Raw genomic sequence first — 57,671 nt, forward strand, 5'->3', positions numbered from 1 at the left:
ATTCGGTTTAAAGTTTTCCACATTGCTGGAAGGCTGACACGACATGCGCGTAAAATAAAAGTCCGCTTGTCCACAGGTTACGTTTTCTCTTCACTGTTCTGGACAATATTGGAGAATATTCAACAGTTGGTTCTGTTACATTAGCTACTCCAGAAGATCATATTAATTTTTTGACGATTGTAAGACCAAGGGGTCTTTATACTCTTTTTTCCATCTTTTTGTTTTCGATCTAATCGAGAAGGATATAAAGTGGCATGATAGACAGTTAATACTTAAAAATGTCTAAAAAAGCAGTGAGTTTAATAGAAATAGTTATCCACATTTAGAGGTATGAATAATTCAGGTATATCATTCTGGAAGAAAATTTTGAACGGCTTACAGAGAAAAAATGGAAAGAGCTAGCCGATATCTACTCTATCTCTGAGGCTGAAGTCCAGGAGGTACTGAAATTTGTACAGAAGCTCACACCTGCTCCAGCAGAAGGATTCCAGACGAGCTATACACCATTTATCCTTCCAGAGCTGGCCGTGACTATAAATGATGAAGAAGTGAGCGTATCTGAAACGAAATACAAGACACCTCTTCTTACCTTTAATACATCTTATTTTGAAGAACTGAAGCATCAGGATGATAAAACTGTTCATCATTATATCGGAGAAAAGAAAAAGGAGTACGATATCCTTCAAGCGGGACTTGAAAAAAGAAAAGAAACGATTCTAAGAGTCGGTACCGCTATTGCCCGTCACCAGGCAGGTTTCTTCCGTAATCCTGAAGATGGCCTGGCTTCCCTTCAGTTGAATGATCTGGCACAGGAACTTCAGCTTAATGAATCGACGGTCAGCCGGGCAGTAAGAGAGTCTTACATTCAGACCCAAACTGGTACTTACGAACTAAAATCGTTTCTATCCAGAAGAACGTCTGGCGGAGACTCACAGGATCAGCTGGAAAAACAGATCCGAGAACTGGTCGATACGGAAGATAAACAAAAACCACTGTCTGATCAGACAATTTCGGAAAAAATGGCTGAAGCCGGTATGCAGTTATCCAGAAGAGGTGTGACCAAGTACCGTAAAAACCTGTCGATCCCTTCTTCTACACAGAGAAAAATCCGAAACTGATTTACGACCATTGCAGCTACAATAAGATACGTAAAAAAGCGAAGCCTCTAAAACTAGAGAGGCTTCGCTTTTTTTCTTTACTATAGATTATCCCAGGAGTCCAACAACATAACCTAATGTTCCAAGAACGAACAGTCCGGCAATGATTGTGATCGGGCTGACCTTCTTACGTAATAACCATACGCAGACAAGAGTAAGGATCAGTGGTGCAATACCTGGAAGCAGTTCGTCCAGTGTGTTCTGCAGTGTAGTAACTTCAACTGGAGCGATGCTCAGTCCAGATTGAATTTCTTGAACAACGCCACGAAGCATGTCTCCGGAAAGAATACCTTCATTTGCTGCTTCTGCTACAGCTCCAAAGTTGACCATTTCATCCGCAGGAACGTCTACTCGACTCATAACAAGCGGGAAGTGCATACTTGTCCACCTAGGTACAAGAACACCAAGAATGAACATACCAAGTACAGATGCGCCTTGAGTCAGTTTCTGCATCAGTCCGCCGGCAAGGTTCTGAGTGATGTTCCCACCTTGTACGTATCCCAGTTCTTGTGAATACCATAGGAAGGCCATACGGATAATGTTCCATGCAAGGAAGAAGATGATTGGTCCAAGCCAGCTCTCGCTTAGTGCAAGAGAAGCTGCGAATGCCCCAAGTACTGGACGGATCGTTCCCCAGAAAATAGGGTCACCTACACCGGCAAGTGGTCCCATCATACCGATTTTTACCCCTTGGATAGCGGCATTATCGATTTCCTGACCAGATGCTTTCTGTTCTTCAAGAGTTAATGTTACACCTAAAACAGGGGCAGCAAGGTACGGGTGAGTATTAAAGAACTCAAGGTGACGCTTCAAAGCTAATGAACGGTCTTCTTTAGTTGTGTACATTTTTTTAAGTGCCGGGATCATTGCATACGCCCAGCCGATGTTCTGCATACGCTCGAAGTTCCATGACGCCTGCAGGAACTGACTTCTCCAAAACACACTTAAACGGTCTCGTTTAGTTAATTTGAATTTATTTTCTTCAGCCATATTTCATCAACGCTCCTTTTTAATAGTCATTCAGAATATCATCAAGTGGATCTCCGCCGGAAGAGTTTCCTCCGCCGCCTCCACCTTGATTGAATTCAGGTGCAAATTGAAGGTATAGAAGTGCCAGGACGACACCGATGATACCCATAGCGATCAGGTTCAGTTCGCCGATTGCTGAAAGAGCAAATCCTAGAGCGAAGAACAACCATAGTTTTGGTGTAGCCATCATGTTGATAACCATTGCATAACCGACAGCAACGATCATTCCACCGGCTACGGCCAGTCCACCTGTCAGCCATCCTGGGATCGCGTTCAGTGCGTTAGTTACGAGTTCTGGAGAAACGGCAAGAATGATTGCTGCAGGAATTGCGATACGCAGACCCTGAATCATAAGTGCTCCGATATGATAAAATTCGACAGCTCTGAATGAGCCTTCTGTTGCTTTTCTGTCAGCTGCGTGCGCGATTGCTACAGTCAATGTACGAACAAAGATAGTCAGTACTTGACCTGCGATTGCTAGTGGAATAGCCAATGCAATCCCTTCTGATACGCCTGCTCCGTGATAAGTTACTAAAATAGCTGATGCTACGGAAGCAAGTGCCGCATCAGGTGCTACTGCTGCCCCGATGTTCATCCAGCCTAAAGCGATAAGCTGAAGTGTTCCTCCCAGTAACAATCCCTGAGTAGGATTTCCTGTTGCTAAACCAATTAATGTACATGCTACGATCGGCTGATGGAACTGGAACTGGTCCAGAATCCCTTCCATTCCGGCTAAGAAAGCCACAAAAACAACCAATACAATTGAAATGATGTCCATATTTATTTTCCCTCCTTGATAGGTGTCTTAATTCACGTATTTTGTTTTCTTCAGCAGGTTCCACATGTCTTTGCGCTGATCTGCCGGTACTTTTCTGACATCAAATGTTACGCCGTGGTCTTTCATTTTCTTGAATGCTTCCACGTCTTTTTCATCTACTGACAGAACATTGTTGATCATGACTTTACCTTCTGAGTGCGCCATGGATCCGACGTTGACTTCTTCGATCTCCACTCCACCTTCAATGACACGCAGGGCATCAGTTGGATTCTCGAATAAGAGCAGCGCGCTTGTTTTACCAAATCTAGGATCGTTCCATACTTCGATCATTTTATCGATCGGTACAACGTTTGCTTTGATTCCTGGTGGTGAAGCCTGGGTGATCAGAGATTTACGCAGATCATCTTTAGCTACATCATCAGATACAACAATGATGCGAGTCGGATTGACGTCTTTAGACCAGGCAGTTGCCACTTGTCCGTGAAGCAGACGTGAGTCGATACGCGCCAGACGAATGTCGATTTTTCCATTTCCTACTACTGTTCCTTCAGGCAATGGTTTAGACGGTTCTTCAGATGCAGCTGCTGCTTTGCTCTCAGCTGGCTGAAGGCTTTCCGGTCTCACTTTCACGCTGTCTTTCGCTACATCGATCAGTGAAGCTGCGATATCGTGCGCTTTATCCATTGAGAAGCGTGCTGTAAATGACTCGATGAGCATTGGCAGGTTCAATCCTGCAACAATCGCCCATTTATCCTTCTTATCTTCAAACAATGTATTTGCCTGGTTAAATGGTGTTCCTCCCCATAAATCGACGAGGAAGAGAATTTCGTCTGTTTCGAAAGAAGCAATGGCCTCTTCCATTTTTCTTCTGATATCGTCCGGTCCTTCGCTTGGAAGTAATGTGACTGCCTTGACATTTTCCTGTTCTCCTACAATCATAGATCCTGACTGCAAGATGCCTTCAGCAAACTCGCCGTGGCTTGCTAATATAATTCCTACCATTTATTTCCCTCCTACTACTAACGGGTGGCCCGTTATTTGTTTTTAATCGTTTACAAAAAGTTTCCCTTCTTTAATACATCCATGACCATCTGTTTGCGGTCTGAAGGAACTTTTCTTATTTCGAGTTCGATACCTTGTTCATCTAGATACTGAAACGCTTCAATATCCTGCTGATCAACTGAAACAAAATGTGTGACCATCTGTTTCCCCTCTGTAAATTTCATTCCACCAATATTTACTGTATCGAACGCTACCCCCTGTTTGTAAATTGTCATTACATCAGTCGGATTAGTAAACAGCAGCAGAACTTTTACATCTTTCATGAGCGGATGGTCCTTGATTTCGATCAGTTTTTTTACTGAGATGACATGTGCCTTGATTTCAGGTGGAGCCGCCTGCTTTAATAATAATTTCTGAAGCGGATTTGAAGCGACTTGATCACTGACAACAATGATGCGACTTATCCCTGTCGCTCTGGCCCATGTCGTGGCTACCTGACCATGTATCAGACGGTCATCGATTCTGAGTAACCTGATATCCATTTATATTTATCCTCCTATATATAGAGTCACTCTCCCTTCGCTTACATATTGAGAAAAATAGTGGTGCAGCGTAGTGTTTTTCTCTTCTAAACTATATAAGCAAGAAGTGTGCCAACATTAACTTCTTAAAAACCTTTATATATCAACTGTTTTTCACGACACACTAAAACGACACACTATTAATGTCTTTTCAATAGTGTGTCGTTCGACTGTTACTCTTCAAGTAGTGTATCGATATCTTCCAAATCGCCTTCATCTTTAGTAATGAAATATAAGATGTAGCTGTATTCCTCTTTAGGAATGCTGATTCCCAGATCTTTTTCCAGCGTTTTAATAAGATGCTCTACTTCCTTCGTCAGACTACTCTCTTCATCAAACATGTTTGTATCTGGAGAAGTCAGACTATCCTGATGAATCAGCCGTTCAATGACACCTGCCATATGCAGAATGAGGTTGATATGAAAAGCATAAGCTTCTGAATGATCTGTTTTGAGTCGTGCACATGCCTCAGCAAACTTCCAGAGAGGGTTAAGCACTTTAACAGGATTTAAAAAGGTATAATTTTCCTGTAGAAAGATCTGTATCATTTCTTGCGCTTTCGTTTCATCAGATGCCGTATCAGATGTATAGAGTACCGATTCACTGATTATATTATCGATCAGCGCTTCAGAGCCCCCTTCTATGAACCGCTCAAGTGGAATAAATGGAGCCGACAGTTTAGGATCGGCTACACCAGTAGTCGCAATAATGGAGTAATGCTTGTTCCATTCTGCTACTTTCGTGTCCATATCCACTACTGAACAGGTTTTGACTTCTATGACCGCCCTGTTCCCCTGTTTAATTGGTTTTTCTATAATTTCCTTTATTTTTCTTGCCGTGCCTTCTCCAGATGCACAGATGGCTAAGATGATTGGAGGCTTGACCACCTGATTTCTCTCATGTACCTGAGCTTTCGGCAGCTGGTTCGAATACCCACTGAATTTCAGAAGGGAATCATGCAGAAGCTCGATGTCTGCATCCACAAGCGAGGCTTTTCTTACTGCCTCAAGCACCATAGGCGTAGAGACCATGTCAATCGATCTGACTACAATACCGGTATCCTTCTCCAGAGACGACTCAAATGTCGCCAGTGAGCCCATATCGACTAGAAGCAGCACTCCGCTCCCCTTGTTAACATCGATTACGGCCTGTCTGATCCGCTCGTAAACGACTGTCGGCGACATATCCAGAGGCATGTCGATGGCACTCACGCCTCTTATATCTAAAAGATCTTCAGCTACACGGGCCATACTGCTTGCAGTAGAGTTCCCATGAGTCGCAATGACTACTCCGATTTCACCAGCTGATTTTTCTTCCTTTAAGGAAACTAGAAGAACAGTGAGATAATACACTTCATTCTCTGGAATAGTGACTTGAAAAACCTCGCCGATTTTATCTTTGATCAGTGACGCAACGTCAAATTCCTTGCTATAATCCATTGCCATCTCACGGATCCTGCTGTTCATCTTGCGTTCTTCCCCACTGTTTATCTTATTGAGCAGGGAGCTGATATGAAGACTCATAGCGTAAATGAAGTTCTGCTTCATACTCACACTTAGTGACTGATTGACTAAAGCGGCCATCTGATGAGCAAATTCAATCACTTCTTTATTAACGACGTCAGCCAGCTTAGATTCTGTCTGAAGCGAAAAGCCATGATTACGGTAAAAAGATTTTAGATGAACGTTGATATCTGTGGAGATATACTGATTGATTGATTCCTGATCCAATCCTTCTGCTTCAAGAAGCGCAGCCTTATCTCCAATGATGTCGTAAATATTATACGGCAGTTCATAAGCATCCATTTCCATTGTATAAAACGGCTCATTTGGACTGACTGTTATTTTTGCCTCAAGATAATTTGACATCTCTGTCATCTGTTGTCGATTGGAGGATAACCCCACCAGATGTGATTGAATGCTGTCCGGAATATCCTTAACCGTCAGACTGATTTCTTCCTTGCTCAGCTGGTTCATGAAGCCTCTGGCACACACCAACTGTATCGTTGATTTGAGCTGTCCGATGTTTCCATATCCTACACTGGCTATCAGCCCTTTCACCACATCTTCAGTCAATGTGATTTTCCGCTGAATTCGATTGGCTTCAAGACCTGTCAGAAGTTTCAGCAGATCAAGCTGCTCCACAACCGGACGCTCTTTAAATGATGGCATATGAATATTGATGGGTATACGTCTCATGAAGGTATCAAGAAAAGTTGATTTAGGATCTTCAGTTGTCGCACAGACGATCCTGACACTTGCTTCTCGGCTTTTACCTGTTTCCCCAAGTCGACTGTACTTGCCCGTATCCATGAAGTAGAAAATCATTTCCTGCCCTTCAGGTGGAAGTCTGTGGATTTCATCTAAAAAGAGCATACTGTTGTCAGCTTGCTGGATAAGCCCTTCTTTCTCGGATGCCGCACCAGTAAAGGCTCCTTTAGCATAACCGAACAAGTAACTCATCAGCAGTTCCGGATTATTCGCATAATCCGCACAGTTGAAGACGACCAGTTCTTTTTCAGGGTCGATCAGCTCATGTGATTGAGCAAATTTAAACATGGCGTGAGCAAAAAACGATTTCCCTGATCCGGTCGGACCCGTTATAAGTGTGTTGAGTCCTTTTGGTGGATAAAGAACAGCTGCCTTGGCCTGATCGACCGCATTTTTCATGCTGCCTTTTGCTCCAATAATCGACTGAAAAATATCTCTCGACTCTTTAACAGAGTAGTCAAAGACTTCCTGTGTGACACCCTTCTGCTCAGGCTTTTCTTCTTTATAGCTTGGTACGTGTACTGTCAATGGCTGGTGACGAACCGATTCGAGAGGAACAAAACGAACTGGCCGTCCGTCTATTTTTTTAAGCTTCCCCTCTCTGACCAGAAGATTAAGGTCTTTGGAGACGTTGCTTCTTATAATATCCAATTCATCCGAGACTTCTTTAGTTGTAATACCCATTCCATTTTCAATATCTTTTTTTGTAAACTGTTTACTAGCCGTCTTAACAAACTGATATATCCTGTCTTTTCTGTTCAATTCATACGCCCCCTTATTTATGCTCTCCTAATACTCAACTCTGGATTCACAACTAGTATACTATAAAACGATTTATCACGATACACTATAAAATACACTTATCTGTATCGGTCCGAATGGTCCTGTACTCATAGGTTTTTGCTGCATTGTTTGGTGGTAGTGTGTTTTTTTAAATGTACTCGCACTTATTTACTTTTTCACTGTGTCGAGGATCAAGTAGCTTTTTTCGATCCGGTACGCTCAGGAGGATAACGTTCTCTATCTTGCTGAATGTGCTTGCTTGTGTATGCTTTCTTATGTATGACTCTCGTTCTCTCTTTTACACTAGGTCGATCCAGACCAGTTTTGGCACGCTCACCGCTCTGCTGAAATCTTCTAGCTTGAAGCAACTGTATCTTTATAAGACGCAAAAAAACAGCTCTGTGCACGCAATGTACATAGAGCTGCCCCCTTTTAGGTAATATATCAGTTGCCTGGTCTCTCCTGTGTCCGCAGGTAATGGGCTTTAGTTAAGTTTTAAATTATTCGTCTACGCTAACTTCACCTTCAACAGTTCCTTCATCCATTAAAGCAGAATCCATGAACTCTTGAGAAGAGAATGTTACGTCCCCTGTTACTGTAGAGTTGAACAATTCAAATCCGTTTTCGTCAACGTATACGTCTCCGTCCAATGTTCCTTCTTGAATACGGAAGTTTGGTGATTCAACAGTCATCGTTCCAACTGACAGTGTGTACTCATCAGTTACGTTACGGTCATCATCCTGATCATAAAGTGCCAGTTTACGGTAAACGTCTCCGTCTTCGTCATCCTGGTTGTAGAATGTACCTGCAACTGTCAAGTCTCCGTCGATAGTTACATCAGCTGTTATAGCAGTAATCCAGTTTCCGTCAGCACTTAGAGAGCCTTCAACTTCGCTAGCGTCATCAGTAATAGATGCAGCTGTTACAGCGTCGCCATTGTCTCCGTTGTCGTCAGTATCTGCACCATTATCACATGCTGCTAAAAATCCGCCTAATGCTACAACTGCAGCGCCTGCAGCTAATTTCTTTTTCAAAATATCCATAATTATCCCTTACCTTTCCTGATGGAAATCTTATTGTACATAGAATGAACGGAGAAGAAGGAGAGAATATTTAATTCGGACAGTTCTTCTCCGCATCATTACTAATACATACTATAGCTTACATTTGTGAAGTAGTCAACAAGTGTGCTCACTAAAATTATCTTATTTATTACTCATGCTTTTCTAATCATAATGAAACATTTTAATAAGTTTAAGACCGCTTACTTTGCTTTAACTAAAATCTAGCACACAATATTGGACTTCTTCATTTAGTTTACTGGATTGGCAGTAGAGTTTCAACTGATGTCTGTCAATGGTGAACAGTTCACATATCGCTTTTTTCATAATAAAAAGAAAACTGCCAACATAATAGCTGACAGTTTTCTTTTTATTTAAATTTAGTCTACTTTAATTTCGCCTGTAACTTCTGAATTCTCATCGATTTCTGATGATGCTTCAAATTCTTCACTTGCGAAGATCAAGTCTCCATCGATTGTTCCACCAACTAATTTAAATCCGTTAGCTTCTACATACACGTCTCCTACAAATGTACCATTCTGCAGACGGGTGTTTTCGTTCTGAATAGTGATGCTTGGGGCAGTCAGAGTAAAGGTTTCTGTTACGTTACGGTCGGCATCCTGAGCGTATAATGCAAGCTTACGTTCAGTTTCTCCTTTATTCTCGAAACCTTCTACCATAACGAGATCTTCATCAGTTGTGATATCATCTTCGAAAATAACGATCCAAGCTCCGTCACTGGATAACCCTTCGAGTAATGTATCTTCATCATTTACACGAACTTGAGTAGCACCAGTTGTAACTTCAGCTTCTGTTTCTTCCACTTCTTCAGCCGGCTCCTCTGTTTCTGCAGCGTTGTCACAAGCAGCTAGTAACCCCATGCTTGCTGTAATAAGTAATAATTTGTTCCACTTTACCAATGTTGTTCCTCCTAATTAATTGTGATTTAATTCACATTAATCATAGCATGTTTCACGTATATGTCAATTATATTTTGAGAATAAACCTCTAATCTTTTGAACAAAATAAGTATAGATGCATAATAAAAAGCCTTCTTAGCATCAAATACTTGTGATTTGATGAACTAACAAGGCTTTATTTTACATATTTTACAAGTGAAGAAATATTCTTTTTATCTATCTAACTGCTTTTTCAGTTCTTCCTCTACTTTTTCAGGTCCAGATACAGGAGAAAAACGTTCAATCACTGATTCCTGCGGCCCTATTAAAAACTTAGTATAGTTCCATTTAATCATCTTCCCGCCTGTCTGTTCTTTAAGATACTTGTACAAGGGGTGAGCGTCATTCCCGTTGACTTTGATTTTTTTAAATAATGGAAAAGTCACGTTATAGTTCATGGTACAGAATTCCTTTATTTCGTCATTTTCCAGCGGCTCCTGATTCATAAACTGGTCACAGGGGAAGCCTAGTACCCGGACTCCCTTATCTTTGTACGCGTTGTATATACTCTGGAGCCCTTCAAGCTGCCCCACTAGACCGCACTTGCTGGCCGTATTGACAATAATCAGCCAGTTATCTCTATATTCATCCAGTGTCTGTTTCTTTCCTTCAATCGTTTCTACTTCAATATCATATAAATCCATGGGGCATTCTCCTTTAACTGTTGTGCTGAAAACTCGATGATCTGAGCAGACGCAGGCCGTTCAGTATAACTAGTATCGTGCTGCCTTCGTGTCCGATGACTCCTAAAGGAAGATTGATCAGCTGCAGCAGGTTCACTATGATCAGAAAAACAATCACGGCAATCGAAAATACAACATTCTGCATTATGATTCTGTTCAGGCGTCTGGACAGTTTATGACTATAAGACAGCTGCTGCAGATCATTTTTTACAAGCACCACGTCAGCAGCTTCCATAGCGAGATCCGTTCCCGCACCCATTGCAATTCCGATGGAGGCATTCGCCAGAGCCGGAGCATCGTTTATGCCATCGCCTACCATGACAATTGTGCCGTACCGTTTCTTCAGTTCCAGAATCAGTTCCGCTTTTTCGTCAGGTAGGCAGTTGGCTATCACCTCATCGACTCCTATCAATGAACCGATCGATTCACCTGTCGCCTGATTGTCTCCAGTTATCATGAGGGTCCTGATGTTGTGACTTTTAAAATAGTCTACTGTTTCTTTTGCTCCGGGAGCCGGGAGATCCAGTAAAGCAATATAGGCAGTCAGTTCATCATTCTTTGATACATATAAAACTGTCTTTCCCTCATTCTGTCTGTTCATTGCTTCAATTGTCAAGTAATCATCATCATTTTTAACAACAAATTCTTTCTTTCCTATTTTATATCTGTCTGTTCCGGCAACGCCTTCCATCCCTTTTCCTTCTACTTCATTGATCAGGTCAAAGTGGAACAGTCTGCCTTCCGTTTCAGAACTCAAATGATCGACAACTGCTCTCGCAAGAGGGTGGCTGGACTGTTTCTCCATAGCGACAACGACCTGCTGGATCTCCTTGCCGTATGACTGATTATTAAATACCACATCCGTCACTTTCGGCGTTCCTTCAGTCAGGGTCCCGGTCTTATCAAATGCTATTGCACTGATCTGACTGAAATTCTCCAAGTAGGAGCCGCCTTTGTACAGCACACCGTTCTTAGCTCCGTTCGATATTGCTGACAAGGTCGCCGGACTCGCTGAGGCCATCAATGCACAAGGTGAAGCAACAGTCAGCAGGACCATTCCTCTATAAAAAGATTCAGTAAATCCCCAATCAAGGATATAGAGAAAAACAAGAATCATAACTGGGACAAAAACCAGTACAATTTTCACATAATGCGTTTCTATCGACTCAATAAATGTCGCTGTCTGAGACGGTGTACCTTGCGCTTCATCAACCAGTCTGATTATTTTAGCGAAAAGTGTGTCTGAATAGTCAGTGGTCACACGAACCTTAATAGGCTGAGAAATATTCACAGTTCCTCCGATCACTACATCTTCCGCCTGCTTACTTACAGGGACCGATTCGCCTGAGACTACTGATTCATCGATGAGCCCATACTGACTGATCAGCTGTCCATCTATAGGAATGGCAGACCCCTTCGGAACAATTATACAGTCACCTATTTTGAGATCTTCAGTTTCCACTTCTTCAGTTCTGCCTTCTTCAGTGAGGAGGAGAGCTGTGTCAGGTGTGAGCTTCATCAGATGAGAAATGGCATCTGTACTTTTATTTGTTGTATAGATTTCTAGCGAGCCACTAAGTGAGAAAATGAAAATCAGCAGAGCTCCTTCCAGCCAGAAACCAATGATCGATGCCCCTACTGCCGCGAGAACCATCAGAATATCAACATTGAGTGATCGGTCTCTTACCAGCTCCATTATACCTTCTTTCCCCTGATAATACCCGCCAATGATAAAGGAACTAATAAAGAGGACGACATCCAACGGTCTCCAGCTATTATATGATGCAATGCCACCGAACAGGATCAGAAGCCCACTGATTACGGTCAGAAGCATTGGCTTGTTATTTTTGAATAATGCAGTCATCTTAGTCCCCCTAGTCTATGCCTTATATGTTAAAGATAGCACAATCTTAAGTATGGTCCTAGTCAATTCATTTAGATGAGAATGATACTATTTCTCATTATCCATAATCTTGCCATTATTACTAAAAAGACCTTTGACAGACATATGTATCTTCTGCCAAAGGTCCCATTTATTTTAATCTATAACATTAAAGGTAATAATGATGCCATTCGGGTCAGTTACTGACAAACTGTCCTGTTCCCGTTTGAAGGGATAACCGTTTTCTGACAGACGATCGGCCAGCTTATCAATATCTGTCCGGTCAGGCAGAACAAGCGTAAATTGACGTAGTCCCAAATCGCCGGATCGTCGCTTAGGTAAGCCACTACCTGCCCATGTGTTCATTCCAATATGATGGTGATAGTCTCCAGCAGCAATAAAACGTGCCTGAGCACCATACTCGTATTTCAAATCCATTCCAAGCGCATCAGTATAAAACTGCTCTGATTCTTTCAAGTCTGATACGGACAAGTGTATGTGACCCACGACAGTTCCTTCAGGAAATAATGGAGATACTTTCTCATCCCGACTATCCAGCACGCCGTGTGCATCCATCTGTTCTGTCACACCTGGAATCGTTCCGTCATCGTTGAGCACCCACTCTTCTTTAGGCTTATCACGGTAAATCTCGATTCCATTGCCTTCAGGATCCTGCAGATATAACGCTTCGCTATAACCATGATCCGAAGCACCGGCAATTGCCACTTCATTTTTTAAAAGATTGTATAATGTATTTCCTAAATGCCTGCGCTCAGGAAGCAAAAAAGCGGTATGGAACAGACCTGCTTTCACTTCTAAGTTATCCTGACCTTGGGTTTCTTCAAGAATAAGCAGGACCTTTCCTGATTCTGCAATACCTAATTTTGATTGTGAGTCAGTTTTTTCAATCAGACTAAGTCCGACTGTATCAGTATAGTAACGCGTCATTTTATCCAGGTCTCTCACATTAAGTTCAGCATACCCTATTTCCATCAGTTTATTTATTTTACCCATTCTTATCCTCCTTTAATTTTACTTACTTTTATATAGTAACACGGATTCGGAATAAAATCATCTTCTTTTATATCTTCTTTGAGCAATCATCGCCAGCCTGATACGATTATATCTCTGAATAATAATAAATGGGACATTTACGATGATTGCATAGAACACCATGACAAAACCCGCCCAGACTGGATTCCACAAGAAAAACAATGGTGCAGGAAGAAGAAGCAGAAGATGAGTCAGTTCAGCCCTTTTCGTTTCCATTATAAATAGCAGCATTGTTTCTACTGTCGTATCAGCCAACTGTTTCTTCTTATAACCCATCTTGAAAAGTGTAGCACCATCCGGGAGACTGTCTTTCCATTTGTGTACATAAAATACATTTCTCCAGAGCTTCCCCTTTTGTTCAAAGGATCGCTCTCTGAATAAGATGTCTGACGGGTGGTCAGGTCCAAAGAAACTGTAGGGGACTTTCAGGAGACCGAGCGAAATGCTTAAGTGGAAAAAAAGCCATACTGCTATGTTTACCCACACTAACCTCAATACTATCTCACCTTTCAGCCTACAACTTTATTTCTCTGTTCCGCCATCTGACTCTTTTCAGTATTTTTACCTTAAAGACTGAAAAGAGATACAGAAACAGAAAAACTATGATATAAATTACCGGAAATCCTGCTGTCCATAGCGGAAATTGACCGACTTTGTTCATCAGCCACCTGAACTGCACACAGTAAAAGAAATAGATTAGACCAGGAAGTAGAATAGCTGTTGGTCCAAGGGTAACTAATGTTCCAATCAGTATAGTCGTCGACAGGCAAATCCCCGCTATCCACAGCGCAATACTTAACAGAACTAAGGGGTTGGTCCCTTCCGATCCATGAATCAGGCTTTTAGTCCAGCCGTTGACCAACTGACTAAAGCTTTCAGGGAACATCCGGAAATGGACAACCTCCTTCCCACTGAACACATTAACAGGTAAACCCGTCTCTTTATACCGTTTTGCCAGTTCGATGTCATCCATATGGCTGTCCTGTATAGTCCTGTGTCCACCAGATTCTTCATATTGCTTACGCGTCGTCAGCAGAAACGGGCCAAAAGCTCCTCTCTCTTCGATGTGTCCACCTAACAGGCTATACCGATTGACACCGGCCATGACCATGATATTTGGAACGATAGATGCTGTTTCGTAAACTTTTTTTATCTCATGAAAGGGTTGTATGGATAACAAGCCCTTGTCCTGCTGATTCAAATATTGATCAGCAACTGATTCAAGCGCCCGGTCATTGACAAAGTAGGTGTCGGCATCCAGGAAGAGCAGCCATTCTCCCTTTGCCTTTTCGGCTCCTATCCAGCAAGCTGCAGATTTCCCCCCTGATTCAAGTTCTGATTCTTCAGTGGACAATACTTTCGCATCATGCGCTGCCGCAATCATAGCTGTTTCGTCTGTGGATTCATCATCCACAACAATAACTTCCAATGGCTTATAAGTCTGTCTATTCAAGGACTTCAATAGGTTCGGCAGAGATTCTTCTTCGTCTCTGGCCGGGATAATGACAGAAAGCCCCGGCAGCTTTCTGACAGACTTGGTTAAAGGAATGGCGGGTATTTTAAACAAAAAGAAACACCCGCTCATCAGACCGATAGAAAGGAGCACGGCAAGTATTCCCTCACTCATCTGCGCACTTCCTTTCTCTCAATATGATTACCAGGTGTTACTTGTCTTCATTTATGATGATGTCGGCGACTTGCTGCCCACTTAACGTGACCATCGGCATTCCGCCACCGGGGTTGACCGATCCTCCGGCAAAATAAAGGTTCTTGTACTGGTCACTTTTCTTAGGAAACTTGAACCCCTTGTTCTTTTTCCGGTCGGAAACAACACCGTAGATCGCGCCATGTGTAGAGTAATAGGTCTGTTCAATGTCCACAGGCGTCCACTGATCTTCAACTACAATATGTTTTCTCAAATCAGTCAGACCCATATTCTCCAGTTTGATCAGAACACGTTCTCTCAGCTTAGCGTAATCAGCATCTGTAAACGGCCGATCCTGAATATAAGGAATGTGCGGAAGGATCTTGATATTCTCATGTCCTTCAGGTGCCTGAAACGGGTCGGTCTTGTTGCTGTTTACAAGATAAATCGTTGGATCCTCAGGCAATCTTTTATCTTTAAAGACTGTCTTGTAGTTACGCTTGGAGTTTTCAGAGAAGAAAAAGTTGTGATGAGCCAGCTGCGGGTAAGTCCGGTCGACACCAAGGTGAAGCACGAGGCCGGATGCTGCTGGTTCAAATGTCTCTTCCAGTTTATCTGTATGGGCGGCATAGACATTTAAAAGTCGCTTGTAGGTGGGAATAACTTCCATGTTTGAAACAATTTTATCAGCCCTGACATGCTCACCATTGCCAAGCTTTATACCTGTCACTTCATTCTCTTCATTCGTATCGATTGCTGTCACTTCAACACCTGTATGAAAGCTCACACCGACTTCTTTTCCAAGTTGGACTAAACCTTCAGCCAGCTTGTGCATGCCTCCGTCGACATACCAGAGTCCCATTTTCTTCTGTACGTATGCCAGAACATTCAAGACAGCCGGTGCTTCATCTGCAGAGGAACCGACATATTTAATGTAATACTTCAGCATGTCCCTCATGTAAGGATTTTTTACACGCTTATCAATGCCTTGAGCCATTGTATGGAAATAATCGAACCCCTTCAATGCGGGGATAAGACCATGGTAATCAATGATGGATTTCAGATCATCCAGTCCTTTATTAAAATACCCTTCTTCAGTTGCCTCATATAATCGGCGAGTATAATCAAGATAATTGCGGTATTCCTGAAGGTCAGTATCACTTAACGCAGGATTCTTCTGCTTCATTTCATCCAGGTCGTTGTACAAATCAATAGTTGTGCCGTCAGTAAAGAACGAGCGCCATTCCAGATCAAGCTGTCTGATAGGTACATAATCTGCCAGTTTCTTTCCACTTTTTGTAAATAATTCATCAAAAATATGAGGCATGGTGAGAATGGATGGCCCAAGATCGAAGCCGAATCCTTCTTTTTCCAGCCTGTTCAGTTTACCGCCCAGGTGACTGTTTTTTTCATATAAGGAAACAGTATAGCCGCTTTGAGCCAATGATATAGCAGATGACAATCCACCCAGTCCTCCACCGATGACTACGACCGTTTTCCCCTTATGCTTTTCCTTCGTCATATTTTCTGCCTCATTCTTGTATAGTTTCAATCTCACTTATCAAATTGCATCTTTACTTCTCTCAATATTCGCATTTTCGCTAACATGGACGTCTTGTTTCTCTTAGTGAAGCAGTCATAATTATTCTGCCTCACAGCATCAAGAATTCCGCCGTAAACTTTTGATGACAAGGCAACAGGATACTGACTGTCCTTGTCAAATAGATCCAATGATCTGTTGAAGTCCAAGTACAGCTGCTCAGCTCTTAAGGCCAGGGATTCCCAAATACTGATGAAAGATTCGTTGATCACTCCATCAGACAGATTCTGTTCAGTATAGTTCAACTTCTTCATTAAATCAGATGGCAGATAAATCCGATGAATCTCCCGGTAGTCTTCTCCGACATCTCTTAATATATTCGTCAGCTGCATAGCGACGCCCAAAGCGATTGCCTGCTCTTTTAATTCCTGATGGTTCTCAGTAGCTATGATTGGAAGAAGCATCAGACCAACAGATCCAGCTACATAGTAACTGTATGTCTCCACTTCTTCCAGCGTCGAGGGCTGTTCGAAGTGATAGTCCATTGCCTGCCCTTTCAGCTGATCATAGAATGATTGAATAGGCATATCATATCTGTTGAAGACGTCTCTCAAAGCATGCCAGATCGGGTGGTCCGGTTCTCTCCCTTGTTCAAATCGATTCAGTTCGTTAGTAAGCATAGCCAGTGCTTCAGCCTGCTGCTCTTTTGTTTCTGCTTCATCGATGCTGTCATCTGCCAGGCGACAGAAAGCATATATGGCATACACTGCTTCAGCCTTATCTTTAGGCAGCTTCGAAAAAGCAAAATAAAAACTCTTGGACTGTTCTTTTATAATCTCTTCGCAGTAAGCATAGGCCTGATCTATGCCTGAAGAGTGTATCCGCTCTTTTTCGATACAAGCTCCTCCTCTAAATAATACTAATGATATAGAGAGGGTCTTCAACTCTATCTCCATAACACTTGTCATTTATATTGTTTGTTTCATAGTAACATACTTGAAACATAAACAATATATGATATGCCGTCAGAAATATTGAAGATATTGTGACCTAATTGTGTATATTTTTTCCCAGATCACCGTCATACTCTATTTCTTGCAACTAAATATGCAAACAGGTATGCAAAAAGGAGAGCACACTTTTTTCACTTGTGCTCTCCTTAATTGTCTGTATACTTTGTAAGTCCCTATTACATTTTCTGTATATTTTTATAATAATGTGACATCCAAGTATCCCAATTTCCTTGCCTCTTTTATCCTTTGCTGGTCTTCCTCTGTAATCTTCAGTAAAGCAGGGTTTTCAAGAATCATTTCATAGCCATATTCCTGAACACCTGACTGTATGATCGCTTTATCTATACCTGTCACTATAGATAAAATCTCAGCTGGTTTCTTATCTCTCGCTCTTTCATCCGTTACTTCAGTAAATAACATCTCTTTTCCTCCTTTCTACACTGCTTCACCTATTTCTTACTTGAATTATAACACAAATGAAAGCGTTTCAACAAGAAGGATGTAACTGGATGATGTATATTTAATCTGTAAAATGGTTGAAATTCTATGCTTAAGTCCAACTTACTGTTGTGAATGCCGATCTCCGGCTGTAGAAAAGTTTCCGGGTGTTCTGACAAAGAACGTCAGTATTAGACCTAGCACTGCAAAGACTGATGCCCATAAGAAGGCATGCGTTTCCTGGGATACTGCAGAAAGAAGCAGTGGACCCAGCAGCGCAGATATTCCGTAAGCCTGATAGAGCAGACCATAATTTGATCCGAAATAAAAGGTTCCGAAATAATCACTGCATACTGCCGGAAACGTGGCTAGAAATCCGCCGAAACAGCTGACTATTATGCCAAGTATAGCAAAGTAAGTAAACGCGTTATGCTGGAATAGACTAAGCGCAGCCATTGATACAGCAGTCAGACCAAACAGGATAGTAAACACTCTCAACCGCCCGATCAAGTCAGATAATGCACCCCATCCCAGTCTTCCCAAAGCATTGAATACCGCTGCTACAGCTACTGCATAACCTGCTGTTGCTGGAGACAGGCCGACCAGATCTCTCGCAATATCCTGAGAGAGGCCAATTACCAGCAGGCCACTCAAACTTCCGGTAAAATACATGATCCATAGAAGATAAAATGCCGGGGTCTTCAACATGCCTTTTGTAGTATAGTCATTTTCGTTGACCAGCACATGCTTGCTTTCAGACTGTGTCGGTACTTTCAGCATCTGTGCACCAGTAATACCTACGACAGCATAGACCAGACCTTGAACTAAAAAGGTCTGGGATACTCCAATCGAACTAATCAGTGCAGATAGTAAAAAGTTAAAAATAAACCCGCCCATTCCGAACGCGCCGATGATGATCCCTGTCACCATCCCTTTCTTTCTCGGGTACCACTTCAGGCCAGTCGACAACGGACAGACATAGACCATTCCGACACCGATTCCACCCAGAAGACTGTAGCCTAAATACAAAACTGGTAAGGACCGTGCCTGTGAGGCAATAATCAGACCTGCACTGAAACATACCATCCCGATCGTTCCAACTAGTCGCGGTCCAATTCTATCTTGCAGTCGTCCTGAAAAGATCGTGACGAATGCGAAAATAAACACGATGAGAGAATAGGCTGTATAAACTTCTGTTCTTTCCCATCCGAAGGCATCGACCAATGGCTGGTTAAACAGGCTCCATGTATAGATTCCTCCGATACATAGCTGCATCATGACGCCACCGAGCAGCACTTTCCATCTTGCTGAAGATTGTTCCATAATCATTCCCCTTTTCAGAAATAGTATAGCAGATTATTAGTTTGACAATCAAAGCGAATCATAAATTTTATCCTTAATGATCAACTGTCGATTCCTTTTCACAAGACCCGGCTGATAATGTTATACTATTGATGCAAATAGAAAGGTGGAGAATAACTGTGCTGGCAGTACTTTTACAGTCTTTTCAATTTTTACTGGTCATACTAGTGGCCTACTTATTCAAACGAGCTAAAATCCTGAGATCAACTGACGGAGTAGCCCTGCAGAAAATCATACTTAACCTGACCCTTCCTGCGACGATTGTTGTCGGATTTAACGGGGTTTCGGTAGAACCTATTTTGTTTATCATGATCTCTCTTGGTCTCCTCTCGAATATCGCTCTTGTCACCCTGGGTGGCTTTTTATGGCGTAAAAAAGAAGCCCCACTTCAGTCCCTGATGATGTTCAGTCAGGCTGGATACAATATCGGCAACTTTACTATCCCTTTTGTCCAGGGGTTTTTCCCGGCAGCCATTCCTTATATAGGCAGCTTTGACATGGGAAATGCACTCATGCTGTTCGGCGGATCCCCAATGATCGTCGACAAAATGACCGGACAGAATCACTCGAACGATGGTTATATCAGAAGGATCTTGAGGTTGTTCCGGTCTCCTTCTTTCACTACTTATATTATTATGTTTCTACTGGCACTTGTCGGCATTGTTCTGACAGAGGAAATGCTGTCAGTTTTCAGACTCTTTTCAAGTGGGAATGCTTTCTTGTCCATGTTCATGGTCGGCTTGTATCTTGAAATACGCATAGACTCAGTATCATTCAAGCGAGTCAGGCAGCTTCTTGCTGCTCGTTATATCATCGGCAGCGTAGTCGCCGCTATATTTTTCCTGGTCCTGCCTCTGCCCGAACTGGTTCGTATATCACTAGTTCTCGTTGCACTGGCACCGATCGGAACAGTTTCTACTATTAATATGATTATCTACGGTAATAAGCGGTCCTTAGCCAGTTTTCTGTCCTCAGTAAGCATCATCATCTCCTTAATTATGATGACCGGTGCTCTTCTGCTGATTATGTAAGTCCTGATCGGTACCGAAGTTGTTTTCACTTTGCTTTTTTTCTGTCAGATGAGGAAATTGGGAAAGGTTCATCCTTAGCGAACCCTGATGGCAATAGTTATGGATAAAACTCGTTTCTTTGATAGCAATGTTTTTTGATCTTTACGCCCTGTTTTATTGAGGAAGTAAAGTTCCTTGATCCAACGGGGTTATCCTGCTTGTTCTGATTTGGAGTAGTTAGATACTTCCAGTGATTTGGGGGATTGGGAGATTTTTTTGGGGAAAAAGTGTCAGCTCGCTGGGTATGGAGGTGTCGAGTTGATCATAAGATCCGTTTTGCGACCAACTCGACACGCTTTCTCCCTACCAGTTGGATATAAGATCCATTTTGCGACCAACTCGACACGCTTTCTACCTACGAGTTGGGCATATGATCCATTTTGCGACCAACTCGACACGCTTTCTCCCTCCGAGTTGGGCATAAGATCCGTTTTGCGACCAACTCGACACGCTTTCTCCCTGCGAGTTGGACATGAGATCCATTTTGCGACCAACTCGACACGCTTTCTCCCTACGAGTTGGACATAAGATCCGTCTTGCGACCAACTCGACACGCTTTCTCCCTCCGAGTTGGGCATAAGATCCGTCTTGCGACCAACTCGACACGCTTTCTCCCTCCGAGTTGGTCATATGATCCGTTTTGCGACCAACTCGACACGCTTTCTCCCTCCGAGTTGGTCATAGAATCCATCTTTCGACCAACTCGACACGCTTTCTACCTACGAGTTGGTCATAAGATCCAACTATTGCTTTCGTCACAAACAGAATCTTCACTTGGATGGCAGCTGTCAGCATGACAGCTACCTAATGAAAGTTAGAACACAAAAGTTATGCATAAGCAGAAACTTTCACGAGCTTCTTTTCTGCAACAAAAAAAAGCAATGAGATGCCATTAAATATGGAACAAACTTCACTGCTTTTAGCGTATTTAAATTGGCATCTATCAATTCCCAGGTCAGCTAAACGATTCTGTGTACATGAGCATTTCTGTGATACCTTTTTAATAATCTTCAGGCATGATCATAGCCAGAATGATATACAAAAGAAGGTTTGATGGAAGGATCAGGAAAATTAGTCTGACTGCCAGTGATGAGATACCGAAAAATTCCGCAATTCCTCCACATACTCCTGAAATAACTCGATCATCTGATGATTTTCTTAATTTATTGCCGTTCATAGTCTATTCCTCCTCAATTAATTCTCTCTTACTTCACTTTACTCCAATAATTTAGTAATCTCAAGCATGAGCATAATTCTTTACAAGTATTTTTTCCTTTTCAGATAAATTGCCACTGCTGCTCCAAGAAGGACCGAAATCAGGATAACTACAATCGTTCCAAATGGCGACTGCCGGCCGACCAATCCCCCGGTATTCATTCCGAACAAGCTGAAAATAAGGGTCGGGATGGATATGACCAGAGCGATTGATTCAAGAAATTCCATAATGCTGTTCAATCGGTTATCTATGCTGTCCGAGAGAAGTCCACTTGTCGATTCAATCAGTTCTTTAAAAAGCTGGCTGTTGAATAGACTTTTACGTATAAGGAGTCTCACCTTTTCTATCTCTTGGTGAGTACATGTCCTATCTATCGTTGAATCTGACAACCACTGATGAAAAGCTTCACCATAATCTTCAAGCCGTTTAGAAAAGATGACCATTTCCTGCTCGATATCAGCCAGGCTCAATAACACCTCTCTATTGGCTTTTTCTATAGTTTCCGACTTCGCTTCGCGGATTTTCTGACCCAACCGGTCCATTCGATTGTCCACCTCAATATACATACTGATTAGGAGATCCATCATTACCTGATGAGGAGATCGGTTTGAATTGAGCTTATCAAGCATTCCTTCGTCTGAATACCCGTTCAGTACTATTAGGACAGATGCCATTGAAAAAATGAAGGTAAGAGTTGTGGATGTATCTGCAAGATGATTGCTTTGCTGATAATCAAATACGGGGAAGTGCAGCACAGACACGTTTTGCCCGTAATGGTCTTTCAGGCAACTATAGTAGGATACTGTCCTGTCGTCCAGGAGAGAGGAAAGATTTAAATCTGCCGAAAATTTATCGGTCTCTTTTTTCACATCGTCTCCTATGGGATCCGTCACCAGCACCCATTCGACAATTAATCCAGAACTTTCAGTTTTACCTTTACTGATCATTTCTCTACCTACTTCCTAGTTTGTCTTAAGTTAATCATACTCTATCTTGTCTTTAATCTCTAGAAGTGACCGTTAACTATTTTTGTGCTCATTACTGAAAATCTATAGTGAATAGTGTACACTTTGAGTATTACATGAAGAAAGACCTGAAGAAAGAGAGGACAGCTGTCTCAAACAGCTCAACTGATTATGTGGATACCTTTAATTTTGGCTGTCAGCTTCGTGCTGATTCATTTCTTATCTATATACATATCATTACCGAAAGCTCTATTAAGACGATTCATTTCGTTTTCTGCTGGTGTGGGAATTGCCTATGTCTTTATCCACCTGTGGCCCCAAGTTGCACACACCCAGGAACTGGCTGAACAGGAAATACACTGGCTGGAAGGACACATGCTGCACTATGCCTTATATATCATTGCCTTGCTTGGTCTATCCGTTTTTTATGCGATGGACCGCCTGATTGCCCGAGCTTATGAAACTAAAGAACAGACCAATCCCAACTTGATCGAATCCCGCCTGTTCTGGGCCCACATTGCCTTCTTTTCTTTATACAATGCCATGATCGGCTACCTTCTGACAGACAGGCGAGAACCGGATGCCACATTAGTTGTATTCTTTATAGCTTTCGCTCTTCATTTTGTGACGAATGACTGGGGGCTTAGACATCACCATGAATCTGTATATGATCAATACGGTCGGTATATTCTTTCCCTGGCTATCATTGTCGGGTTCGGAATCGGGGTGTTTTCTGATTTTCCAGAGTATATATTCGGAAGTGTTGAAGCTTTTGTAGCGGGCGCGATGACACTGAATGTCATCAAGCACGAGCTTCCGTCTGAAAGAGAAGGAAATCTAGAAGGCTTTCTGACGGGGGTAATTTCAGCCGGATTCCTGTTTATATTCATATAAAAGAAGTGATGCCATAGTCTATAAGAGACCGGCATCACTTCTTTTATTATAAATAGTTTCTAAGTTCCCCTATATCGGAGATGAGCAGATCTGCTCCTTCGAGTTCCTCACGTTTTCCGAAGCCATAGGTGCATCCTATAGCGTAGACATTCTCCAGCTCAGATGTTTCGATATCCTGGAATCGGTCGCCTATGACTACGATGTCTCCTTCAAAGTCCTGTTTCAGCAACTTGACTATTTCTTTTTTTGATTTCCTGAAATTGAACTGTTCCGTGCAGTAGAGCCTACTAAAGTAGTCATTCAGTCCAAACTGTTCGGCATGCATCTCCATGTAACTGATCGAGCAGTTACTTAAGAACAGCAGGGTGTACCCCTGATCTTTAAGGTACTCTAATGTGTCAACGGCTCCTGCATACCATCGGGCTTCATTCCTCTGAATCATTTCTAGCATCGTCTTCCCGATCAGCCCAGATGCATCCTGTCGGAAATCAGGTTCAAGATTGGGCATGAACAGCTCCCACATCTCCTGCTTACTGTAACCAAGCCATTGCGTAATCTCTTCATCTGACCAGTTTTTCTCTTCTGCTTTGTTATTCTTCACAAGATACTTGTATGCGCGTTTAAACGCGGGAATGTATATTTTACTGCTGTCATGAAGCGTACCGTCATAATCAAAAATGATTGTTCTGACGTGACTCAATTCATTCTTCATTTCAATTTTTTCATGAGGTTGGCCATTTCGATTGCTCCAACGGCTACTTCTCCACCCTTGTTACCAGCTTTTGTTCCGGCACGTTCAATAGCCTGTTCGATCGTATCGACTGTCAGCACGCCGAACATGACAGGTACACCTGTAGTGTCTGATGCTGAAGCCACTCCCTTGGATACTTCTCCACAGACATGGTCGTAGTGAGAGGTTGCACCTCTGATCACTGCACCAAGAGTAACCACTGCATCATACTTTCCGGATGCCGCCATTGTTTTCGCTACTAATGGGATTTCATATGCTCCAGGTACCCAGGCAACGTCGATGTCCGACTCTTCCATTCCGTGTCTGACTAATGCATCTACAGCCCCATCAAGCAGTCTTGACCCGATAAAGTCATTGAAGCGTCCCACGACGATTCCCATTTTTAAATCCTGTGCAATTAACTGTCCTTCAATCTTATTCATAATTCTGTTCCTCCAGATTCATTTTTTAATATTCTAAATAGTGTCCCATTTTTTCTTTTTTCGTGCGCAGATACTCCTTGTCTTCATCGAAGAGCGTCATCTGTATCGGTACCCGCTTTTCGACTTTCAGCCCGTACTGATCCAGACTTGATATCTTGAGGGGGTTGTTGGTCATCAGATTAAGTCTGCTGACACCAAGATCATCAAATATCTGCTTGCATTCGTAGTACTCCCTGGCATCTATCGGGAAGCCGAGCAGAACATTGGCCTGAATGGTATCGTGCCCCTGATCCTGCAGCGCATACGCTTTGATCTTGTTGACCAGTCCGATCCCGCGGCCTTCCTGTCTCATGTATAGAAGCACGCCTCTGCCTTCTTCTGCAATTTTTTCCATGGCAGAATCGAGCTGCTGACCGCAGTCACACTTTTTAGATCCGAATACATCCCCAGTCAGACATTCCGAATGGATGCGACAGAGAACAGGTTCCCCATCTGATACATCTCCTTTGACAAGCGCGACATGATGTTCACCGGTAAATTTATGTTCATACGCATAAATATCGAATTCACCGAATTTTGTCGGCAGCTTGGCTTTCGATTCTCGGAAAATGACCTTCTCATTGGCTTTCCGGTATTCGATCAGTTCACTGATCGTTGCCATCTTCATATCATGTTCTTCTGCAAAAGCAGCCAGGTCATCACGTCTGGCCATGCTCCCGTCATCATTCATGATTTCACAGCACAAGCCGACCGGTTTCAGACCGGCGAGTCTCATCAGATCTACAGTGGCTTCCGTATGGCCATTTCTTGCCAGCACACCCCCGTCAACCGCTTCAAGTGGAAACATATGGCCAGGGCGTTTAAAATCTTCCGGACGGCTGTCTTCATCCACCGTTTTCATAGCGGTCAGTGAGCGCTCGCCAGCTGATATTCCTGTAGTGGTATCTACATGATCGATGGAGACTGTAAAGGCTGTCGTGTGATCATCCGTATTGTACAGACTCATTTGAGACAGGCCCAGTTTCTTTGTATACTCCTTAGTCATAGGAATACAGATCAGTCCCCTGGCATACTTGGCCATAAAGTTGACATTCTCAGGTGTCGCGAATTCTGCTGCACAGACGATGTCTCCCTCGTTTTCTCTGTCTTCATCATCTACGATAATGACATTTTTCCCCTGTTTCAGATCTTCCAGTAATTCTTCAATTTTATTGAACATGCCCTCACTCCTGTTTCTTTCTATCTATACAAACCCGTTAGTCTGCAGAAAGTCTTCGCTCAGTTTTAACTTCGCCTCGCTCTTTGGAGCCAGGCCCATCAGCTTTTCTACATATTTTCCGATCATGTCGCATTCAAGATTGACCTTGTCGCCGATCGAATGGCTCAGCAATGTGGTTTCCTCAGACGTATGCGGAATGATCGACACTTGAAAGTCATTATCTGATACTGCTGCGACAGTCAGACTGATGCCGTCGATTGCTATGGATCCCTTTTCGATAATGTATTTCAGCAGGTTCCTGGAGGCACTGACTGTGACCCAGACCGCATTATCGTCTTTTCTGAAATGAGTAATGACTCCTGTTCCATCTATGTGTCCACTCACCATGTGGCCACCCAGTCTGGTCTGAAGCGTCAGCGCTCGCTCAAGATTGATACGGCTACCGGAAGTCAGTGTTCCCAAAGTCGTTCTATCCAAGGTTTCTGACATGACATCAGCTGTAAAAAATGTTTTATCGAGAGTTGTGATCGTCAGACACACGCCGTTAGTCAATATACTGTCTCCTATGGCTGCATCTTCCAGAACCTTCTCTGCTTTGATAGTCAGTTCGCTTGATTTAGCACCTTTATTAATGCCTTGGATTTCTCCTATTTCTTCAACAATTCCTGTAAACATTTATTGTTCACTCCTATCAATATAAGCTTCAATATGCAAATCATCTTCAATCCTGGTAATTTCAACTGATTTCGCTTTGTAGGCGTCACTCATGTGCTGGACCCCGTGTCCCATGACTGGAGATATCGCTTCTGCTCCACCAAGGAGCTTAGGTGCAATATAAACGGACAGTTTGTGTACAATTCCTGCTTTCAACGCAGCTGCATTGAGCGTTCCTCCCCCTTCAAGTAGAAGGCTGTCTACACCGTATTCCCCGATGATGCGCATGGCTTCTTCCAGATCGACGTGTCCATCAGATTCTTTCACAATCTTTACCGTCACGCCTCTATTTTCAAGCGCCTCTTTATTTGCAGAAGGTGCTTGTTCAGTCGTCAGTATCAATGTCTCCGCTTTATCCTGCTCAGTCAGGACTCTTGCGTCCATAGGGATTTTCAATCGACTGTCCACTACAATTCGCAGTGGCTGAGTCAGTCCATCAACTCGACAGGTCAATCGGGGGTCATCTTTCAGGACCGTCCCAATTCCGACCATAATTCCGCTGAGGTGCCCTCTTAAATGATGCGCATGATTTCTTGATGCGTCAGACGAAATCCATTTGGACTCTCCAGTTTCTGTAGCTATTTTTCCATCTAAAGTCATCGCGTATTTCATGACGACAAAGGGCTTTTTAGTTGTAATATAATAATTGAACACTTCGTTCAGTTTCCTGCTTTCCTCTTCGAGGACGCCTGTCACCACTTCTATCCCTGCATTTCTTATGCGCTCAATGCCGTTTCCGGAAACGATCGGGTTCGGATCAAGTGCGGCCACAACAACTCTTTTCAGCTTTTTGTCGATAATCAGATCCGAGCATGGTGGTGTGCGCCCATAGTGAGAACATGGTTCAAGCGTCACATACATCGTTGCCCCTTTTACTGGTTCATCCGCAGAGTTGATCGCATTGACTTCTGCATGCGGTCCTCCAGCTTGATGATGATACCCTTCACCTATGATTCGACCATTTTTCACTATGACAGCCCCGACCATAGGATTAGGAGACGTGCGACCCTTCGCTAGAGCTGCAAGATACACGGCCCTTTTCATATAAGTTTCGTCAGTTGTCACTTTTTCACCTCATTAAAAAAGCCCCGAATCACTTAAGATTCAGGGCTTGAAGAGTTTTGATCAATGATGCACATGACAGACACAGAGAACCCGCCAGTCAGACTGGCGGCTGGACCTATATAAAGAAAAACCCTGGAATATACTATTCCAGGGCTTGAAAGGTCATCTCAATCTGCACTTTAAAAAGGCCTAGTCATCCTTTAAAAGTCCAATTGTGCATATACGTGTCTTCTTTCATCCAGACTATACTGTCGGCTTCGGAATCTAACCGAATCTGCCTTGCGGCTCGTGGGCTTTACCACCGGTAGGGACTTGCACCCTGCCCTGAAGACTATTTACTTGTTAAATAAATCATATATGGAAAAGATAACAGTGTCAACTATTTTTATTCATTATCTGTATTTTTAACCAGAACAGCTACTCCCATGCCTCCGCCGATGCATAATGACGCCAGGCCGTAAGTCAGTCCGCGCTGCTTCATCAGATGGATTAGGGTCACCAGAATACGGTTTCCGCTGGCACCAACTGGATGACCAAGCGCAACAGCTCCTCCATTGAGGTTTGTCCGTTCAAGCATATAGTCTTTGTCTACTCCAAATTCATCTGAGATTTCTTTGATGACACCCAGACTCTGACTGGCAAATGCTTCGTTCAGCTCAAATACATCGATGTCTTCAAAACTGATTCCTGCACGCTTGACTGCCTGCTTGATAGCTGGAGTAGGTCCCAGACCCATAACTGAAGGATCCACGCCTCCCTGACCGATACCGACGATTTCAACGAGCGGTGTCAGATTATTCTCAGACAGGTAGTCTTCCCCAACAATAAGGGTTGCGCTGGCCCCATCATTGATTCCGGAGGCATTCCCGGCTGTAACGGACCCGTCTTTTTTGAAAGCCGGTCTTAAGCTGTTCAATTTTTCTTCTGTCGTTTTACGATTAGGGTATTCGTCCGTGTCGACAGTAACCGTTTCTCTACGGACTTTAGTTTCCACTGGAATGATTTCATTTTTGAAAGCCCCACTATCTATCGCTTCGATCGCTCTCTTCTGAGACGTATAAGCAAAGTGGTCCTGATCTTCTCGAGTCAGGTTGTATCGTTCAACGATATTCTCTGCGGTCACTCCCATATGATAGCCTTCAAAAGCATCTGTCAAAGCATCATCCAGCATGTGGTCTCCCACTTTATAGCCGCCCATTTTCTGACCAGTACGGGTGCTGCCTGGAATCAGATAGGGTGCCTGACTCATTGATTCTGTGCCCCCAGCAATTATTGCACGATATTCACCGGCTTTAATTCCCAGATAAGCGTTCATTACCGATTTCAGTCCACTTCCACAGACCATATTCAATGAATACGCTGGAACGTCAACTTGAATCCCAGCCTTGATCGCTGCCTGACGAGCGACACCTTGCCCCTGGCCAGCCGGCAGTACATTTCCCAGAACAACTTCATCGATGTCTTTCTGATCGATTTTGCTCTGTTCCAGTACGCCTTTAATTGCGTAACTGCCTAAATCGGAGGCAGACACATCTTTAAGTGCACCTAAAAATGATCCAATGGGTGTTCGTTTTGCTCCTGCGATGTAAACTTTACTCATTCCATTCTCCCTTTCGTCAGCTGCTTAGATTCTTTCTAGTCATAGTATTGACCACGAGCTGGAACAAGTAAAGTCATATACAGTAATTTTAGAACAATCTTAAACTCTTTACTTTTTATTCGTCAACAGGTAAAACTGCGCCATCCCAAGTATCCAGAATAAATTCCTGTGTTTCTTCCGCTCTAAGCACTTCAACCAGACGGGCAATCAGCTCGCTGTCTTCATCCTCTGAACGAACAGCAATGATATTGGCATATGGTGACGAACTGCTCTCCAGAGCGATCGCTTCTTCAACTGGACTGATGTCCTGGTCCACCGCAAAGTTTGAATTGATGAAGAACACGTCCCCTTCATCCTGAGCGTACAATGTCGTCATTAGCGCTGCATCGTATTCATATTCAAACTGAAGGTTTCGTTCATTTTCTACAATGTCATCGAACGATGCATCGATCAGATCGATCGAGTCGTCTACTGTGATCAGCCCGGCATCCTGAAGAATACCCAGAATACGTCCGTGATCGGCAACACTGCTGCTGGCAAGAATCGTTGCCCCTTCAGGCAGATCTTCCAGACTGTCATGACGGTTTGAGTATGCTCCTAGAGGTTCGATATGAATTCCACCTGCATTGGCGAAGTCATAGTCGTTTTCTTCCACTTGTGTTTCAAAATAAGGCACGTGCTGGAAGTAGTTGGCATCGATATCCCCATCAGAAAGAGCCAGATTCGGTATAATGTAGTCATTATACGTTTCGATCTCCAGTTCGATGCCTTCTTCTGCCAGTGTCGGCTGAATGAATTCCAGGATTTCTGCATGCGGCACATTGGTCGCTCCGACTCTCAGTACCTGAGACTCTTCAGTTGTCTCTTCTGTTGTTTCAGTTCCATTGTCTTCTGCCGGCTCCGGGCTGTCTCCAGCTGTATCGCCATTTCCATTTCCGCATGCTGCCAGTAAAAATGCACTACTTACTAAACCTAATCTGATTGCTTTTTTCATAATATATTTCTCCCCTATTCTCTTTTTTTTATCTTTTATCTATATAAGAAACCCAACGGTCCCCTATAAACTGGATGACAAAAACAATGAGTAAAATCACTAACGTGGACACCAATGTGACGGTTGCCCTTCCTCGCTGGAAGCCTTCAAGATAAGCCAGATTTCCTAATCCGCCTGCTCCGATCACACCTGCCATCGCCGTATAGCCTACGAGACTGATCGCCGTAACTGTTATGCCGGCAATAATTGAAGGCAGGCTCTCCGGGATATAGACCTTCATGATGAGTTCAAATTTAGAAGCTCCCATCGCTTCCGCTGCTTCGATTACGCCTTTATCCACTTCTCTGAGTCCTGTTTCTACCAGCCGTGCATAGAATGGTGCAGCTGATAAAATCAGGGCCGGAAGTCCAGCAGTCGGTCCGGTGATACTGCCGACGATCACTCGTGTAAAGGGAATTAGCAGAACGATCAGGATAATAAACGGAATCGACCGAAAAATGTTGACCATGACTGATACTGACTTGTATAAAGCTACCGACCAGATCGTCTGATTGTCTCTCGTTTCATATAGAATCAGACCAAGTATCAGTCCGAGAACGAAGACGGCAATGACTGACAAGGCGCTCATATAAATCGTCTGTCTTGTTGCTGTCCATAATCTGTCCCATGAGACAGTTTCAAAATTGGTATATTCTGTTAAGATACCTGCTATTGTCAATTGATTTAACATTTTTATTCAATCACCTCTACTTGGACCGGATAGGTTTTGAACAGTTCAAGTGCCTGTTCCTGCTTGCTCTGGTCACCCAGAACCTGGATGATCAGTGTACCTACCGGCGTATTATGTGTCGACTGGATCGTCCCTTGAATGATGTTGATATCACAGCCGCATTGTCTGCTGACTTGAGTAATCACCGGTGACCCGACATTGTCTCCCTGGAAGAACAGCTGAATGATCTGACCATCAGGATAGGCTTTTTTCAGTTCAGTCAGCGCCTGGCGCGTTTCCTTATTGTCCGTTTCCCTGTCCTGACGGATAAATCGTTTAGTAATGTCTTCCTGAGGATTTCTGAATACCTGAAGAACCGATCCCTCTTCAACGATATTTCCTTTGTTCATAACTGCTACCCGGTCACAGATTTTTCTGACTACTTCCATTTCATGAGTGATCAGAACGATCGTGACATTCAGTTCCTCATTTATCTTGGCGAGAAGGTCAAGCACTTCATCTGTGGTCTGAGGATCGAGGGCACTGGTGGCTTCATCACAGAGCAGAACTTTCGGGTCATTCGCCAATGCTCTGGCAATCCCGACCCGCTGCTTCTCTCCACCAGACAGCTGTGCCGGATAGGCTTTTTCCTTGTCACTTAATCCGACCAGGCTGATCAGTTCTCTGGCCCGGTCTATCCGCTCGGTTTTTGGCACACCGGCAATTTCCAATGGGAAGCATATATTCTCCAGTACAGTCCGGCTCCAGAGCAAGTTGAAATGCTGGAAAATCATACCTATGGACTGGCGCTCTTTTCTCAGCTCTCTTTTTCCTAGAGGAGACAGCTCCTTGTCGTCAATGATGACGGAACCTGAAGACGGCCGCTCAAGTCCGTTCAGCATTCTGAGCAAGGTGCTTTTACCGGCTCCGGAATACCCGACTATGCCGTAAATTTCTCCTTTGTTGATTGTTAGGTTAGTTTCTTTCACAGCTTCAAACGGCTGTTTTTTGTTTAAAAATGTCTTGGTCACTTTATTTAAAGTAATCACTTTGGTTCACTCCTGTTCTAATACGGTCTCTAAGCCTGCAAAAGATAGTCTTCAAGTCTGTCCAGACAACCTCTCCAGACTATCCTGAGCAATAAAAAACGCCCTTTTCAAGTCGCTAAACTTAAAAAGGGCGAATAGGTCTATTCGCGGTTCCACCTTCATTCGTCACTTCATTGCTGAAGTAACCTCAATCAGTACTTAAAAGCCTGTCTGCTTCTGCATACTGCGGCACTATAGCGGGTGCACCCGGAAATGGCTCATACATGTACTCACCATTTCAGCTCAAAGACCATTTTCCAGATCGATCCTCATGCTCCCTTACACCAGGCGAGAGCTCTCTGAGATGAATCTCTAATCTGTACTTATCTTTTCAACGCTAACTGTTCTCATTTAAATTTAATTAATGTTGTGACTGATTAGTAGTCTATCAGATGGACTAAATCCGTGTCAACACTTTTATTTTTTATTTTTTTTAAAAATCCAGGTCAACAATCTGCGTACCGTGGAACTGGTCCGTGTGAATCAACTCAGCTGCTTCGGAAAGATTTTTATAAGTTAGGCCCCCACCGGCAAGAATTTCAAGACGTCCTGAAGCTTCTTCGACAAGCTGATTGATCCATTTATAATGATTCAGAGCTGACCCTGCTTTTGCCCCTCGTGTCAGCAGTCTGTTTATTCCATGACCAATCAGTTCTGAAACTGCAGCCAACTGAGCTGTTTCGGCAAGCTCGTCAAATGCCATATGGAAAACCGTTTCTCTGTTTCCAGCACATTCGACCAGTTTGTCGATGAATGGCCAGTCGATTTGTCCATCTGGCGTGAGTGCACCGAAGACTATTCCGTCTGCTCCAAGTTCGACTGAACGAGCAGCAGATTCGACCATCATCGCTTTTTCTTCATCCGTGTAGACAAAGCTGCCTCCACGTGGCCTTATCATCGTTACGACCTTGACCTGATGCTGATGAGCGAATGCCAGAACCTCTTTCTGGACCTGTTCAGAAGGGGTGGTTCCTCCTACATCCAGCCTGTCACACAATTCTATCCGGTCAGCACCGGCATGAATAGCTTCAGGTACGTTGTAGAAGTTTTCAGCACAAAATTCTCTTAACATGTTATCTCTCCTCGTTTTACCCTTCATTTATGAGAGGCTGCGCATGTTTAGTGCCGTAAAGATACCCCAGTACACATACAAGAGCTGAGAATCCTATGAAGATCGGCATGTAAAACGGATTTGAGAACCAGCCGCCCAGAAGAATGACCAGCGATCCGATCGTGCCCAGTACTGGCGCGACGTAACCTAAAAATACACTAGTGATGCGTTTTTCCTTCTTAAGCTGAATGACTTTGATATACAAGATAATATATAGGACATAACTGAATACGATGGCGATTTCACTGATGTCTCCACCGGCAAGGATGTCCCATCTTTGAGTAATGTAATGCATGACCAGCCAGAAGACAGATAATCCGTATGCTGTCAGTGCGGCGAATGGTGACAGGCCTTTCTCTTCATCCAGATTCTTGATCCGACCGCTCATCGGCATCATATTTTTCATAGCCAGAGTATGAGGCAGTCGGATATAACCCAAGCTGATCCCATTGACCACTCCAAGGATGGATATGAGCACAAAGCTCGTCAGTATCCGTTCCCCGTATATGCCTAATATCGACTGCCCAGCCTGACCGATCGCCTGATCGCCTGCCGAGAGAATGAACTCCACGCCGACGATTGCTATCAGTCCAAGGAAGAAGGCCAGGTAGACCCCAAGAACGACAAGCGGGCCGATCGTCAGTGCCAGTGGCATGGTCCGTCGATGATTTCTCACTTCCTGAGTGATGGTCGTAGATACAATCCATCCGTCGAAAGAAAAGGCTACCGGGGCTAACGCTCCAAGCCAGGCCCATCCGACATTGCTTCTTTCAACCAGAGCTATTCCTTCAGGCAGAGCCGGTGCGTTCTGATTCCAGAAAATCCCTAGCAGTCCGATTCCAATCAGAGGAATCATTTTGACTACTGTGGATATATTCTGAAAACGCCCTCCGCTCTTGTATGAAAAGTAGTTCATAGAAAAGAAGAATGTCATGTACATTAGTCCTAGTATCGTCTGCAGTTCCAGACTGGACTCCAGACCAAACAGAGAAATGGTATAAATCCCTGAGACCCAGCTGACAACGGCTGTAATCGTCGGGAAATAGACATAGAGCTGGAACCATCCAAAGGCGTTCGCTGCTTTTGACGAAACGAATTCCTCATAGTAGGAGACGACTCCTCCTCTCATGGAAGACCGACCTGCCAGTTGTGATAAGGTGATACTTCCGAATATGACACAAAGTGCCCCAATAACGAAAACCAGAATGCCCAGCCAGACACTGCCTCCAGTTGCAATTAGAATTTCATCTGCTTTAAAAAATATACCTGAACCAATACTGATTCCGATGATCATGGAAATGGCAGTTCCCAGACCATAGTGTTCTCTTTCTTTCATCATGACTCCCTCCTCCATTGCTGAAAGGCAATGGTTAAAAATGCATTATTCAACTATAGCAAAAAGAAGGATTGAAATAAAGAGATAGAACATGTGTTATTTATGATAACGGTCTCAGTTTATAGTCTTCTCATTCTTATTAGACATAGGGATTTAATATCTGATTACTTTTTTCATAAAGTAATAGTCAGATTCCGGCTTCGAGTACTGTTCTATAAATCCATATTTTTCGTAAAGATGTTTTGCCCGGTCATTTCCTTTCAGAACATAGAGAGTCAGATTGTCGATTTCCGGATCACTTAGTGCCGCACCTGTCAAATAGTCCATAATGTCGTGGCCGATCGACTGATTTCTATGGGACTCTTTCACTGCAATGAAGTCAATATACCATTCTGTTGGTGCAGGATTCCGACTTGTACTCAAACCCGCCTTAACAAAGGAGACAAACGCTCTCGGTCCAATCGCCTTTATTGTCGCAGCGGTTTTAGCTAAAAGTCTCAAACCTGGCTTAAACTGACCAGAAGTGGAACAGCCGAAAGCCCCGACAACTTCCCCTTCTGCTTGTACGGTAAAGATAGTCATTGAAAAACTGTCTGCTTCCTGAATCCAGACCAGCTTGAGTAATTTCTGTAGCTGCTTCTTAGTCAGCTGGGTCTTGTCCTGAAACTTATCGTAGAACGCATTAGCTACCATCTGACTGACTGCCTCTGCCTCGTGCTTATTCATTTTTCCGATCTGCATGAGTCTATCTTCCTTTCAAAGGTCATTCTATCTAAAAAGGATCTAGCACTACTCCTTGACGACCAGATATTTCCCCTCGTCCCCAGTGTAACAGGTCAGGTGAGTCGTTTCATTTTCTAAGTCTCAAGCCTACTATCCTTTTCGGCCCATACCCATCCGTATGCTATAATGTAACCATAACACGCTACAGAAAGGGCGATTAAATGTCAGCCGATACACTGATTTACCGGGCTATTGAAAAAAAAGATTACGCAGCTGCGGCCCAACTTATTAAAGATACCTGGCAGTACGAGAAAGTTGCTTCATCCAACAATGCTCTGCATATGGCCTATGTTTTTCTGTATTCAAGTCTTGCTCATCATAATTTTTCACAAGTTGCCCTCCGAGAAGGGAAGCTCGCTGGACTGATTCTGGGGCGGACAAATGAGGTTCCACTTAAAGAAAAACGTTATTACTTGAATATGGGCTATTATCTGATCAGGCTGCTTCTGACTTCTGAGGGAAAACAGGCCGTTCAGTCTTTTCGAAGAAATTTGCAGGTTAATCAGGCCCTGCTTAAACAGACTTACGAAACATACGATGGAGAACTGACATTTTTTGCGGTTGATGCGTCAACCAGACAGTCAGGCATTGGTTCTCATTTGTTCCATTCCTATCTCACTTTTATGCAGAATGAAGGGGCCAGAACATTTCGTCTGTTTACTGATACGAGCTGCACTTATGCGTTTTATGAATCTAAAGGGATGACGCGCATCGGGGCTGTCACCAGACGCATGCCGTTTTTAGATAAGGAAATGAGCTTTTTCCTATATCGAGGAGACCTGCAGGAATTAATAAACGGATAAGGCCTTATAGGCAGTCATCTTTATTTTCAGGTGATCATCATATGCACTTTGATCGGTATAGAACGGTTATGTCAGAGTTGGCCAGTGAAGAGCTTTCACCGGCCTTTTTTTATTTCAATTAACAGACACAGAGGATTTATGCATTTAAAGGATCCTGCTGTTATTGATTCAATTTATTACAGCCGGAACGAGGATAAACCGTCACAAAGATAATTCTACTTGCAGTTGGGGGCACAAGTCCCTTCGCCTACTTCCACAAGGACAACTCTAGATGCATTTCCATCGGTTATTATTGTCAGACTTACCGCTATAGAGGCTCTAGCTATAGCTCTGAAAGAATCTATAAGACTAAACTACTGCTAGACCCCTTCTAACTGCATCTTTAAAAAATTCCTATCCATAAAATTCAGTTAAACACGCCTTACTTTGAGTTCAGTACTCACTTTAGTATTTATACTGCAGTTATAGGCAGTCATAGCTGTACTTCGCTGTTTCTAATTGTAACTGAACTGCCGTAAAGACCACTTTATTCGACTTTTACATTCCTTACGTGACCTGACTCTCAGATAATCGTCACATTTCCACACTATTTAAAGCTTTTTATAATCAGAAGATTTGAGAAGCTCAAATCTGACCTAATTTGATTATGTCTTTTCTGAAGACAGCAGAAACGACCGAGCTGACAGGTACAGAGAAAAACCTCATCCACAGAAGAGTAGGCATGTACTCCATGGATGAGGTTAATCTTTCTTAAGTTTTAATTACTCTGTTCAGCTGTTTGGACTTTTCCTTTTCTTTTCGGATTGAATTTAATCAGCCCAAAGATCAGGAAGAACACGGTAATGACGGTCGAAATAATCAGGAAGACCACTGGACCGAACTGGTAAATGAACGGGAGTGAAGCAGCCGTTACCAGTCCCCCTCCAACGAAAGGTTCAAAAAGAATTTGTTTGTACCCGAATCCCATCAATGCTGGCGTCTGATATTCCGGATCAGCAATTTTCATCAGTAGAAGGCCGGTAGCTGTCATCCCTGTTGCCTGTCCAAAATCGCCCAGTCCCCTTTCAAACCAGTGCTCCGGTATCATGCGTGGACCGAGGTACAGGAATGCAAAAACGTTCCAGACTGTTGCAACGATTGCCAGCAGCAGGAAAGGCATAATGTTTTCACCGATGACCTGCAGAGATAATGTAGCCAGCGCAGATACAAGCAGTACATCCAGAGCAAAGCCGGAAATCTTACTGATCAGGTTCTGATCGATATACATATGAATGTCCAACTTATCAAAGAAAATCTGAACGATGACTCCTCCGATCATAGCGAGCGGGAAGAGCGGCACATAAGGGAATAAGACTACGTCGGTCCATGCTCCCCACGTACTGGCTTCAAGCAGGATCAGACCTTGCTGCAGTACATAACCAATCACTATTGCAAATGCAATGAGTGACAAGTGGAAGGCAAGTGGCTCGATCGCTTTGGCTTCTTTCACCTGGGGCTCCATCTCGAACCCGTGAGACTCACCTAAGCGTTCTTTTTCTTCTTCAGTAAAGTACTCTTTACCGCCGACATGCTTAGCAAAGCCTTTTCTGTATCCAATATTGATGATAATTATTCCTGCGACAACTCCTACCAGAATTCCGACTGTAGCGAGCCCGAGAGCGAGATCCGCACCTTCTGCAAATCCGAGGTTTTCAAACGTGCTTGCCAGTCCGGCAGCTGTCCCATGGCCACCTACAAAACTGATCTCGATCAGTGCTCCAGCTAGCGGATTCATACCGAATAAAGGGGTCAGGACCAGCAGCGTAAGCAGTAGTCCGATTACATATTGTCCCCATGAAACTGCCTGTCCCATTACGATCTGAGGACCTGCCACATTCCATATTTTCCTGACTCCAGGGACTTTTTTACCTAAGAAAAGAGCGGCGAATACGATATTGATGAACATGCCTGGGAGAGGACGCCACACATCGAGAATAAAATCAGGAATCAGTCCATTATAAAATATGGATCCCTGCTCCAGAAATTGAGACGTCAACCGTCCCAGGACATCAGGACCTAAAAACAAAGCAATAAATCCTGCGATGATCGAACTGGGTAAAAACAGATTGCGCAGCCATTTCGTATGCAGGCGCACAACTTTTCCGATAATCAGAAACACCCCGATCATCAGAAAACTAAATCCCACCATATTTGGTGTCATAACTCATTCCTCCTAGTACGTGAATATAATTACACATATTTTACTATTATAATCTAGATTTCATTTTCTAACAACTATTGTGAGATTACGTACTAAATATTCAGGAGGAGAATGATTAGATCCTTAAATATAATATTATGTTCTTATCCTTCGATTAAATTATCTGGTAATCTTTTTACACTAACTAGTCAATCATAGATCAGCTGCTTGTTGATTGTGAAATCTGATCAAATTAATCTTCTTTATCGTTTTCCATTTCTTCTTCCCTAAATGCGGCTCTGGTTTCTCTCGTTTTCTTGGTTCTCTGAATTTTCATCTCCGCAAGATATTCGACTACTTCCTTAGGTTTCCTGATATCAAAGGCTTCAACCGGTTCAGGTCCTCTCATTGTTTCTCTCTTGATGTGCAGAACCCCATTCTCATCAACTTTTTCCTTCCATCGCACGAGCCGCAGCATCCCTTCCGTCAGTTCCAGAGCAGTTATGCTTGCCGGATAGATGCCACATCCTGTATTGAAATAAGGAATCTGTTTGTTGTTCGGAAATTTAAAGCGATGTGTATGCCCGCAGATCAGTGCACGTCTATGCTTTTCGATCCATTTACTGTAGTTGCGTTCGATTTTATGGCGTTTGGTCACGTTCTTGACTGGACTCGCCGGATTCTTGATTCCTACCCGGTGGAAAAAACGCCAGAAATATTTGATTGACAACATAGTAAAGAACCAGAACTGATCATTTGGTGCATCCCCCTGGTGACCATGCAGGACAAACAACTCCTGACTTGTATTACGATGTTTGAGGATAACAGCTTCCTGGGGTTCGATCCCCTTTAAAAAATCATAGAACACTTCACTATATTCGTCATAGTTGATAAACAGATTCTTTTTAACATACTTGGGATTATCCAAATAGATATCATGGTTGCCGAATATACGTATATAACGGTTTTTATCGTAAAATTTCTTAATAGCCTGATATGTATCCGTATGAGCATTTTTGATATGCTCCATTTCTGAATACTCAAGCAGTTCTTCTCCATCCCCAACTTCAAAAAATGTATAGCCATTTTCATAGTATTCATTCAATGCATGTACAAATAAATTTCTACTTTTTAAAAATTCGTCGGATGTACTTCCGTCCCCACGATGGGCATCGCTCATGAACACAATGCGCGAATGGTCGTCGAAGTACATTTTCTTTGCATTCTTATATGCTTCTGTCAGTCTTTTCTGAGTAAACACTTATCGGCACCTCCAACTTACTTTCTCTCTTCCTTTAAGTATACGCTACTCCGGCTCGATAATGAAAATGGAATACTTATCTAATAATCCCATGGGTAATACTGACATGTTGCTGCCAATGTGCTAAAGTTAATATTGTAGGAATTAATAAAGGAGGGACTGTATGAAATTTGGTGTAAGAAAACCGAGTCTGAAAAAATCCATTAAAGCTCGGACGACTGGAAAGATTAAACGTAAAGTAAAATCTTCAGTAAATCCTTTGTACGGGAAAAAAGGAATGGGTTATGTAAATAATCCTAAACGAGCTGTTTATAATAAGGTTTATAACAAAACTACTGTCGGAATTAATCCGTTATCTAAACTGTCAACACCGTCACACACCTCTACGAAAACCTCTTCTATTAAAAGCGATCAAGCTATAGGATATATGAAAAAAGAGAAAAAGCAGGAAACAGTTCCTGTCAGAAACCCAGTGGAAAAGTGGATTCGGCGGGTCATCAGGAGAGACGATTCAGATACTAAGATAATCACTCGCACCGTAATTACTGAACAATATACTGTGAAAGAAATGCTGGATATACAAGAAGAAGCCAGATCTTGCCTTCATACATATAACCAGTCCATGCGCTACCTGACAGACACTTTGAATGCTGAGGTCTTTTTCCCAAGACTTCAGGAGGCTGAAGAGTCTTTATCAACTCTGGTCAGTTTGACTCAAAACCATTCTTTCCTGGTTGCTGAAGGAGATAATGTCATCGAAGCTCAGAATCGTCTGCTTGAAGAGAAAGAAAATATTATCAAGCAGTTTGTCCATACTCATTTTTCCGAGTCGATTAAAGGAGCTGACAGGCTGAAAACGGACCGAGGACGTCGCAATCGTTTAAAATCGAATTACAATGAACTCAGCACCTACTTCTCGGATCTTCCTCAATCGACTGTTGAAATGATCAATACTATCTGGAACAGCGTTATTCCTGAAAAGGATTTAATAAATAAAAAATAGAGCAGGACATTCTAAAAAAAGTAAAAGAACCGAACAAGGTCCATATTTGGACTCTGTCCGGTTCTTTATCTTTTTAAATGCTGCTTGAAGAAATCTGTTTCCTCACGATTACATATTTTTGCTTCTTCAAGGTTCATATTACAGTGAAAAATGTGCTGAAGATGTTCATCCTCTGGTTCCCCATATTTCTTGTAAGTGACATCTACTCCTGCTTCCTTCAGCAAAGCCACCATGGGAAGGGAATCTTCCCTTATAAAATCATGTTCGGCTGTCATGACAAAGACTGGAGGCAGCGCATCTGTCAGATAGTCAGGCATAGACAGCTGCTCTTCATGCGTCTTCCAGTCCTTTCCTAAATAATCCTGAATCAATATGACCAGCTGAGCTCGTGGATCTTTTTTATCTTCTAACGGCTCAGCTTTCAATTTTGACAGGATACTATAGACGCCACAGTTCAAAGCCATCGCCCGCAATGTGAAATGGTCGGGTAAAGTCATATTGAACAGATCAGCATATGTCCTGTTAGAGTACATAGTTGCGTACTGCAAAGCCAGCTGAGCTCCCACGGAATCTCCTACAAAATAGACATTGTTCAAATCTATGTAGTAGTCTTCGTGATTGGCGACTACCCATTTCATTACTTGGTTCAGTTCTTCCAATTGTGTTGGGTATTTCTTTTTCGGCGCCAGATGATAGTTACTGTTGACAAAGACAAATCCTTGTCTGGCCATAAACATACCATAGTGAAGATAGTTTTCTTTCGTGCCGTAGACATATCCTCCCCCATGAAAATTGATGATGACAGGCAGTTTATTTTCTGTCTTCTTAGGGTAATAAATATCCAGACTATTATACTTTCCCGATTTTCCATATCTGATATCATAATGCCCCTGTATTGAAGGGTCAGCAGTCAGATCCTTGTCTCTTTTCCTGTCGCTCCAAGCTGACAGAACTTTAAAACCCAATGATGCAATCGACACTATCCGCTCACCCCCTACTATACAGTTCAGATTAAAATAAATTAAAGCAAGCCGCAACTGATTGACCTCGAGGATAAGGACTGTGGACGGCTAGTTTACTGGAATTGGACAGCTCCTTTACTCAACAGATGAGAAAAGACTCCTCAACAACATAGCCGGGGAGTCTTTAGACGATTCGCTTATTTTTCATTTAGTTTTCTGATCGGTCTGCCTTCTGAATCATATACATAGTTTTTCAGTTTCTTGCTGTCAGCCATTGCCTGAACTAGCCTGTCCTGATATGGCTCCGCCAATTCTTCAAATAGATAGGCTTCTTCATGGAGGCTGTGTTTGGAACGCAGAGCTTCCACCTCTCCGGGTTTACGTAATTTATACTTCCTGCTAGGCAATTTCCCTTCTATGCTACGTTTCTCAATACGATAAAAGTGGTCATCGTCATTATATATAATTTCCAGAGCGCCTGAATTGGTCCGTTTGTACTCAGCGTGCGGGTATGCTTCTTTATGCAGTTCCCACCAGGCTTTGATTCCCTTAATTGCCTCTTCCTCGTTTTCGTAACTCCCGTGCTCTTTTTTTACATTACTCAGCCGATTCTGCCAATAGGTGGTGTACACTTGCTGTTCCATTCACTTCACTCCTTCTGTATAAGATACCTCTAGTGTATAGCATCTTTCATTTAATTCAAATGGAATCGGATGCAAATCATCTTTTGTAAGGAGACTGTAAAATACACTTTTACCTGTCAGTAAAAATATCCAGAAGTTTTCTGATCACTAATGCCATCAGTGTTCCTGTAAAAGTGACAAATCCCAGATTCAACAGAAAAGATCCCGCTGAATAGTTCAAAGCCAGTTCCTGCTGCATCTGGTTCACTTCTTCTGAAGTAAGTCCCGCAAGCACATCCACAGGAACATCAATCGCCCAAAGGAAATAACCGATGATTATCATGATCAGGCTGATGAACAGACCGGCGATCAGCCATTTATTCACTCTATTTCTCATATTCCGACTCCTTTGATTGAGTGGTCGGTTTCCTAGTTAAGGTTGCGGCACTCCTTGTTCTTTCAGTTAGTGTATCAGTCCCGATCACTGAAGTAAACCAGCGTTAGTATACGGTAGGCTGCATCTTGGAGAGAGTATGATAGCTGGCCTGAATTTCCGCCAGGCTTTATGCTGGTCACTTCACTATTGAGGATGCACTTTTTTCAGCGCTGAATAGTCCATATATCTATATTTGGTACTTTCGCCTGTATTTTTCTGGTGTGAATGGGTCATATATTCTTTTATGGTCCATTCGATTACACTTTTTCGAGTTTAATGTGCCATAAAGCCTTTTATGGCATATTCGGATCTTCTATATGCCTAATTTCCGATCGGAAAAGAGGCATCAGCCTCTTCGACCGCATTCATACAGTTGGCTAATACCGCATATCTCGATATTATGAGTCATCGGGATCTTAATCATATCTATATGTCAAAAGATTTCTATTTGAAAAGAGGCAACCGCCTCTTTTACCTTATCTAAATAATGGGTTTCAGAATTCTATAGCAGTACTCTTCAATGTTTTCAACAGCTTTACAAAAAGAAGAGTCCTGACCTGGTCAGCGACTCTTCCTTTAAAATAGTTAAGTGTTCAATTTATCCTCTGATCGTTTTCAGTCCACGACTCCATGAAACAGTTGTATCGATCACAGATTTGATTGTCGGATTGTGTACTTCTGAAGGACGGAATGTAGTCATTTCTTCAAAATCAGTGAAGAGACTGAATCCACCTGCAGGTCCTACTGTAGCCACGTTGGCATTAGATAGAATCGTACGCAGACTGATAGTTGCCGCCACACCTAAGGTTGAGCCGTAACCGACGATTCCGGCTGCTTTATTTCCCCATTCGGAAGCAAGGTAGTCAATCGCGTTTTTAAGAGATGGAGTGATGGATTTATTATATTCAGGCGTGATGAAAATAAATCCGTCAAGTGAATCGATTTTTTCAGACCACTTCTGATTGCCTTCTTTGTCATACTGCTTGTTCGCCATTAATGGCGGCAGGGCCTCGTTGAACATTGGCAGGTCGTAATCTTTGATATCGACGATTTCAAATTCTGCATCCTGTGCCTCTTTCGCTTTTTCAAGTACATACTCAGCCACCTGATTATTGACACGTGTATCTCGTGTACTACCCGTTATAATTCCAATCTTTACCATAAAAAAACTCCTCCTTTTAAATGCTAACTTTTCGTAAGTCAGCTGCATTGCTTATTATATGACAGCTTGACTTGAAAATAAACCAACAGTATAGTAGATGTGTTGTTTAGATAACAGACCGCTTTGTCTGTTTAATATCTCAGGAGAAAGGTAGACGAATATAGTGCAAGTTAAAAAAGATCCCCGTGTGACACGTTCAAGAACACAGATTATCGATTCTTTTATCCTTCTTTCAGGAAAAAAGCCATTTGCCTCCATTACAGTTAAAGATATTACTAAAGAAGCACAGATCAATCGGGCCACCTTTTATAATCATTTTCTAGATAAATATGACTTACTTGAGCAGGTCGTCAGTGAAGCATTGAGGTCAAACCTTGGCTGCAATAGTCACCCTGACATCAAACAGCATCTGTCGACTGAGGATACTCTCAGAGAACTTTTTATTTCACTGATTCGTTTCGAAAAAACACTCGATTCGTATTCGGATGGATTTGAAGAGTCTGAGATGATCGATCTGGTGATTCATTCTCATCTGATCGATATTCTATCTTCACATCTGGCTCTTCATAAACCTGGGATAGATTCTTCGGTTCATCTCAAGCTGGCAAGAATGCTGACCCATGCGTTACTGGGAATGACCAGAGATTACTGCGAGTCTTCACAGGCTGAATCGCCAGGAGACTATATCGATTCTGTTCTGCCTGCTTTAATCAATGGACTGGACTCATTATAAAACGCTGCCGATTGGGCAGCAGATAGTCAGGAAGCTAACATCCTGATTTTTCTGCTGCCAGCAATCGGCAGCGTTATTTTTTATCTTTCAGGTCATCATGGCAAAGAGTCCGTTCAGCTGATAGCTGGAGCCTTCCCCTCTAGCTGAATGCAGCCGTTCGTCTGTGAATGTCGAGGCCCGCTCAACTTCAATATTTCCCTCCTTGATTCCGGCCTCTTTTAATATCGACAGATTCGCATCCGTCATGCTCATCTTATATTTAGCCCCTGTCTTCCTGAAAAACTGATCACGCTCGTGAAATTCTGCAAATGCCTCATATACTTCCGGTCCCACTTCATAATTTTCCTGGTCGATCGAAGGGCCGACGTATGCAATCAACGTTTCAGGATTTGTACCATAAACACTGATCATTTTATCTATCGCTTTTGTGGTGATTCGTTGAGTCGTTCCCCGCCAGCCAGAATGAACGTTGACCAGTATTTCATGCACAGGATCATACAGAATAACCGGTGTGCAGTCCGCATACTTTATAAGCAGGCCGACCCTTTTTTTGTCTGTCAGCAGACCGTCTGTTTCCTTGAATGTCCTGCCGAAGACAAATAAATCACCGTTTGATCCATCTGCATAAGTGACATTTGCACTATGGACCTGCTGCCCCGTATAAATCTCATCTGGTCTGTCAAAATCTATTTCATCAAGCAGCCTGTTCATATCATCAGCCACTTTGCTTCCAGCAGTCTGATAACGGAAGTTATAGTCAGATCCGGCTACTTTAGTTAAGACACCGTATTTTTCAAGTAATCGTGAATGCATTGCTTTAAGTCTCCCTATTTCTAATTTTTGTCTATTATAGCATAGATTGCCGTTCAGTCGGTTGGTGACTGTTCAGGGTAGAATTAAATCTCTCTTCACTCTATTATTATATAAACTTCACCAATAAAAGCACAGTGTATCTAGGTATTCCCTGCATCTCATTTCTTAAATATCTAAAACCACATGATCTGTCCATAGTCAAACAGACTTGACTGCCTGAGTGAGGATCTGACGGATCATGTGGTTTGTTGTATTTTATCTTGTCTTAAAAATTCAGCGGTTCAGAATCGATTTCGTATGCTGGCTGAATATACTTCTGGTACCTCTTACTGCAGCAATCCGTTCTTCTGCAAGGATATCCGCAGCTTTATAAGATGGAATACCATCGCGTTCTGCGATAGCAAATACTTTTTCAATCTGGTCGTACACTCTGTCGATGGACATGCGTGCTCGAGCTTCATTATAGCCCCCGTTAAACTCGTCTGCCACTTGAATGACTCCACCTGAATTAATAATGTAGTCCGGAGCATAGATAAGTCCCATTTCTTCAAGTTTATCACCGTGACGAGCTTCTTCCAGCTGATTATTGGCGGCGCCTGCAATGACTTTGATGCCAGCGGCTTTAATTTTTTCCAGACTGTCATCATTGACGGTAGCTCCAAGAGCACAAGGGGCATAAATGTCTGCTTGGACTGAAAACAGGTCGTCAGAAGCGACAATCTGACATCCTAATGCACGTGCCCGCTTTCTTGGTTCTTCAAACAGATCTGCAGCTATGACATGAGCTCCTTCTGCTATTGCTTTCTCAGCCAGAATGTATCCGACTTTACCGACTCCTTCAATAAGAATCCGTTTGCCTTCCAGCGACGAGGAGCCAAACGCTTTTTTGGCGGCTGCTTTCATCCCGACATAAACACCGTGAGCAGTTGATGGAGAAGGATTGCCAGAAGTCCCGGGCTTGAGTCCAGTTCCTGCGACATAATTTGTTTCCTGATAAATATAGTCCATCTCGATCTCTGTTGTTCCGACGTCCGCCGCAGTTATGTAACGGCCGTTCAATCCTTCGACAAATCGCCCGAATGCTCTGAACATCGCCTCTTTATTTACCTCTTTATCCGGATCCTTTAAAATCACAGTCTTCGCTCCGCCAATCGGAAGCCCACTGGCAGCATTTTTATAGGTCATTCCCTTAGCCAGTCGCATGGCATCCAGAATTGCTTCTTCTTCTTTTTCATAAGTCCAGTATCGCGTCCCACCAAGTCCTGGTCCTAATGTTGTATCATGAATACAGGTGATGGCTTTAAGTCCTGTTTCTTTGTCGTTCATAAAAATCAGTTGTTCGTAGTCATATTCTTCCAGCGCTTTAAAGATGTCCATTTGTTTACTTCCTTTCCGATTTTAAATTTGACTATATATGAATATTTTATGCGTTCCATTAAAAGTAGTTAATAACTGACCTATTTTATGCTAACGCTTACTCAACTCATGTATAATGAACAGACGAGCCTATTAGAAAGAAGGATGGATCCGATGGATATTAAACAATTGAAATATTTCATAGAGATTGCCCATACTAAAAACTTATCTCAAGCTGCACGTAATCTGTTTGTAACGCAGCCTACTCTATCTTTTACAATCAAAAAACTTGAATCAGAGCTGAATACCCATCTGTTCAACCCTCATGATAAATCGTTTAATCTGACCCGGTCCGGAAAACTGTTATACAAAAAAGGAACGCAGATAGTAAACGACTTTGATGACCTGGTACATAAAATCCAGCACATGAAAACGGATACAAAAGAAACCATCAGATTAGGGCTGACTATTCTTTTTGCCGTGCAGTATATGGAACAGATATCAAGCTTCATTGCTACACATCAGAATGTCGATCTGATTATTACTCAAAATGGATCCCGAAAAATACAAACCATGCTGGCGAATAACGAACTGGATATCGGGCTTGTCTCATTTCCGAATACCCAGTCGAACGCCATTTCGATCGAAGCACTGAATACATCGACCAAAGGGTATAATGTCCATGTCGTAATGCCTGAAACGAATCAGCTGGCTGATGCCGAAGAACTGACCTTTAAAGATTTGAAGGATCAGCGTTTTTCTACACTGAACGAGAATTTCATGCTTGGTCAGATGCTTCTGGAACGCAGCCGTCACCTGGGGTTCGAGCCGGACATTGTCATGTATCATGACGACTTGCAGGTCCTGTTATACAGCCTGCAGACGTTGGATTCGATCTGTCTACTGCCTATTGAGTATCGCTCGATCGGAGCCCTTGACGGATTGAAATGGGTGCCGCTTAAAGATAAAAATGACTACTTTTCAATCGGTATCGCCTTAAAGAAAGGGAAGGCTCCGACTAAAGCGATTGAAGAACTCATAGCTGAAATAAAGAAGAACTGACACTGTCGTTCATCCCTCTCCTATCGAGAGGGATTTGTTATTTAATACAAATCAGATTCGTCAGAAAATCGGCCGAGGTTTTCTTTTACAGTCTGAAGGAAACGTCCAGCCTGTAGACCATCAATGATCCGATGGTCTATCGATAGACACAGATTGACCATGTCTGCTGCTTTAAAGCCACCATCTTCAGTAGGAACGAATCGTTTGTTGATGCTTTCCACTTGCAGAATTGCTGCCTGTGGATGATTAATGATTCCCATCGACTGGACTGATCCGAAACTACCAGTATTGTTGACAGTCATCGTTCCACCTTGCATATCTGATGTGGTCAGTTTTCCTTGTCGGGCGAGTCCGGCCAGGCGACTCACTTCTTTGGATAAGCCGTTCAGTGAGTAGCGGTCAGCCTGTTGGATAACAGGAACGAACAGATGCTCGTCAGTAGCGACAGCTACCGATATATTGATATCTTTATGATAAACGATATTTCCATTGTCCCAGGACGTATTAATAACTGGGTGTTTCTTAAGCGCCTGAACCACAGCTTTTACAAAGAACGGGAAGTAGGACAAAGATACACCTTCCTGTTCCTTGAATGCAGTTTTAGTCTGTTCTCTCAGCTTGACGATATTCGTCACATCTGCTTCAACCATCAGCCAGGCATGTGGAATTTCAGTGGAACTCTGAACCATTTTCTTGGCAATGGCTTTGCGTATGCCATCTGCCGGAACCACTTCGTCGCCGTTTGACTGAACTGACGCTGCCGATGCTGCTTTTTGAGGTCGGGCAGATTCGTCTTTTGCAGGAACTGTTTCCTCAGAACGATTCGGTTTCATCTCAGAAGGCTGTTGTGCAGCAGATTGCTGACTGTCTACATCGAATGCCAGCACATCTTTCCGAGTGATTCGCCCATGTTTTCCTGTACCTTCAACTTGGGACAGGTCAATGCCGCGTTCCTGTGAAATACGAACAACTGCCGGAGAATAGCGGGCCGCACTGTCGGAATCTTTTTGGATATTCTTTGAAGTCGACTGCTTCGCGTCACTCGTCGTCTGTCGCTCCATCGGTTCTCTTTCTGCTTCCTTATCGATTTCCTCGTTGATGTGGTCAGTGAACTCTTCACCAGTTTCAATTTCTACTTCCGAGCTGCCTGCCGCTTCATCCTCTCCTTCTTCATCCGTCTGAATTTTAACCATAGGTGTGCCTATTTCAACATCCGTATCTATATCTATCAGAAATTCTTTGACTATTCCGGAATAATTTGAAGGGATTTCTGTTGTTACCTTGTCGGATACTGCTTCTGCAATCGGGTCGTATTTTTCGATCCGATCTCCTTCAGAGACCAGCCACACAGCAATGGAGGCTTCTGTCACACTCTCACCTAGGTGAGGCATCTCAATAATTTTGATACTCATTCAATGTTCCTCCTTAAAACTCTGCCAGTTCTCGCATAGCGTTCGTCACTTTTTCTTCGTTGACCAGAAATTCACGTTCCAGCGCAATAGAATAAGGCATGCTTGGAGAATCCGGTCCGGCCAGTCTCCTAATTGGTGCATCAAGGTCGAAGAGGGCTTCTTCAGCAATAATGGCTGAGATTTCACTCATGATGCTGCCTTCAAGGTTGTCTTCTGTCACGAGAAGGACTTTGCCAGTTTTCTTCGCCGCTTTGACCAGCGTCTCCTTATCCAGTGGATACAAGGAACGCGCATCGACGACTTCTGCTTCGTATCCCTCTTTGCTCAGCGTCTCGGCTGCTTTCAAGGCATGGTTCAGAACCATCCCATACCCGATGACCGTAATATCATCGCCTTCGCGTACGACATTAGCCTTATCAAGCGGTACGACGTAATCTTCCTCTGACACATCTTCTTTTAGGAGACGATACAAGCGCTTATGCTCGTAGAACAAAACAGGATCATCAGAGCGGATGGCCGCTTTGATCAGTCCTTTGGCGTCATGTGGAGAAGATGGCGTAACGATACGTAGTCCGGGCTGACCGAACAGGACCTTTTCTGTAGATTGAGAGTGATACAGTCCCCCTCTTACGCCTCCTCCATAAGGTGCACGGTAAACGATCGGTGCTGTCCAGTCTCCTTTCGTACGGTATCGCATACGGGACGCTTCCGAAATCAGCTGATTGACAGCCGGCAGGATATAGTCAGCAAACTGGAACTCTCCGATCGCCCGGTAGCCGACTAGTCCGAGTCCCACAGCCAGTCCTCCAATCTGACCCTCTGTCAGCGGTGTATTGAAACAACGGTCATCTCCAAACTGTTCAGCCAGACCTTTTGTGACTCCGAACACGCCACCTTTTACTCCTCCGACATCTTCGCCGAAGATCACTACATTTTCATCACGCGCCATTTCTTCTTCTATTCCTTTTCGAATGGCTTCTAAATACGTCATCATTGCCATAGACTTCTTCCGTCCTTTCAGAATCTATTTTTCTGCATAAACGTGGTCAAGAATAGAGTCAGCCGTCGGTTCCGGCATCTCTTCTGCCTCGTCTGTCGCCTGATTGATTTCTTTTTTCAGCTCAGTATCAATGTCTGTCATTTCTTCACGGGTCAGATACCCTTCATCGATCAGCTGCTTTTCAAAGAACAGAAGCCCATCGTTTTTCTTCAAGTTTTCAATATCTTCCTTGGAACGGTACACGCTATGGTCATCGTCAGCGGAGTGGGAGGTCAGTCGTGACACCATCAGTTCGATAAGCGCCGGACCTTCTCCACTGCGGGCAAGCTCTACGACTTCTTTGAATGCGAGATAGGTTTCGACAAAGTCATTGCCGTTTACTCGTTTTCCGGGGAAGCCATAGGCCGGACCGCGTTCAGCCATCGTTTCATTAGCATATTGTTCATCCGTACCCACTGAAATAGCATAGCCGTTATTTTCAATGACAAATATCAGCGGCAGCTTCTTCACTCCTGCAAAGTTCATGGCTTCCTGCACTTCGCCTTGGTTGGCGGACCCTTCACCCGTTGCGGTCAACGTGACATAGTCCTGTTTCTTCAGCTGCGCTCCGTAAGCGACTCCCGTTGCCAGCGGGAATTGTGTACTGACTGTTGATGAATGGGACACGATATTATGTTCTTTTGAGCCGTAATGGTTCGGCATCTGCCGGCCGTGAGAAGACGGGTCATCTTCTTTGCCCAGCGATCCTAGCATAATGTCTTTAGGTGTCATCCCCCAGACCATGCACGCAGTCATATCACGGTAATAAGGAAGGAAATAATCCTTTTCAGGCTGGAAAGCCATCGCCATGGCTACCTGTCCTACTTCATGTCCTTGACCGGAAATGTTGAATGAGGTCTTTCCTATACGTGTCAGCTGCCATAAGCGTTCATCGAGTCGGCGCCCCATAAGAATATGTCTGTAGGCTTGAATGATTTCTTCTTTTGTTAAACCAGATTCTTCCAGTTTTTTCATCGCTTCTTCACTCACTTTCTATTTATGAATCGCTAATTTGTATACATCTAGAGCGGCTTCCTGAATGGCTTCAGACAAGGTCGGATGAGGATGGATTGCCTCGCCGATTTCGATCGGGCTGGCATCCATATAGATAGCTGTACTCACTTCAGAAATCAGATCCGTTGCATGTGGACCGATAATCGACACACCAATCAGGTCATCTGTTTCTTCATCTTTGATGACTTCTACAAAGCCATCCGGTTTCCCACCGATCAGTGCTTTCCCGTTCGAATTGAACTGGAAGGTTCCTGTCTTCACTTTCTTCCCTTCTGGAAGAGTCTCTTTAGTATAGCCAACGCTGGCTATTTCCGGAGACGTATAGGTGCATCTTGGTACGTTGACATAATTGATCGGCTCACTAGTATCATGGACAATGTGGTCCACCGCCAGCTCTCCTTCTTTCATAGCCACATGAGCCAGCTGAAGGGTGTCGATGCAGTCGCCGATAGCATAAATATGGCTCTCGGAAGTCTGGTAATGGGCATTGACTTGAATGCCTTTTGCATCATATTTGACTGAAGTGTTCTGAAGGCCGATGCCTTCCACCACAGGTTTACGTCCAATTGCAACCATGACTTTATCCACCACAAGTGGATCGTCTTCTCCTTTAATTGAGAGAGACACTTTTCCGTTTTCTATCTCAGCCTGTTCTACAAGCTGACCGACTTTGACATCGATTCCCCGTTTTTCAAACTGCTTTTGCAGGGCCTTGGATACTTGCTTACTCTCATTGATTACCAGGCGGTCCAGTGCTTCAAAGATCGTTATTTCAACACCTAAACTGTGCAGCAGAGAAGCCCATTCAACTCCGATGACGCCTCCGCCTATGATTGCCATCCGCTCAGGCAGTTCTTCCAGCCTCAGCATCCCATCTGACGACAGAATCATTTCTTCATCAAGCGGCAGATGCGGCAGAGAGTTGGGAACTGATCCAGTCGCAATAATCAGTTTCTTAGATACATAAATTTCTTCTTCTTTATCAGGATCGTCAAAGGTAACGGCCACCGCACCGGATACCGGAGAGAATATAGATGGACCGAGTACAGCTCCTTTACCTTGAACGACTTTTATCTTATTTTTTTTAACCAGACCTTGAACCCCTTGATACAGTTGATCAACGATGGCCTCTTTCCGTTTAGTCGCTTTCGAGTAATTGACTTTCGCCGTCTCCCCGATTTCAATTCCGAATTCATCAGCCATTTTAAAGGTATCCATAACTTCTGCGCTTTTCAGCAGAGCCTTGGACGGTATACAGCCGCGGTGCAGGCATGTGCCACCCAGCTTGTCTTTTTCAACCAGGACAACATCCATGCCTTGCTGGGCTGCCCGGATAGCTGCAACGTATCCTCCCGTACCTCCACCAAGGATCAGTAGTTCTGTTTCGATCGCCATAACTTTCTCCTCACATTTCTTTAATAGTGTTTCGCCTGCTCTTCATTATTTAGTACGCGCATCACGCCTTCATACAAGGCTTCCATTTCCATTTCGCCAGGATGGATGGTCACAGGTGCGATCCAGTCCACCCGCTCGCTGATCAGTTCTACTACAAGCTTAGCATAGGCGATGCCTCCAGTCAGAATAATAAGGTCCACCTTGCCTTTAAGAACAGCTGCCATCTCGGCAATGGCTTTCGCTACCTGGTATGTCATTGCTTCCAGAATGAGTTCCGCTTCTTCATCTCCGTTATCGATGCGTTCAACAACATTCCTCAGATCAATTTCTTTTAAGTACGAGTACATGCCACCTTTTCCTGCAAGTCTCTTTTTTATGTCATCGAGATCCAGCTTTTCTTCCAGTATCATCTTAGCAAAGTCATAGAGGGGCAGTCCGCCAGTTCGTTCTGGAGTAAAGGGGCCTTCCCCATCCAGTCCGTTGACTACATCGATCATCTGACCCTGATTGTGAGCGGCAATACTTGATCCTCCACCCATATGGGCCACAATCACCTTGCTTTCCTCGTATGCCTTGCCCTTTTCCCGGAGAACTTTTCTGGCCACTGCTTTCTGATTTAAGGCGTGTACGACACTTCTCCGGTCGATCCCTTTCAGACCTGAAATTCTGGCGACATCATCCAGTTCATCCACAACGACAGGATCAACAATGAAGGCCTCGACTCCAGCCAGTTCTGCAATCTCATTGGCCAGAACGGCTCCTAAATTAGAAGCATGTGTATTATATTTTTCTTCTTCCAGGTCCTTGAGCATTTCTTCCTCTACCAAATAAGTGCCGCCAGGTATGGGCTTAAGTAGCCCGCCTCTTCCCACTACAGCTCTCAAAGCCTCTACATCGTGCCCTTCTTCTTTCAGAAAAGAAAGAATCAGCTCCATTCGAAAGGTTTTCTGCTGCATGACGCCGTCAAACTGGCCGATTTCTTCCGTGCTGTGTCTGATGGTCCTTGCCGCTACTTCTTCCTTATTATTGAACAAGGATACTTTAGTAGATGTGGAACCTGGATTGATTGCTAGTATATACTCTTTCATTGAAATCCTCCTGCTTATAACTTACTGATTGCTTTCGGCCTGCATCAAGGCAAACCGCAAGGCATATAATTTACTTCTGACCTTGTCACTTCTTGAAGTCAGAACGATTGGTACTTTAGTCCCTACAATCGTCCCGCCAATCGTTGCATCACCAAATAGAAGAAATGTTTTATATAAAACATTACCGACATCGATATTAGGAACGACTAAGATATCCGCATCTCCTGCTATTGGACCAGTAAATCGCTTGCTTGCTACTGCTGCTTCGGAAAGAGAGAGATCCAGTGATAAGGGACCGTATACCGTCGCCTCTTCATGATCTTTGAACCGCTTAGTCAACCGGTCAGCCGTTAACGATGAAGGCATCTTGGGATTGACATTTTCAGCAGAACTTATCAGTGCCACTTTGGGCTTAATCAGGCCAATGGACTGGCCGACTTGTATGGCATTATTTATGATCTGCTCAAGCTGATCATCATCGGGTGTGATATTCATCCCGGCATCCGTCAGTAGAATATGCCGATCGAGCGCCGGGAGATTGACTAAAGCGACATGCGACAATAGTTTCTGCTTTTTAAGCGCATATTCTTTTTTCAGCACTTCTTTCAGGAGGGTATGAGTTTTTATCCCACCTTTAAGTAGAATATCCGATTCTCCGGAAGCGACACTCCTGACAGCTTCTCTAACCATATCTTCTTCGGATGAATACCCCCGGTACTCCCACAGGTCATTTGAATCAATATTATCTTCAGTATCAAATACAATAAATTTTACCTGGTCTCCCCAATCTTCAACACTCAGCTGGACCAGCTCTTTGACCTCCGATCTCGAGCCCCCAGCAACTGCTACAGTATGCATAAATAATCCCCCTATTTTATGTAAACGCTTAATTTAAGTTTACCTTATATTCATTTAACTTCAAATACTTAAAACCTATAGTGCTATAAATTCTATCTATACTCAGACTATTCTCATTTTATTATAGTTCCCTTTAATTACTAGATTTCTGAAAATAATGACTCTTTATAGTATCAAAAGTTTTTATACCTCAATCATTATTTTCTATATGCAAACGCTTTCTTTTCACGATCTAATGTCACTTTGTGTATTTAATCACTATTTTCCATCATTTACATTCTGAAACTTGCCCTTGTTCCGCTTAATATAAAGCGTTACACTCACTTTATAAAACGCATACAAAAGGAAGTTTGTTTTAATTTTTTTAAAAATGAGCAAAAGATTAGAAAATAATTCAATTATACTCATTTATGATGTATACTAATTTAATATTGTTCATTACATAAAGAAAAGGAGTGTTTAATTATAATGGAACAAAAAAGAGAGCAATGGGGATCCCGCTGGGGCTTTATTTTAGCTACTATGGGTTCTGCAGTAGGTTTGGGAAACATCTGGCGATTTTCATACGCCATGGGAGAAGGCGGAGGTTCAGCATTTCTGATTATTTATTTATTAAGCGTCCTGCTCCTCGGATTTCCTGTCATGCTGATTGAATTCTCTATCGGACGCCGCTCACAGGCTGATGCCGTTCAAGCGTTCAAGAAGCTTGCTCCAAAATCACCCTGGTTTATAGCTGGAGGACTGGGTGTATTAGCTGCTTTTCTGATTCTGTCGTTTTATGGCGTAATCGGAGGCTGGTCTTTACGTTACACCTTTGAATATCTGACTGGTGGAATTACTGGAGATTCTTCTGAATTCTTCTCCGGTTTCATAGGCAGCACTGTATCCCCGGTCGTCTGGCAGTTCGTCTTCATGGCTTTGACAATCGGGATAGTCTTTATCGGGGTACAGAAAGGAATCGAGTTGTCCAGTAAATGGATGATGCCTATCCTGAGTATTCTAGTCATCATACTGGCAGCCTACAGTCTCACACTTGGTGGAACAGCTGAAGCCCTGAACTTCATGTTCAGACCCGAATGGAGCGCATTTGCTGATCCTAATATCTATCTCAGTGCCATGGGACAGGCATTCTTCACACTAAGCCTTGGAATGGGCATCATGCTGACGTACAGCAGTTACCTGAAACCTGACGCGCGTCTGACCTCTTCCGCTGCGATTATCATCGTTTTGGATACTGTGTTTGCAATTATTTCCGGCTTGATCATCTTCCCGGCGTTATTCGCTTTCGGACTTGATCCTGCTGAAGGGGCGGGACTTGTGTTTATCGTGCTTCCTAATATATTTGAAGCCTTAGGTGGCATTGGAACGATTGTCGGCCTCGTATTCTTTATCCTATTTTCATTAGCCGCGCTATCATCAGCCATCTCGCTGCTGGAAGTATCCGTATCTTACTTTATGCGCCGGTTAAATATGTCCCGTAAAGCAGTTACGCTGATTGTTGGACTCGTTATTTCTTTACTGGGTGTATTGAGTTCACTGAGCCAGGGAGCCATGGAAATAACAATTATGGGAGACAGTTTCCTGGACTTCATTGATGGCTTCACCGGAAACCTACTCCTTCCATTGAGTGCTCTGATTTCAGTACTATTTGTGAGCTGGACTTGGAAGAAAGAGGATATCCTAACTCATACAGATACAAGCGGAACTGCATGGTCAGGGCTCTTTATCTTTACAGTGAAGTTCATTGCGCCAATTGCCATACTCGTAGTGCTGATCATCGGTATTCTGAACTGGTAAGCAGCATACCGATAAAATTCATCCTCATGGGTATAGAGGATGGCCTTGTTTTTACTCATATTAAACAGCAGAAAAACCAGAGCTCTCAATGCCCTGGTTTTTCTGCTGTTTTGTGTTTATCTGTTATTCTTTTTCAAATGTCTTTGTGCTTCTCACTGTATCGAAATGTCTGACCTGACTTTCAATCGATTCTCTGCTATTCTCCAGGAACGGAGGAAGAGACAATTTCTCCCCCAAAGTTTCATAAGGTTCGTCACCCATGAATCCAGGACCTTCTGTAGCCAGTTCAATTAAAATACCTCTCGTTACTCTTGCATACAGGGACTGGAAGAAGAAGCGGTCGACAAATCCTGAATTAGGAAGCTGGAACTGCTGATAGTGAGTGATCCAGTCTTCAATTGCTTTTTTATCGTCCACTCTGAACGCCACATGGTGAACTGTTCCGAATCCTTCACGATGCACTGGCAAGTTTTCCTGAACATCAACAATGACTTGAGCACCATTTCCACCTTCGCCCATTTCAAACAGATGGAAGGTTTCTTCTTGTCCAATTTCTCTCATACTATATACCTGTTCAAGGACAGCTTTGATGTAATCGAAGTCAGCATAAGTCAGGAAGATTGGGCCCAGTCCAGTAATAGCATGTTCCAGAGGAATCGGTCCTTTCTGCCATGGCGTTCCAGACTCCACTCCTTCATTTTTCTCATCTGAGATCAGCTGATACTGCTGGTCATCAAAATCTTTAAACTTCAGTACTTGTTTACCGAACTGTTCCTGTATTCCATCATTTTCAATGTCCAATCGCTCGAATCGTTCGACCCAATAAGTGAGTGATTCATCTGTCGGCACTCTGAATGACGTTCTAGATATTTCATCATTTCCGTGAACACCTTTAGGAATGTTCGGGAAGTCAAAGAAAGTCATGTCAGTCCCTGCACTTCCCTTGTCATCAGCAAAAAAGAGATGGTAGGTTTGAATGTCATCCTGATTGACTGTCTTTTTAACCAGTCTAAGCCCTAAAATGTGCGTAAAAAAGTCATAAATCTTCTCCGCACTGCTGGTAATTGCTGTAACATGATGAATCCCTGTCAATTCTTTCATTTTAAATCTCCTCCTGTATTATCTTACATCGTTTGTGAAATATTATTTAAACTCGAATTTCTCATTAAAAGCTTGCTCAAGCGATTTCTGCTATAAAGGCTCTTATGGCTTTGAGCAATTTATTTCGAATTCGAGGTAATTATACCGCGTCTATTTTTCATTGTCAAATTGTTGCATTTTTATTAAGAAAAAATCTTTTTAATAATATTTAATATTTTTGATTGCTAAACGGCTTCCAATAAATTATACTTCCATATATAGAAAGCGTGGGATGAAAATGAAATTAGGAGAAATCATAAAAATCAAGCGAAAAGAGCTTGGTTTAACTCAACAGCAATTGGCAAAAGATATCTGCGCACAGGCTCTGATCAGCCGTGTAGAAAAAGGAGATATCGTGCCGA

General features: G+C 43.2%; 54 protein-coding genes, 1 riboswitch and 1 other annotated feature (1 of these 56 running past the window's edge). Of the genes, 9 read left to right on the top strand and 45 right to left on the bottom strand.

Annotated features, from left to right (window positions below):
- Positions 1-353 precede the first annotated feature (353 nt).
- Entirely contained in the window at positions 354-1,118 is a 765-nt protein-coding gene (locus BMX79_RS12590; RefSeq protein WP_256212680.1) for an RNA polymerase factor sigma-54, read from the top strand.
- Between the two features lie 87 nt (positions 1,119-1,205).
- Here the strand turns inward: BMX79_RS12590 and BMX79_RS08510 are convergent, their stop codons facing one another.
- From BMX79_RS08510 to BMX79_RS08590, 16 genes are all read right to left on the bottom strand, one after another.
- On the bottom strand, positions 1,206-2,147 hold the full coding sequence (locus BMX79_RS08510) for a PTS system mannose/fructose/sorbose family transporter subunit IID (RefSeq protein ID WP_091481578.1): 942 nt from the start codon (positions 2,145-2,147) through the stop codon (positions 1,206-1,208).
- Positions 2,148-2,166: 19 nt separating this feature from the next.
- Entirely contained in the window at positions 2,167-2,964 is a 798-nt protein-coding gene (locus tag BMX79_RS08515; RefSeq protein WP_091481580.1) for a PTS mannose/fructose/sorbose transporter subunit IIC, read from the bottom strand.
- Positions 2,965-2,991: 27 nt separating this feature from the next.
- Positions 2,992-3,966 carry a mannose/fructose/sorbose PTS transporter subunit IIB gene (locus tag BMX79_RS08520; RefSeq protein ID WP_091481583.1) on the bottom strand — a complete coding sequence of 325 codons (975 nt, stop codon included), beginning with the start codon at positions 3,964-3,966 and terminating at the stop codon, positions 2,992-2,994.
- Between the two features lie 50 nt (positions 3,967-4,016).
- Positions 4,017-4,508 (bottom strand): mannose/fructose/sorbose PTS transporter subunit IIB, encoded by a 492-nt coding sequence (locus BMX79_RS08525; RefSeq protein WP_091481586.1) that lies wholly within the window; start codon positions 4,506-4,508, stop codon positions 4,017-4,019.
- 212 nt (positions 4,509-4,720) lie between these two features.
- The gene (locus BMX79_RS08530; RefSeq protein WP_503825995.1) at positions 4,721-7,579 is read right to left on the bottom strand and encodes a sigma-54-dependent transcriptional regulator; all 2,859 of its coding nucleotides are present in this window, start codon (positions 7,577-7,579) and stop codon (positions 4,721-4,723) included.
- Positions 7,580-8,100: 521 nt separating this feature from the next.
- The gene (locus tag BMX79_RS08540; protein WP_091481591.1) at positions 8,101-8,643 is read right to left on the bottom strand and encodes a hypothetical protein; all 543 of its coding nucleotides are present in this window, start codon (positions 8,641-8,643) and stop codon (positions 8,101-8,103) included.
- A gap of 398 nt (positions 8,644-9,041) precedes the next feature.
- Positions 9,042-9,581: a polymer-forming cytoskeletal protein gene (locus BMX79_RS08545; RefSeq protein WP_218025375.1), complete on the bottom strand. Its 540-nt coding sequence runs from the start codon at positions 9,579-9,581 to the stop codon at positions 9,042-9,044.
- A gap of 212 nt (positions 9,582-9,793) precedes the next feature.
- Positions 9,794-10,264 (bottom strand): glutathione peroxidase, encoded by a 471-nt coding sequence (locus BMX79_RS08550; protein ID WP_091481594.1) that lies wholly within the window; start codon positions 10,262-10,264, stop codon positions 9,794-9,796.
- A gap of 13 nt (positions 10,265-10,277) precedes the next feature.
- Positions 10,278-12,167 (bottom strand): heavy metal translocating P-type ATPase, encoded by a 1,890-nt coding sequence (locus BMX79_RS08555; RefSeq protein ID WP_091481596.1) that lies wholly within the window; start codon positions 12,165-12,167, stop codon positions 10,278-10,280.
- 174 nt (positions 12,168-12,341) lie between these two features.
- Complete coding sequence (locus BMX79_RS08560; protein ID WP_091481598.1) at positions 12,342-13,199, bottom strand: VOC family protein; 858 nt, start codon at positions 13,197-13,199, stop codon at positions 12,342-12,344.
- Between the two features lie 57 nt (positions 13,200-13,256).
- Positions 13,257-13,724 carry a glycosyl-4,4'-diaponeurosporenoate acyltransferase CrtO family protein gene (locus BMX79_RS08565; RefSeq protein WP_246117673.1) on the bottom strand — a complete coding sequence of 156 codons (468 nt, stop codon included), beginning with the start codon at positions 13,722-13,724 and terminating at the stop codon, positions 13,257-13,259.
- A gap of 28 nt (positions 13,725-13,752) precedes the next feature.
- Complete coding sequence (locus BMX79_RS08570; RefSeq protein ID WP_091481604.1) at positions 13,753-14,865, bottom strand: glycosyltransferase family 2 protein; 1,113 nt, start codon at positions 14,863-14,865, stop codon at positions 13,753-13,755.
- A 37-nt stretch (positions 14,866-14,902) separates the two neighbouring features.
- Positions 14,903-16,405 (bottom strand): phytoene desaturase family protein, encoded by a 1,503-nt coding sequence (locus BMX79_RS08575; protein WP_091481830.1) that lies wholly within the window; start codon positions 16,403-16,405, stop codon positions 14,903-14,905.
- A gap of 32 nt (positions 16,406-16,437) precedes the next feature.
- Positions 16,438-17,379: a phytoene/squalene synthase family protein gene (locus tag BMX79_RS08580; protein WP_091481606.1), complete on the bottom strand. Its 942-nt coding sequence runs from the start codon at positions 17,377-17,379 to the stop codon at positions 16,438-16,440.
- Between the two features lie 252 nt (positions 17,380-17,631).
- Entirely contained in the window at positions 17,632-17,856 is a 225-nt protein-coding gene (locus tag BMX79_RS08585; protein WP_091481609.1) for a hypothetical protein, read from the bottom strand.
- A gap of 141 nt (positions 17,857-17,997) precedes the next feature.
- Positions 17,998-19,197, bottom strand: coding sequence for an L-lactate MFS transporter (locus BMX79_RS08590; protein ID WP_170231006.1), 1,200 nt, complete (start codon positions 19,195-19,197; stop codon positions 17,998-18,000).
- 158 nt (positions 19,198-19,355) lie between these two features.
- On the opposite strand from BMX79_RS08590, the gene BMX79_RS08595 reads away from it, so the two are divergent.
- Positions 19,356-20,267: an AEC family transporter gene (locus tag BMX79_RS08595; protein WP_091481614.1), complete on the top strand. Its 912-nt coding sequence runs from the start codon at positions 19,356-19,358 to the stop codon at positions 20,265-20,267.
- 1,039 nt (positions 20,268-21,306) lie between these two features.
- Here the strand turns inward: BMX79_RS08595 and BMX79_RS08605 are convergent.
- The gene (locus BMX79_RS08605) at positions 21,307-21,483 is read right to left on the bottom strand and encodes a PspC domain-containing protein (protein ID WP_091265713.1); all 177 of its coding nucleotides are present in this window, start codon (positions 21,481-21,483) and stop codon (positions 21,307-21,309) included.
- Between the two features lie 80 nt (positions 21,484-21,563).
- Positions 21,564-22,469: a CorA family divalent cation transporter gene (locus BMX79_RS08610; protein ID WP_091481620.1), complete on the bottom strand. Its 906-nt coding sequence runs from the start codon at positions 22,467-22,469 to the stop codon at positions 21,564-21,566.
- Between the two features lie 207 nt (positions 22,470-22,676).
- On the opposite strand from BMX79_RS08610, the gene BMX79_RS08615 reads away from it, so the two are divergent.
- Entirely contained in the window at positions 22,677-23,381 is a 705-nt protein-coding gene (locus tag BMX79_RS08615; protein ID WP_091481623.1) for a hypothetical protein, read from the top strand.
- Positions 23,382-23,427: 46 nt separating this feature from the next.
- Here BMX79_RS08615 and BMX79_RS08620 read toward each other — a convergent pair whose 3' ends face one another.
- From BMX79_RS08620 to BMX79_RS08675, 12 genes are all read right to left on the bottom strand, one after another.
- Positions 23,428-24,093 (bottom strand): HAD family hydrolase, encoded by a 666-nt coding sequence (locus tag BMX79_RS08620; protein ID WP_091481624.1) that lies wholly within the window; start codon positions 24,091-24,093, stop codon positions 23,428-23,430.
- A complete protein-coding gene (gene ribH, locus BMX79_RS08625; protein ID WP_091481627.1) occupies positions 24,090-24,554 on the bottom strand; it encodes a 6,7-dimethyl-8-ribityllumazine synthase in 465 nt (154 codons plus the stop codon). Before ribH ends, BMX79_RS08620 begins: the two co-directional genes overlap by 4 nt.
- Before the next feature lie 25 nt (positions 24,555-24,579).
- A complete protein-coding gene (locus BMX79_RS08630; protein WP_091481630.1) occupies positions 24,580-25,773 on the bottom strand; it encodes a bifunctional 3,4-dihydroxy-2-butanone-4-phosphate synthase/GTP cyclohydrolase II in 1,194 nt (397 codons plus the stop codon).
- A 24-nt stretch (positions 25,774-25,797) separates the two neighbouring features.
- Complete coding sequence (locus BMX79_RS08635; RefSeq protein ID WP_091481632.1) at positions 25,798-26,448, bottom strand: riboflavin synthase; 651 nt, start codon at positions 26,446-26,448, stop codon at positions 25,798-25,800.
- On the bottom strand, positions 26,449-27,552 hold the full coding sequence (gene ribD, locus BMX79_RS08640; RefSeq protein WP_246117674.1) for a bifunctional diaminohydroxyphosphoribosylaminopyrimidine deaminase/5-amino-6-(5-phosphoribosylamino)uracil reductase RibD: 1,104 nt from the start codon (positions 27,550-27,552) through the stop codon (positions 26,449-26,451).
- A gap of 222 nt (positions 27,553-27,774) precedes the next feature.
- Positions 27,775-27,888, bottom strand: a riboswitch (FMN riboswitch).
- 49 nt (positions 27,889-27,937) lie between these two features.
- Positions 27,938-29,152 carry an acetyl-CoA C-acetyltransferase gene (locus tag BMX79_RS08645; protein ID WP_091481635.1) on the bottom strand — a complete coding sequence of 405 codons (1,215 nt, stop codon included), beginning with the start codon at positions 29,150-29,152 and terminating at the stop codon, positions 27,938-27,940.
- Positions 29,153-29,267: 115 nt separating this feature from the next.
- Entirely contained in the window at positions 29,268-30,146 is an 879-nt protein-coding gene (locus tag BMX79_RS08650) for a MetQ/NlpA family ABC transporter substrate-binding protein (RefSeq protein WP_091481636.1), read from the bottom strand.
- A 28-nt stretch (positions 30,147-30,174) separates the two neighbouring features.
- On the bottom strand, positions 30,175-30,876 hold the full coding sequence (locus BMX79_RS08655) for a methionine ABC transporter permease (protein WP_091481639.1): 702 nt from the start codon (positions 30,874-30,876) through the stop codon (positions 30,175-30,177).
- A 2-nt stretch (positions 30,877-30,878) separates the two neighbouring features.
- A complete protein-coding gene (locus tag BMX79_RS08660; RefSeq protein WP_091481641.1) occupies positions 30,879-31,904 on the bottom strand; it encodes a methionine ABC transporter ATP-binding protein in 1,026 nt (341 codons plus the stop codon).
- A 123-nt stretch (positions 31,905-32,027) separates the two neighbouring features.
- Positions 32,028-32,287 (bottom strand) — a binding site (T-box leader).
- 89 nt (positions 32,288-32,376) lie between these two features.
- A complete protein-coding gene (locus tag BMX79_RS08665) occupies positions 32,377-33,015 on the bottom strand; it encodes a copper homeostasis protein CutC (RefSeq protein WP_170231007.1) in 639 nt (212 codons plus the stop codon).
- A gap of 16 nt (positions 33,016-33,031) precedes the next feature.
- Positions 33,032-34,393: an APC family permease gene (locus BMX79_RS08670; protein WP_170231008.1), complete on the bottom strand. Its 1,362-nt coding sequence runs from the start codon at positions 34,391-34,393 to the stop codon at positions 33,032-33,034.
- Positions 34,394-34,543: 150 nt separating this feature from the next.
- Positions 34,544-35,131 (bottom strand): GNAT family N-acetyltransferase, encoded by a 588-nt coding sequence (locus BMX79_RS08675; RefSeq protein WP_091481649.1) that lies wholly within the window; start codon positions 35,129-35,131, stop codon positions 34,544-34,546.
- Between the two features lie 203 nt (positions 35,132-35,334).
- Between BMX79_RS08675 and BMX79_RS08680 the strand changes: the two genes are divergently transcribed.
- A complete protein-coding gene (locus BMX79_RS08680) occupies positions 35,335-35,976 on the top strand; it encodes a GNAT family N-acetyltransferase (RefSeq protein WP_091481652.1) in 642 nt (213 codons plus the stop codon).
- 757 nt (positions 35,977-36,733) lie between these two features.
- Here the strand turns inward: BMX79_RS08680 and BMX79_RS08685 are convergent.
- The gene (locus BMX79_RS08685; RefSeq protein WP_091481655.1) at positions 36,734-38,176 is read right to left on the bottom strand and encodes a sodium/glutamate symporter; all 1,443 of its coding nucleotides are present in this window, start codon (positions 38,174-38,176) and stop codon (positions 36,734-36,736) included.
- 232 nt (positions 38,177-38,408) lie between these two features.
- Positions 38,409-39,416, bottom strand: a complete 1,008-nt coding sequence (locus BMX79_RS08690; protein ID WP_218025376.1) for a metallophosphoesterase — start codon at positions 39,414-39,416, stop codon at positions 38,409-38,411.
- A 163-nt stretch (positions 39,417-39,579) separates the two neighbouring features.
- Between BMX79_RS08690 and BMX79_RS12710 the strand changes: the two genes are divergently transcribed.
- Complete coding sequence (locus tag BMX79_RS12710; protein ID WP_091481657.1) at positions 39,580-40,419, top strand: hypothetical protein; 840 nt, start codon at positions 39,580-39,582, stop codon at positions 40,417-40,419.
- A 65-nt stretch (positions 40,420-40,484) separates the two neighbouring features.
- Here BMX79_RS12710 and BMX79_RS08700 read toward each other — a convergent pair whose 3' ends face one another.
- From BMX79_RS08700 to BMX79_RS08715, 4 genes are all read right to left on the bottom strand, one after another.
- Positions 40,485-41,399, bottom strand: a complete 915-nt coding sequence (locus tag BMX79_RS08700; protein ID WP_170231009.1) for an alpha/beta hydrolase — start codon at positions 41,397-41,399, stop codon at positions 40,485-40,487.
- 179 nt (positions 41,400-41,578) lie between these two features.
- Complete coding sequence (locus BMX79_RS08705; RefSeq protein WP_091481663.1) at positions 41,579-42,025, bottom strand: hypothetical protein; 447 nt, start codon at positions 42,023-42,025, stop codon at positions 41,579-41,581.
- 109 nt (positions 42,026-42,134) lie between these two features.
- On the bottom strand, positions 42,135-42,401 hold the full coding sequence (locus BMX79_RS08710) for a hypothetical protein (RefSeq protein ID WP_091481665.1): 267 nt from the start codon (positions 42,399-42,401) through the stop codon (positions 42,135-42,137).
- Positions 42,402-43,038: 637 nt separating this feature from the next.
- Positions 43,039-43,602 carry an NADPH-dependent FMN reductase gene (locus BMX79_RS08715; RefSeq protein ID WP_091481668.1) on the bottom strand — a complete coding sequence of 188 codons (564 nt, stop codon included), beginning with the start codon at positions 43,600-43,602 and terminating at the stop codon, positions 43,039-43,041.
- Between the two features lie 163 nt (positions 43,603-43,765).
- On the opposite strand from BMX79_RS08715, the gene BMX79_RS08720 reads away from it, so the two are divergent.
- Positions 43,766-44,335: a TetR/AcrR family transcriptional regulator gene (locus BMX79_RS08720; protein ID WP_177165392.1), complete on the top strand. Its 570-nt coding sequence runs from the start codon at positions 43,766-43,768 to the stop codon at positions 44,333-44,335.
- An 87-nt stretch (positions 44,336-44,422) separates the two neighbouring features.
- Here BMX79_RS08720 and pgeF read toward each other — a convergent pair whose 3' ends face one another.
- Positions 44,423-45,148, bottom strand: a complete 726-nt coding sequence (gene pgeF, locus BMX79_RS08725) for a peptidoglycan editing factor PgeF (protein ID WP_091481673.1) — start codon at positions 45,146-45,148, stop codon at positions 44,423-44,425.
- Positions 45,149-45,421: 273 nt separating this feature from the next.
- On the bottom strand, positions 45,422-46,525 hold the full coding sequence (locus BMX79_RS08730; RefSeq protein WP_091481676.1) for a Glu/Leu/Phe/Val family dehydrogenase: 1,104 nt from the start codon (positions 46,523-46,525) through the stop codon (positions 45,422-45,424).
- A 153-nt stretch (positions 46,526-46,678) separates the two neighbouring features.
- Here BMX79_RS08730 and BMX79_RS08735 point away from each other — a divergent pair, with 153 nt between their 5' ends.
- A complete protein-coding gene (locus BMX79_RS08735; RefSeq protein ID WP_091481679.1) occupies positions 46,679-47,566 on the top strand; it encodes a LysR family transcriptional regulator in 888 nt (295 codons plus the stop codon).
- A 41-nt stretch (positions 47,567-47,607) separates the two neighbouring features.
- Here BMX79_RS08735 and BMX79_RS08740 read toward each other — a convergent pair whose 3' ends face one another.
- From BMX79_RS08740 to BMX79_RS08765, 6 genes are read right to left on the bottom strand one after another with little or no spacing between them, the layout of a single operon-like run.
- Positions 47,608-48,978, bottom strand: coding sequence for a dihydrolipoamide acetyltransferase family protein (locus BMX79_RS08740; RefSeq protein WP_091481682.1), 1,371 nt, complete (start codon positions 48,976-48,978; stop codon positions 47,608-47,610).
- 13 nt (positions 48,979-48,991) lie between these two features.
- Entirely contained in the window at positions 48,992-49,978 is a 987-nt protein-coding gene (locus tag BMX79_RS08745) for an alpha-ketoacid dehydrogenase subunit beta (protein WP_091481685.1), read from the bottom strand.
- Between the two features lie 24 nt (positions 49,979-50,002).
- Entirely contained in the window at positions 50,003-50,992 is a 990-nt protein-coding gene (locus BMX79_RS08750) for a thiamine pyrophosphate-dependent dehydrogenase E1 component subunit alpha (RefSeq protein ID WP_091481687.1), read from the bottom strand.
- An 18-nt stretch (positions 50,993-51,010) separates the two neighbouring features.
- Positions 51,011-52,426, bottom strand: a complete 1,416-nt coding sequence (gene lpdA, locus BMX79_RS08755) for a dihydrolipoyl dehydrogenase (RefSeq protein WP_091481690.1) — start codon at positions 52,424-52,426, stop codon at positions 51,011-51,013.
- 20 nt (positions 52,427-52,446) lie between these two features.
- Complete coding sequence (gene buk / locus BMX79_RS08760; RefSeq protein ID WP_091481693.1) at positions 52,447-53,514, bottom strand: butyrate kinase; 1,068 nt, start codon at positions 53,512-53,514, stop codon at positions 52,447-52,449.
- Between the two features lie 21 nt (positions 53,515-53,535).
- Positions 53,536-54,372: a phosphate acyltransferase gene (locus tag BMX79_RS08765; RefSeq protein WP_091481695.1), complete on the bottom strand. Its 837-nt coding sequence runs from the start codon at positions 54,370-54,372 to the stop codon at positions 53,536-53,538.
- 468 nt (positions 54,373-54,840) lie between these two features.
- Between BMX79_RS08765 and BMX79_RS08770 the strand changes: the two genes are divergently transcribed.
- Positions 54,841-56,169: a sodium-dependent transporter gene (locus tag BMX79_RS08770; protein ID WP_091481698.1), complete on the top strand. Its 1,329-nt coding sequence runs from the start codon at positions 54,841-54,843 to the stop codon at positions 56,167-56,169.
- A gap of 123 nt (positions 56,170-56,292) precedes the next feature.
- Here BMX79_RS08770 and BMX79_RS08775 read toward each other — a convergent pair whose 3' ends face one another.
- Complete coding sequence (locus tag BMX79_RS08775) at positions 56,293-57,270, bottom strand: VOC family protein (protein ID WP_091481701.1); 978 nt, start codon at positions 57,268-57,270, stop codon at positions 56,293-56,295.
- Positions 57,271-57,541: 271 nt separating this feature from the next.
- Between BMX79_RS08775 and BMX79_RS08780 the strand changes: the two genes are divergently transcribed.
- Positions 57,542-57,671, top strand: partial view of a helix-turn-helix domain-containing protein gene (locus BMX79_RS08780; RefSeq protein WP_091481703.1) — the 5' end (the start) only. It continues 740 nt past the right edge of the window; 130 of the gene's 870 nt are visible here — the first part of the coding sequence; it begins with the start codon at positions 57,542-57,544; the stop codon falls past the right edge of the window.

Origin of the sequence: Alkalibacterium pelagium (genome assembly GCF_900109325.1) — a bacterium.
GTDB lineage: Bacteria > Bacillota > Bacilli > Lactobacillales > Carnobacteriaceae_A > Alkalibacterium > Alkalibacterium pelagium.

What these genes read in the sequence shown, in the direction of transcription:
- BMX79_RS08735 (WP_091481679.1), top strand. Translation starts at nt 46,679, where the DNA reads ATGGATATTAAACAATTGAAATATTTCATAGAGATTGCCCATACTAAA.
- pgeF (WP_091481673.1), bottom strand. Translation starts at nt 45,148, where the DNA reads ATGCATTCACGATTACTTGAAAAATACGGTGTCTTAACTAAAGTAGCC.
- BMX79_RS08680 (WP_091481652.1), top strand. Translation starts at nt 35,335, where the DNA reads ATGTCAGCCGATACACTGATTTACCGGGCTATTGAAAAAAAAGATTAC.
- BMX79_RS08775 (WP_091481701.1), bottom strand. Translation starts at nt 57,270, where the DNA reads ATGAAAGAATTGACAGGGATTCATCATGTTACAGCAATTACCAGCAGT.
- BMX79_RS08560 (WP_091481598.1), bottom strand. Translation starts at nt 13,199, where the DNA reads ATGGGTAAAATAAATAAACTGATGGAAATAGGGTATGCTGAACTTAAT.
- BMX79_RS08745 (WP_091481685.1), bottom strand. Translation starts at nt 49,978, where the DNA reads ATGGCAATGATGACGTATTTAGAAGCCATTCGAAAAGGAATAGAAGAA.
- BMX79_RS08540 (WP_091481591.1), bottom strand. Translation starts at nt 8,643, where the DNA reads ATGGATATTTTGAAAAAGAAATTAGCTGCAGGCGCTGCAGTTGTAGCA.
- BMX79_RS08590 (WP_170231006.1), bottom strand. Translation starts at nt 19,197, where the DNA reads ATGGAACAATCTTCAGCAAGATGGAAAGTGCTGCTCGGTGGCGTCATG.
- BMX79_RS08770 (WP_091481698.1), top strand. Translation starts at nt 54,841, where the DNA reads ATGGAACAAAAAAGAGAGCAATGGGGATCCCGCTGGGGCTTTATTTTA.
- BMX79_RS08655 (WP_091481639.1), bottom strand. Translation starts at nt 30,876, where the DNA reads ATGTTAAATCAATTGACAATAGCAGGTATCTTAACAGAATATACCAAT.
- BMX79_RS08740 (WP_091481682.1), bottom strand. Translation starts at nt 48,978, where the DNA reads ATGAGTATCAAAATTATTGAGATGCCTCACCTAGGTGAGAGTGTGACA.
- BMX79_RS08730 (WP_091481676.1), bottom strand. Translation starts at nt 46,525, where the DNA reads ATGGACATCTTTAAAGCGCTGGAAGAATATGACTACGAACAACTGATT.
- BMX79_RS08605 (WP_091265713.1), bottom strand. Translation starts at nt 21,483, where the DNA reads ATGAACGGCAATAAATTAAGAAAATCATCAGATGATCGAGTTATTTCA.
- BMX79_RS08585 (WP_091481609.1), bottom strand. Translation starts at nt 17,856, where the DNA reads ATGTTATTTACTGAAGTAACGGATGAAAGAGCGAGAGATAAGAAACCA.
- BMX79_RS08670 (WP_170231008.1), bottom strand. Translation starts at nt 34,393, where the DNA reads ATGATGAAAGAAAGAGAACACTATGGTCTGGGAACTGCCATTTCCATG.
- BMX79_RS08675 (WP_091481649.1), bottom strand. Translation starts at nt 35,131, where the DNA reads ATGCAGATCGGAAAAATGAATAAGCACGAGGCAGAGGCAGTCAGTCAG.
- BMX79_RS08575 (WP_091481830.1), bottom strand. Translation starts at nt 16,405, where the DNA reads ATGACGAAGGAAAAGCATAAGGGGAAAACGGTCGTAGTCATCGGTGGA.
- BMX79_RS08550 (WP_091481594.1), bottom strand. Translation starts at nt 10,264, where the DNA reads ATGGATTTATATGATATTGAAGTAGAAACGATTGAAGGAAAGAAACAG.
- BMX79_RS08705 (WP_091481663.1), bottom strand. Translation starts at nt 42,025, where the DNA reads ATGGAACAGCAAGTGTACACCACCTATTGGCAGAATCGGCTGAGTAAT.
- BMX79_RS08645 (WP_091481635.1), bottom strand. Translation starts at nt 29,152, where the DNA reads ATGAGTAAAGTTTACATCGCAGGAGCAAAACGAACACCCATTGGATCA.
- ribH (WP_091481627.1), bottom strand. Translation starts at nt 24,554, where the DNA reads ATGAATAAGATTGAAGGACAGTTAATTGCACAGGATTTAAAAATGGGA.
- BMX79_RS08715 (WP_091481668.1), bottom strand. Translation starts at nt 43,602, where the DNA reads ATGGTAAAGATTGGAATTATAACGGGTAGTACACGAGATACACGTGTC.
- BMX79_RS08570 (WP_091481604.1), bottom strand. Translation starts at nt 14,865, where the DNA reads ATGAGTGAGGGAATACTTGCCGTGCTCCTTTCTATCGGTCTGATGAGC.
- BMX79_RS08525 (WP_091481586.1), bottom strand. Translation starts at nt 4,508, where the DNA reads ATGGATATCAGGTTACTCAGAATCGATGACCGTCTGATACATGGTCAG.
- BMX79_RS08685 (WP_091481655.1), bottom strand. Translation starts at nt 38,176, where the DNA reads ATGACACCAAATATGGTGGGATTTAGTTTTCTGATGATCGGGGTGTTT.
- BMX79_RS08665 (WP_170231007.1), bottom strand. Translation starts at nt 33,015, where the DNA reads ATGTTAAGAGAATTTTGTGCTGAAAACTTCTACAACGTACCTGAAGCT.
- BMX79_RS08630 (WP_091481630.1), bottom strand. Translation starts at nt 25,773, where the DNA reads ATGTTCAATAAAATTGAAGAATTACTGGAAGATCTGAAACAGGGGAAA.
- BMX79_RS08750 (WP_091481687.1), bottom strand. Translation starts at nt 50,992, where the DNA reads ATGAAAAAACTGGAAGAATCTGGTTTAACAAAAGAAGAAATCATTCAA.
- BMX79_RS08610 (WP_091481620.1), bottom strand. Translation starts at nt 22,469, where the DNA reads ATGATCAGTAAAGGTAAAACTGAAAGTTCTGGATTAATTGTCGAATGG.
- BMX79_RS12710 (WP_091481657.1), top strand. Translation starts at nt 39,580, where the DNA reads ATGAAATTTGGTGTAAGAAAACCGAGTCTGAAAAAATCCATTAAAGCT.
- BMX79_RS08510 (WP_091481578.1), bottom strand. Translation starts at nt 2,147, where the DNA reads ATGGCTGAAGAAAATAAATTCAAATTAACTAAACGAGACCGTTTAAGT.
- BMX79_RS08555 (WP_091481596.1), bottom strand. Translation starts at nt 12,167, where the DNA reads ATGACTGCATTATTCAAAAATAACAAGCCAATGCTTCTGACCGTAATC.
- BMX79_RS08650 (WP_091481636.1), bottom strand. Translation starts at nt 30,146, where the DNA reads ATGAAAAAAGCAATCAGATTAGGTTTAGTAAGTAGTGCATTTTTACTG.
- BMX79_RS08635 (WP_091481632.1), bottom strand. Translation starts at nt 26,448, where the DNA reads ATGTTTACAGGAATTGTTGAAGAAATAGGAGAAATCCAAGGCATTAAT.
- lpdA (WP_091481690.1), bottom strand. Translation starts at nt 52,426, where the DNA reads ATGGCGATCGAAACAGAACTACTGATCCTTGGTGGAGGTACGGGAGGA.
- BMX79_RS08515 (WP_091481580.1), bottom strand. Translation starts at nt 2,964, where the DNA reads ATGGACATCATTTCAATTGTATTGGTTGTTTTTGTGGCTTTCTTAGCC.
- BMX79_RS08765 (WP_091481695.1), bottom strand. Translation starts at nt 54,372, where the DNA reads ATGCATACTGTAGCAGTTGCTGGGGGCTCGAGATCGGAGGTCAAAGAG.
- buk (WP_091481693.1), bottom strand. Translation starts at nt 53,514, where the DNA reads ATGAAAGAGTATATACTAGCAATCAATCCAGGTTCCACATCTACTAAA.
- BMX79_RS08620 (WP_091481624.1), bottom strand. Translation starts at nt 24,093, where the DNA reads ATGAAGAATGAATTGAGTCACGTCAGAACAATCATTTTTGATTATGAC.
- BMX79_RS08520 (WP_091481583.1), bottom strand. Translation starts at nt 3,966, where the DNA reads ATGGTAGGAATTATATTAGCAAGCCACGGCGAGTTTGCTGAAGGCATC.
- BMX79_RS08580 (WP_091481606.1), bottom strand. Translation starts at nt 17,379, where the DNA reads ATGGAGATAGAGTTGAAGACCCTCTCTATATCATTAGTATTATTTAGA.
- BMX79_RS08710 (WP_091481665.1), bottom strand. Translation starts at nt 42,401, where the DNA reads ATGAGAAATAGAGTGAATAAATGGCTGATCGCCGGTCTGTTCATCAGC.